The organism is Micromonospora sp. CNZ322 (assembly GCF_007827755.1).
Genome location: NZ_VITD01000005.1, coordinates 396,184 through 441,609, shown reverse-complemented (window position 1 = coordinate 441,609; position 45,426 = coordinate 396,184). Strand labels below are relative to the sequence as shown.

Here is a 45,426-nt window from a genome sequence, read left to right as displayed (position 1 = left end):
ATCCTCAGCACCGCATCAGCATTGGTCACGCCTCATGATCCCTCGATGTGACGTCACCTGACCAGCCGACTCAAGATCGGCAGGACACGCCCTAGCCTTCTCGCAGCCACGGATTCCTTCGACGACGGCCGCGGAAGCCGACCAGACGTCGGCGAGAAAGACACCTTCGTCGTTGGCCCGCCAGGTCCCGCCCAGGGTGCCGCAGCGGCTGCCGACCAGGTGCAGCTCACCGTCTGCGAGGCGCAGTATCGTGCCCGCGCCGGGGTCGGCGACCTCAGCGAGCGTCCAGGAGCCGATCAGCAACTCCGGCGTCAACGGCGGCACAGCACCTGTGGCGCCCGAGATCGGTGGCCTCACGTCCGCGGGACTCTGGGTGGCCCTGCTTCGCGCACCCGCTGAGCAGCACACCCATGACAAGCATCGTCGCGACGCGGCCCCGATGTCCCGTTTGGCCTCTCATTCCCCGCTCTCCCGGCTCCTCTGGACGTCGTCGGGGCCGGAGTTGGCGGCACTCGACGTACATCACCCCACTTCTCCTGTAAACGGCTGGTGGAAGTGTTGGATGCGCCGATAAACAGGCATCACCATCGATGATTCTCTCGGCTAGGCTGCGGCCGTACCGACGAGCGCATCGGAGACACAGCGATGGCCGATCAGCAGACGAGCGCGCCGAGTTCCGAGGGCGGCCGGGCCACTTTCTCCCGCATGTACGACTACCTCCTCCGGAGGAGTGCAGAACGGTGAGGCCGACCGCGAGGCCGCCCGACAGCTCTTGCGGGCTTTCCCCGATCGCGGCGGACATGGCCCGATCGAACCGCCTGTTCCTGGCGCGTGCCGTCCGCACACTGGCCGAGGCCGGCATCCAGCAGTTTCTCGATCTCGGCTCCGGCATTCCCACTCAGGGCAACGTGCACGAGATCGCCCAGGCGATCGATCCGGCGATCCGGGTGCTCTACGTCGACATCGACCCGGTGGCGGTCGTCGCCTCCAACCAGATCCTCACGGGTAACCCCACGTGCCGCGCGATCGAGGCGGACCTCACCCGGCCCGAGGTGATCCTCGACGCGCTCGCCGGCGGGCACCTCGCAGCCGTGATCGACCTGGACCGGCCCACCGCACTGCTGTACTGCTCCGTCCTGCAACTCGTTCCACACGATCAGATCGACGGCGTCGTCGCGCCGATTCGCGACCGTCTCGTGCCCGGTAGCGCCCTGGTCGTCTCCCACCCAGGCACAGCGGTAACCGACGGCTACGACACGTCGAGCGTCTCGACGGTCGCCGAGGTGTACCGCACCAGGGCCGCTGCCGATATCGTCATGCGGTCGGATGCTCAGCTGACCGCGCTCTTCGACGACTTTGTCCTTATCGAGCCCGGGCTCGTGTCACTCCACGACTGGCGACCCGAACTCGGCGAGCCGGACCCGTACGTCGCCAAGTCCGTGCCGTCGCCAATGCGCGGGGCAGTAGCGGTCCGACCGGCTTGATCCGCGCACCACCAACTACCTCGACCAGGTAGCGCCAGCGAGATCCTCGGGTGAGCTACGACGGATGCGGCAGTCGACCACCTTCGGCGTCCAGCGCGATCTGCGCCGGAGGGCCATGCGGCGTGCAGTTTCACCCGGAGGGCACGGCCCGCAACGGCCACGCCCTCCGGGACAACGATTACGGCGTGAGCACGCCGGCGATCAACGCGCGGTGGTCGGAGGCGTCGTTGCACATCGGGAAGAGGTCGAAACTCTTGCGGACGGAGCCCCGGACCATGATGTAGTCGAATTTGATCTTCGGCTCACTGTTGCAGTTCTCTGGGTCGTTGCTGACTGTCAGGTACGAGTTCGGGTGCATGTTGCGGAAGCCGGCCGCCGCGAACTGCGGCATCGGCGTGTCTGTCGGACGTAGGGTGACGTCACCCATCATGATCGAGTTCGGCCACTGGCTGGCCAGCTGGACCAGTACGGGAACCTGGCACCAACGGAGTAGCAGCCGTGGAACTGCCGGACCCCGTGCAGCTTGTGATAGTTCGCGGGCAGCCGGTGGGGATGCCCTGCCGGAGCCCAACCGGCACCGGCCTGCGGCCGGACCACCAGGGGCCCGAATTCGTCGAACGCGAAGACTCGCTGCGGGAAGCGGCTGCTCACGTACTCAATTCGGGCGAGCTTGGCCTCCCGGTCAGGGTCGGTGGACTCCTTCCACGTCTTCGTTCGCTGGAAGGTGATCTTGTGCTGGTGCAGAGCCTCGGCGGCAGGGCCGGGACTTCGTGTCAGGGCTTCTTGCGCCGCTGCCGATGAAGAACCAGGCCGTAGTAGGGCGTGACCAGGCCGTTGATCGCGATCGGCATGGTCGCTCATCGATCGCCAGTCGTCCATATGGTATGTATGCTTGCTGACCGAGACCTGCCCCTCCAACTCATGCCATCCACCCATTCGCCGGGTGACCTGGCCAGATCGGAGTGACATGGGCTGCTCACACGCTCAGGAATGCCCCCTCTTCCCCCTGCTCAACGCAAGCTTGCGCGACTGGCGTAACCACTACTGCGACAGTGAGCAGGGCTGGCCGACATGTGCTCGGTACCAGCTGTACAGGACAGGCCAGCTCGTGCCAATCACGCTCCTGCCGAATGGAGTCGACGCGTTCGGGCCCGCACCTGCGGCAGTACCCAGTTCCAGACAACCGGTGGACGCACGTCGCACGGGGACGTCAGCAACATCGCGAGAGGTATCGGATAGATTATCGGCTGCGGAAAGCGCAGGTGCTGCGGAGCCGACTCCACCGGTAAACCACCCCGATCGCTCAGGCGTGCGGGACAAGGTCAGCGATGCGTGGGTGCTTGCCGTCGCCGATGATGCGAAATGCCGCGGCGGTGAACGGCTGCACGTGTGGGTGACGAGCCAGGAGAAGCCGTGGGCTGCTCCTCTTCCCGTCCCGCAGCCAGGGGAGCCTTGTCACGCCGACGGACCGGTGGTGGTCGCCGTCGCCTGGTTCGAGCCGGCCAGCGCCGCGTGGACGGAGACCCTCACTGGCTCGCGGTGCGAGGCGCAGGTGGAGGCGGCGATCTTGTTTGGCCTGCCGCGCTGGCCATCGGCGACACATCCGGCGAGGGTGACCACCTGGGGTGTGGGCCTGGGCACCACAGGTCTCGCGTTGCATGACCCGACTGGTCATGTTTTCGCCTCCGGCGTGGCCGAGATACCGTCCACTTGGACGACCGCCGCAAGGGCGCTGGGCGCCGTCGCCGTCGTCTACGGAGTTGGTCCCCTGCAGCAGGCAGTGCACCCCGTTCCGCCTCCGGCTCAACGGCTCACCGAGGCGCGACGCGACGGAACCGTCGCCGCCGCATGGGTACCACTGCTCGGGTGACAGGCCGAGGCCGCCCCCTTACCCGGCCAGGCTGCCACATCTCGCGGTCGCCGTCGGCGGTATAGGGGTGCTGAACACGTGTTCTCGTGATGAGGCCCTGTACCGGGCCAAACTCTCTGTGCAGGGTCTGTGAACTCGGGTTTCGTTGATCCGATCATGCCGCCCGCTGGTACTCGTTGATGACGCCGCTGAAGGCCCGGAGGCGTCGTATCGGCGCGTTGCTCGGAAGGACGACGGCCGGGGCGTGGGTTCGGTGGGTGCTGGGCGAGGCTCTGGTGTGGACGATGTGGGCTGAAGCGGACGGCGTATCCGTCGAGCGCGGCGCGGGCGTGACGTTCGTACACCAGGAGTTTGTCGGTGAACCCGTTCGGGACGCTGCGGATGAACCGTTCTGCGTAGCAGTTCGCCCGAGGGGCTCGGGGAGGCATCTTCGCCAGTCAACGTCGTCGGGATTCGCCGGCCGCGCAGCGCGACGGCTCGGCGCGCCGACCGGGGCGCGGGGCTGGCCCTGCTCTAGTCGGACGATCCAGACGGCCGACGCGGACGCGCCATCGGCCACGGGCAACGGCCGTACGACCGCGACCAGGCCGTAGTAGGCGTGACCGGGCCGTCGATCGGAGCCGCGGCCGACATGATCGCTCATCGATCGCCAGTCGTCCATATGGTCTGTATGCTTGCTGACCGAGACCTGCCCCTCCAACTCATGCCATCCACCCATTCGCCGGGTGACCTGGCCAGATCGGAGTGACATGGGCTGCTCACACGCTCAGGAATGCCCCCTCTTCCCCCTGCTCAACGCAAGCTTGCGCGACTGGCGTAACCACTACTGCGACAGTGAGCAGGGCTGGCTGACGTGCGCTCGGTATGAGCTGGCCCGGATGGGCAAGCTCATACCGATCACGCTCCTGCCGAACGGAGCCGACGCGCTATATCTGGGGCGCCTACCCGCCGGCGTGGGGTCAGACACCGCACGCCAGACACCCCCGTCGCGGCTCGCTCGGGGTCGTCCCAGCGGTTTGAGCCGGTGCCGGCCCGGGAGCTCATCCGGGCACCGGCACCCGCTCAAGGCTTCAACGCACGGCCACCCGCACAGGGTCCGCATCCCTCCAGAACCCCATCGACCCCAGCAGGGGCCCGGTGGTGGGCCCGACTCGCAGAGTGGATTGCAGGTACCCCATGACTGAATACTGGCCCTGGTGGGCGGGGGCCGCGGGGCTCGCCCTCACCACCATCAACTACGCCGTCACGACCGATCGATCCTTTGGCGTGTCCGGCGCGTGGGACCGCGTGCTGCACTGGCGCGCCGAACGCCGTGTCGAACGCGTGAACGCCCGGTTCGCTGACGAACGTGTTCTCACCGCGGCTCTCGTCGCAGCTACTGCCGACCATTTCGGAGCCGGTTCGGCCGCGCCTGCTGCGGATCCCACCCCGCACGGCGACGCGCGGGCACCGCGGCAGGACGGGCGATCACCTGCCGCGCCGAGCTTCTCACTGGGGAGCCTGCTCCCGGCACCCTTGGTCAGCCAGGTCGCCCTGCTCCTGTCGATTTTCGTCGGCGGGTGCGTAGCGGCGGTTACCGCCGGCCGATTCCAGCTCCGCCTCGACATGGGCCACGCCTTCGGCCAGATCGTGACCGACAACCCGATCGCAATGGTCGGCGCGCTCTTCATCGGCGGTGTACTCGTCGGCTTCGGCACCCGTCTCGCCGGAGGGTGCAGCAGCGGTCACGGACTCAATGGCTGTGGGCGGCTACAGCCGGTCAGCATCGTCGCGACTGCCATCTTCTTCGGCACCGGCGTCCTCGTGTCGTTCCTGCTGTGGAAGGTGATCTGATGCGTACCCGGGGCGGGATAATCGTCGCTAACGTCATCGCTGGGCTGGCTCTCGGCTACACCGTCTCGAACATCGGGTTCGGTGACTACGCCGAACTGAACCGTATGTTCACCTTCCAGGACCTTCGCATGCTCCTCGCCTTCGCTGGCGCCGTAGCGATCATCGTCGTGGTATTCGCCGCATTGCGCGTCCGCCGCACTCCAGGTCGCATCCACGCCGGCGTAATCCCCGGCGCAATCTTGTTTGGCTCGGGCTGGGCGGTCTCGGGTGGCTGCCCGGCGATCCCCATCGTGCAAGTCGCCAGCGGGTACCTCCCCGCCTTGGTCACGATCGCCGGCATAGTCGTCGGCATCCGGCTCTGCCGCTGGGCCAACACGAGGTACTTCCACCTCGACAGTGGATCCTGCCAGCGGTAGCCGAACGCGAGCGACTCGAGCTTCTCGTGGGTTCGAATCCCCTTGTTCCCCGCAGGCGCCTGGGTCCTGAATTTAGGACGGACTGGTTGTGCGGTTTGCTTACGAGCAATCCTTTGCGCCGACTACGTACCCGCGTAAGGATCAACCTGCGCCAGCAGGTCATCGGAGATCCGAACCCCGACTCCTGGGGCAGGTACTTTCACGGAATCGGGGTGTGAAGCACGAACAGGATTCCGCACAACACTCTGCGGTCGTCGAGGGGTTACGCCCGGGGAACCGGTGCCGGCGTGGTGGTCGGGGTGGCAACGGTGGTTCGATCTCGGCCCAGGGTTCGTCCGAGACGATCCACGGCGGCTGCTCACTCCTCCTCACGTTCAGATAGAACGATCCTCGTGTCCCGAGGACGCACCCAACATCGTTTCGTTAGGGGTTCTTGGTGTTGGTGTCGATGGTGTAAACCACGTCTGGCCCGACGTCATGGCGGGTGATGCCGGGTACGTCGGGAATGTTAAGCAGTGGTTCGTACGGGGTGCCTTGGACCCGGTTGCGCAGCAGGACGACGCTGCGGATGCCGAGCTGGTGCAACCGATCTAAGGCCGGCTCGCTGGGGAAGGTCGCCATAACGTCGCGGATCGCCTGACGGTTGGGTGTGGTGTAGCTGGCCGCACCGTTGACCATGGTGGGAAAACCGTCGGTCGACCAAAGTAGGACGTGGAGGTCGATACCGTCGTTGGACGTTCGGCGCCAGCTACTCGACCGCCTACGAGTTCGACGCCGCGACCGCCACCTGCGACCCGAGCGGGCAGGTGGTGAAGTACTACCGCTCGGCGGTGTACGACGGCGCTGCCGACCCGGCGACGTCGACGTACGGCCGCACCGTTTTCTCGTACCTCAACGGGACCGTCCCCGGGTCGACCGAACTGCTCTTCGACGGGTTGCTCCAGCAGACCGTCGTCCTCGCCGGCGGATACGCCTTCGCCACCGACTTCGATCCGGCCCTCGGGCTCGACCCGGACGCGTCCCCCGGCCCGCCGGCGCCGATCTCGGCGGGGCTGCTCCAGGCGTTCTCAGCCGGCGGAATCACAGTGAGCGACACGGCGGCAGTGCAGTACCTGCAGGTCGACGGCGGGTACCGGTTCTGGTCGGTGAACGACCCGACCCGCGCCGCGATCTACAACATCGACTACACCGGCGCGCCGGATCCGTCGGACGCGGTGCGCGTCTTCACCGGCGCGGCGGTGCAGAGCAGCACCACCGCCTGGACCCTGTTCGACACCCGCAGCTCGTCGCCGGGGCAGGACGCGTCGTGCCTGCCCCTCTACGGCGGCTACGTGCGGCCGGAGACGGTGGTGCAACGGCGCGACGGGGTGCCGATGGCCACCGTCTTCGACTATGTGCCTCCCGGTCTGCCGGCCCCGTTCGCCGGCACCGTGCTGGGGTGCTGCTGGCAGCTCACCTCGGTCGACGGGACCGTCGAGAATCGACTTGAGCAACGCGTGTACGGCCACCAGGTCTATCCGGCGCTGCTCGCGGCGAACCTGCTGAAACCGGTCGTGGCCGCGTGGGAGACGGTCGCCGCGGGCGGGGCCGACCCGGTCACGGCCAGCTCGACGGCGACCATCTGGTCCGCCTGGCCGCAGCCCGGGACCGGAGTCCGACTCCCTGTCGCGGCCCAGCAGTGGGCGTGGACCGGCGACCCGTCCGGCCAGGACATCGGGATCTTCCCGTTCGACGGCACCCCCGATCCGGCGTACTGGCAGAGCACCAGCACCGCGACGGTGGTGAGCGGACGCGGGGTCATTCTGGAGTCGACCGACCCGGCCGGCACCGGCCACGCCACCTTGATGTCGGCAGACAGTGAGGATGGTGGGGTGGGTCGCCGGGTTGGTCTGACTCACCGGCAGACCGACGATTGCTGTCCTCATCCCGATTCGTCGGCTGGCTCGGTGGCCCCGGCAGCTGCATGTCACCGGTCAGGCGTCGTGACCTGATAGGAGCCTGTGCGAGAGGCGCCCACCACTGTGTTGTCCGCATCGCCTGACCGGTGACGTGTCCACGTGTTCTCGACCAGACCGAGAAGGGCGGACCTCACCAGCATGGCAGCCAAGAAGCGATCAGTCGTCGGTGGTGTGGACACCCACCGCGACACGCACCACGCCGCCGTCATCGAAAGCACCGGCGGGCTCCTGGCCGACGCCGAGTTTCCGGCGACCACCGCCGGCTACGCGGATCTGCTGGCCTGGATGCGCTCCTTCGGGCGGGTAACTGCCCTGGGCGTGGAGGGCACCGGCAGCTACGGGGCTGGCCTGGCCCGCCATCTGACCAGCAAGAAGATCGCCGTCGTGGAGGTGGACCGGCCGGACCGCCGCGCTCGCCGCGCACAGGGCAAGTCCGACCCGATCGACGCCATCGCCGCCGCCCGGGCCACCCTAGCCGGCACCGCCATGGGCACCCCGAAAGCCCGCACCGGACCGGTTGAGGCGATCCGCGCCCTGCGGGTCGCCCGCCGAGGAGCAGTCAAGGCCCGCACCGCCGCCTTGAATCAGATGCGCGGCCTGGTCGCCGCCGCCCCCGAACCCCTGCGAGCCCACCTGACCAGGGTCAGCGCTGCCGTGCTGGTCAGCCGGTGCACCGCGCTGACCTACGACCAGGCCAAACTTCATGAGCCGGAACACGCCACCGCCGCAGCCCTGGCCGGACTCGCCCGCCGGGTCACCGCCCTCACCGACGAAATCACCACCCTCGACCGGCAGGTGGCACCCATCGTCCAGAAAGCGGCGCCCCACACCACGGCCTTGTTCGGCGTCGGCCCCGACGTCGCCGCCCAGCTGCTCACCACCGCCGGCGACAACCCCGGCCGGCTGCACTCCGAAGCCGCCCTCGCCCACCTCTGCGGCGCCGCACCCATCCCCGCCAGCTCCGGACGGGTGCGCCGCCACCGCCTCCACCGAGGAGGAGACCGCGGGGCCAACCACGCCCTGCACACCATCGCGCTATGCCGAATGCGCTACGACCAGCGAACACAGGCCTACGTTCACCGGCGCATCACCGAAGGCCTCAGCAAGCAGGAGATCCTGCGCTGCCTCAAGCGCTACATCGTCCGCGACGTCTACACCGCCCTACGCGCCGACTTCACCGCCCTGACCACTTGACCTCATCTAGTTGTTGGGCATGTGATGGCTTGCTGCCTGGCCCTGCACGAAATGACGCTCTGCCTCGTGCCGATCTTGCCCGGCGCCGGCTTGGCGGACCGCAGCAGAATCCTCATCCGAAGAGAGCCGATTCCGGTCTCGCCTGACCACGAAGACAACAACCGCAGCCACCAGCAACAGGAGCACCACGACACTTGCCACCACCGCCGCCATGCCATCGACGGTACGGCATACGCGCCAGCTCCAGCGATTACAGAGAGGTGTGGGGTTGGTGGCCGGCGGGTTTGCGCGACGGCCACGGCCTAACCTCGATGATGCTGCGTGCCCGCGTTCGGTAGAAGGAGGTCAAGCCCCGCTGGCGAGGCAGCGGCCGACGGAGCTTGACGTCCATAGGAGCATCAGTGACAAGAAGCGACCACTGCTTGATCGCATCCGTGCAGCTCAACGCCTGTTCTTGACAATCAATGACAAGCTTGATTTGGTTACGGATGGTAACAAGGGGTCGTCGGTTCGAATCCGGCCGTCCCGACCGATTGACCTGGGGAGATGAAGACCTTCTCCGGTAACGGCGGTAACATCCGGTAACGGATGATCTTTGTTGGCGGTAACGGCGTGGGTGGTTTGCCGTTGACGTGCCTGTTGCAGAACGCTCTGACCTGCCGCTTCGTCTGCGTCCTGGATGGAGCGGCAGTTCTGCTCTTTATTGCACGTCAAGCGCTGCAGATGTTGCCGGCTGTCGCTACGTCGGGCGTCTCGACCTGCCCGGAGGCGAGGCAGGGCCGTCGGCTCCCTAGTCCTGGTCTGCACAAGTCGATCGCGGTAAGTGAAGCAATTTGCCATCGCGTCGGCGGAGAGGTCGACGCCTGGCGGGGCGGGCTCGGGTGACTACCTCCTGAGCAGCTCGATGAGCGCGGTGTCGGCTTGGGTGAGGATCGGCGGTCCGTGCGGCGATGTGGTCAGGACCTGCCGGCAGTGGTTGAGTTCGACGTAGAGCGCGTCGCCGGTGATCGTGGTGTCTTGTTGGACGGCGAACCGTCAGCGTCCGTTCGGCGGCCATACGCCAGTGCTTGTCCCGCAGGATGAGGGCGCCGGTACCGAGCCTGGTCGAACGCGGTCCGCTTCGCGCTGATTGTCCGGTTGAAGGTTGGGGTGACTGGCCGGGGAGTTCGTGGGCGCGGCGGTATTGGTCTCTGCTGGTGTGGAGGGTCACGTCGCAGGCGGCGAGGGCGTCGGCGAAGGCCGGGTACTGGTCGATGCGCAGTATCCACCCGCGGTAGACCGTGGCACCGCCGGCGGGCATGGCCGTGAGTACGCAGTGCGGGTCGCCGCGGATCAGCGCGTCGTGGTCGACCTCCGCGGCGTCGATCCCGGCGGCACGCGCCGCGTCGGCTTCGAGAGCGAAATGGTCATCGGCCGGCGGGGCCGTAGGGGGTTTGCGGGACCAGCAGCGTCATCCCGGCATCGTGCGCGAGTTGCGACCACCGGTCGCCGCTACGGTGGGGATCGCGCTTGGGATCGATGCGTGACGGGCACGGTATGCCGGCGTCGTTGAGGGCGCACGATGCTGGCGAGACTGTGGCCAGCCAGGCGTTGGGCGAAAATCCACCGCACTGGCCCCGGGCGGCCCGGTCGCGTGCCGGCGGCTACGGGCGTTGCCGGGGTCGGCGCGGCGCGTCACGGTGCCGGGTGGGGCGCCGAGGCCGGCGCACGCTTGGCCCGCTGGATCTGCGCGTAGACGTGGGTCCGCAGCTCGGTGAACCGGGGCAGGGCCCGGGTGGTGAGCTGATCGCGTTCCTGCGGGAGGTCGATCACGAGGTCTTCCTGCACCCGGGTCGGCGAGTGGGACAGGACGAGCACGCGCTGCCCCAGATACACGGACTCGTCGATGTCGTGCGTCACGAAGACAGTGGAGATACCGCGGTTCAGGTGCAGGTCGCGTACGAGGTCCTCCAGGTCCGCGCGGGTCTGCGCGTCCACCGCCGCGAACGGCTCATCCATGATCAGCACTTCGGGTCGGTACGCGATGGCGCGCGCGATGGCCACCCGTTGCTGCATCCCGCCGGAGAGCTGCCACGGATGGCTGCGTGCCGACTGCGGCAGTCCGACCGCGTCGAGGGCGTCGGCGACCCTCCGGTCGCGTTCGGCGCGGGAGAGCTTCTTGTGTCGAAGGGGAAGCTCCACATTGCCCCGGACCGTCAGCCAGGGATAGAGGCTGCGGCCGTACTCCTGGAACACCACTGCCATCGCCGGGCTCGGGCCCGTCACCGGAGATCCGTCCATCTTGACGAGGCCGCTGGTGGGCCGGAGCAGTCCGGCGAGGCATTTCAGGAGGGTGGTCTTTCCGCAGCCCGACGGGCCGACGACGCACAGCAGTTCGCCGGGCATCATGGTGAAACTGAGATCCCCGATCGCCTCGACCTCGCCCCGGCCGGAGGCGTAGACCTTCCGAAGGTGCTCGACCCGCAGCAGCGGACTTGCGTCAGGCACGGGTGACCTCCCTCATTCCGTGGTACCAGCGCAGGACGCGGCGTTCGACGACGCCGAAGGCCACGGCGAGGAGGACGCCGATGAGGCCGAGCAGGAGGATGCCGCTCCACATCTCGGCGATGAGGTAGTTCCGCTGAAAGTAGGCGATCCGGTAGCCGAGGCCGGCCGAGGACGCGAACATCTCCGAGATGACCATGAGGATCAGGGCCACCGAGAGTGCCTGCCGTACGCCGGTCATGATGCGCGGACTCGCCGCCGGGAGGATCAGCAGCCACACCCGTTCCCACCGGGAGATCCGGTACGAGTCGGCGGTCTCCAGCATCACGCTGTCGGTCGCCCGGACGCCCTCGATCGTGTTCAGCAGGATCGGCCAGATCGCGCCGGACACGATGACGACGACCTTCATGGTGTCGGTGATGCCGAGCAGTAGCATCGCGACCGGAATCAGCACCGGTGGCGGAATCGCGCGGAAGAACTCCAGCAGCGGTTCGAGGATCTCGCGTAGCGGGCGGAACCGGCCGATGAGGACGCCGGCGGCGACGCCGAGGATGATCGACGCGAACAGGCCGGCCAGCAGCCGGTACAAGCTCGGCAGCACGTCGTCGACGAACGCCGGGCCGATCCAGGTCTGCCGGAACGCGTCGAGGAGCGGGCGGGGGCCGACGAGGAACCGGTTGGCCGACCGGGTGGACCAGACGGCCCAGAGCCCCGTGGCCAGGACGGGAAGCCCGACCGCGTACAGGACGTCCTCGGCGACCCGGACGCCGAGGCCGCGAGGGGCGGTCCTGCCCGCACCGAGGGCGGTCATCGGGTTGCCTCGTCCGCGAGCACCGACTGGTGCCAGGCCAACGAGCGGCGTTCGGCGAAGCGGAACACGACGTTCACCACCACGCCGAGGAGCCCGGTGACCACGACGAGGCCGTACAGGCCGACGGCGTCCCCGGCGGAGCGCGACAGCTCGATCATGCGTCCGAGGCCGGGGTTACCGATCACCATCTCCGCGGTGACGGCCAGGATGAGCGCGACCGCCGCGGCGAGGCGCAGGCCGGTCATCAGGTACGGCAGAGCGGTCGGCAGGACGAGGTACCGCAGACGCTCGGCGCGGGTGAGGCCGAAACTCCGCGCGGTGTCCCGGGCGACGGTGTCGACGTCGGCGACACCGTAGATCACCTGCACGAACACCTGCCAGAACGCCGCGTAGACGATGATGACGAGTGCGGCGCGCATCTGCAGGCCGAACATCAGCACGGCGAGGGGGATCAGCGCGACCGACGGCACCGGCCGCAGGAACTCGACTGTCGTGTGCGTGGCGCGACGCAGGAACGGCACCAACCCGACCACGGTCCCCAGCGCGACCGCCGCGAGCGTCGCCACCGTCAGGCCGATCGCCCACGACGTCATGGTGAGCCGGAGCCGCCGCCAGAACGCCAGGTCGCGGACCTCCTGGAACAGCCGTCCGAACACGTCGGTGGGGTACGGCAGGTAGTCCGGGTCGGCCAGTCCCAGTGCCGGGATCAGTTGCCAGACGACGAGGAACCCCAGCAGGCCCACGGCACCCAGCAGGATCTTGCGCATCGGTCGGCTACTGCTGCTGGACGAGACGGTCGAAGTCGGGCTGCCGGTCGAGTACGCGGTACTTCTGAGCGAGCGTCGCCAGTCGCTTCAGGCCGGCCCGGTCGATTTTCCACCCGAACGCCGGGAGCCGGACGGAGTCCGCTACCGCATCCGGCAATCCGAGGTTGTCCTTGATGGCCTGCCGCAGGCCGGCTTGGTTGGCCGGTTCGTTGGCCCAGGTGAGCGTCTTCTTCATCGCCGACGAGAAGTCCGCCACCAGCGTGGCGTCGGAGTCCTTCAGCTTGCTCGACGTGATCGTGGTCAGGGTGGTGAGTCCGGGAACGGTGGCCTGGTATGGAGCGACCACGAGAACGTCACCGCGTTTGCGCATCTGGGTAATGAACGGCTCGGTCACCCAGGCGGCGTCGATGTTGCCGGCGGCGAGCTGGGCCGGTGCGTCCGGGAAGGCCACCTCGACGAACTTGACCTCGGTGGGATCGCCGCCGTCCTTCTCGACCGATGCCATGATCGTGACATCGCCGGCGGCGCCCAGGCTGTTCACCGACACCTTGCGTCCGGCGAGCTGGGCCGGCCGGGTGATACCGGACTTCGCGGACGCCACCACGGCGTTGATGTCGTCGCCGTCGGCGTAGGACGACGCGTAGTTCCCGATGATCACCACGCCGAGGTTCTGCAGATCGGCGCGGAACGGGCCGAACGGCTGGCCGATGGCGAAGTCGACGTCGCCGTTGATCATGGCCGGGATGGCCTGGGCGCCGCCCTGTGCGGGCACCACCTCCACGTCGAGCCCCTGCTCCCGGAAGATGCCCGCCTTGATGCCGCCCCACAGCGCGGCGGTCTCGCTGATCGGCAGCGCCGCCACGCGGACCTTCCGCAGGTCGCCGCTCGCCCCGGGGGACGGATCGGTGGCATCGGAATCCGTGCAGCCGGTCAGGGCGATCACGACGCCGGCGAGAACAGCGAGGGCAGTGACCTTCTTCATAGACGGGCCCTTCCGTGCGCAGCGCTTGTGCAGCCTGAGGAGTGGGGTCGACGGAGTGCCGAAAGCATCCGACCGCGTCGATCAGCGTCATGCAGAAGCGATTGATTGTCAAGAATTCCCAAAGGGTTAATCGCATAGCGGTGCGAGTGGTCCGATGGCGATGAGAAACGTCTTGACGGCCGACGGTTTTGTGACCAAACTGTGCGGTTGGTGGCGCGGGGCGGAGAGGGCGACGACGTGGCAATCGTGATCGTGGGCGCTGGTATCGGTGGCCTCACCACCGCGCTTAGCCTGCACCGGGCCGGCTTCCGTGAGATCACCGTCTACGAGCGCGCCGCCGCGCTGCGCCCACTCGGCGTCGGAATCAATCTACTCCCGCACGCCGTCCGTGAGCTGACCGAATTGGGTCTTGGGGAACGCATGGAAAGGCTGGGCGCCGCACCCGGCACGCTTGCCTACTGCAACCGTTACGGTCAGCAGATCTGGAGCGAGCCACGCGGACTGGACGCCGGATATCGCTGGCCGCAGCTTTCTGTGCACCGCGGCCGGTTCCAGATGGAACTGCTCGCCGTGGTGCGGGAACGGCTGGGCGCCGACGCGGTGCGCACCGGGCACCGGCTCGTCGGCGTCCGCGACGGCGTCGCGCACTTCGAGACGGCGGCGGGGGAGGTGAGCGTCGCTGGCGACCTGATCGTCGGAGCGGACGGCATCCACTCCGCGCTGCGCCGCCACCATCGGCCCGGCGAGGGGGCGCCACTGTGGAACGGGCTGACACTGTGGCGGGGAACGGCACGGGCACCCGGATTCCTGGACGGGCGAACCATGATCATGGCCGGGGACGCGGAACAGAAGTTCGTGGCGTACCCGATCGGCGCCGGCCTGATCAACGTCGTCGCGGAGCGGCGCGGGCCTGGTTTCGCCGGGCCCAATGCGGACTGGAACCGGACGGTCGATCCCGCGCCGGTCGTCTCGCTCTTCGCGGACTGGCGTTTCGCGTGGCTCAACGTGCCGGAACTGCTGGCCGCCGCCAACGAGATCCTCGAATACCCCATGGTGGACCGCGATCCGATCGACACGTGGACCCACGGCAACACCACGCTGCTCGGCGACGCGGCCCACCCGATGTATCCGAACGGTTCCAACGGGGCGTCGCAGGCGATCCTGGACGCACGTACCCTCGCCTTCCACCTCGCCACCGCGCCGACGGTCCGGGCGGCGCTCGACGCCTACGAGGCGGACCGGCGGCCCGCGACCACCGCGCTCGTGCTGAGCAACCGGCGGCAGGGCCCGGAACAGGTGATGGTGCTCGCCCACGAGCGCGCGCCGGACGGGTTCACGCACATCCACGACGTCATCCCGCCGGAGGAGCTCACCGCTATCGCCACCGGCTACAAGAAGGCGGCCGGTTTCCTACCCGCCGACCTCAACGAACGGGCCTCCCTGACGCCGACGGCCTTCCCGGGCGTCCTGCCGTGACCGGCCCGGAGCCGACCGAACTGGACGCGGCGCGACTGGCGTCGGTGATCTCACCGCTGCGCCGCACGCTGCTCGCCGCAGCCCGGACCGCCGAGCACCTGCCGGAGATCCCGGACGCGCAGATCGAGATCGTGCGGGCCCTGCCCCGGGGCACCGTGGCCGGCCCCGGTGAGCTGGCCGAGCGGCTACGCCTGAGCCGATCCACGGTCAGCAACCTGCTCACCGCGATGGAGGGCAACGGTCTCGTCGAGCGTCGCCCCCGTCCCGGCAACCACCGCCGCGTCGACGTCCTCGCCACAGCGAAGGCCCTCGACCTGTTCGACCGCTTCGACCTCGCGAGCGGAGACCTGGTCGCCCGCGCCGCGGCGACCCTGCCGGCGGCGGACCGCGCGGCCCTCGCCGCCGCGGTGCCCGCGCTGGAACGCCTCCGCGACGCCCTCGCGCACGCCAAGGACACTCCATGAGTACGCGCCGAGCCGCCGGTCAGGACGCCGTGACTGCCCCGCCGGTTCCCGGGCTGGAGGCCGCGTTCGAGGTGGAGGTGCGGCTGGGCGCGCTGGAGGACCACGGGATGACCCGTGCCGGTCACCGTCGCGTGGTACCTGTTGTCGGCGGCCGGGTCACCGGTCTCTTCGAGGCCGACATCTTGCCCGGCGGCGCCGACTGGCAGGTGGTCCGCCCCGACGGCGCGATCGAGATCGACACGCGCTACTCGGCGCGTACCGCCGACGGCGGTCACGTCTACCTGCGTACGTTCGGCGTCCGCAGCGGCCGCGCGGAGGTCCTCGAGGCGTTGCTGCGCGGCGACGCCGTCGACCCGTCCGAGTACTACTTCCGCCTGGGCGTACGACTGGAGACGTCGATGCCCGCGCTGGCCGTCCTGGAGCAGTCCGTCTTCGTGGCGTCGGCGATCCGCGAGGCCGACCGGGTGCGCTACACCGCCTACCGCGTCACGTAGCTGTTCTCGCCCAGGGCTGCGACAGGGCGCGCTTGTCGGGCTTACCGCTGGGAGCCACTGGCACCCGGTCGATCGACTGGATGGTCCGGGGGACCGACGGTTCCCCCAGCGTCTGCGCCACCACCGCACGCAGCCGCTCGGCATCAGGCACGCGACCGGCGGCAGGCACCACGTACGCGTGCACCGCCTCCCCGGTGACGTCGTCCGGACGCGAGCGATTGATGTGCTGCGGGCTCGCGGCGGTGCCTTCGCTGGTCCGGGAGACACCGGACGCCCCAGCACCAGTACGCCGAGGAGGCTGGATACTGGCTGGCCCGGACCGGGCGGTACCGGGAGGCGGTTCTCGCGTTGGAGACCGGGTGGGCCGTCGGCCTGACCGAGGTGATCGGGCGGGACAATGCGGTGGTATTCGATCGGCTGCGTGCTGCCGGTCGGGCGGACCTTGCCGACGAGTACCGACGTGCGATCGAGGATTTCGATGAGCAGGAACGTCACCCATCCGCCGGACTTCGTGGGTCCTGGGCGTACCTCCGTGATGTCGCCCGGCGAATCGCCGCGGTGACCGGCGCGGACCCGTTGGCGATCGCGGTGAACTACGACGACATCATCGCCGCGACCGGCGACGGCGCCCTGGTATACCTCGGTGCGGCAAAGGCGGGTGGGTACGCGCTCGTGGTGGCCGCGCGGCACGATCCGCAGTATGTCGACCTGCCCAAGCTCGATCGGGCGAGTGTCGCCGGACTCGTCGCCAAGGTGCTGCCAGAAACCGAGGCGGCGACCGGCCTCCGTAGCTTTGCGATCGTGAATGGGAAGCCTGCGGGGGCGCGCGACCTTTCAGCGTTCGGGCAGACGACAACCAGTCCGATGACCGAGGCCCTCCATACGTTGTGGAACGACGGTGTCCGCGACGTTGTCCTTCTCAGTGCGCGAGGTCGGATCGTGACACTCGTGCCGGTCGGTCTGCTCAACCTGCTGCCGCTTCACGCCGCCGGTGAGCCGAGCACGCCTAGTGAGGAGCCCGCCGGGCGGCGCCACATCGGACAATTCTCCGCGATTCGGTACGCACCTAACGCTCGCGCCCTCCGGCGCTGCCGGGACACGGCAAAGGAACTCGCCGTACGAAAGCAGAGTCTGCTTGCCATCGATGTGCCGGACGGACACCGGATCGACCCTCGTGGTCACTTGCGGTACGTCGCCCGGGAGACCATCGAGATCGTGCGCCGCTGGACGGGGCAGCCCACGTCGCCGAGCCACGCCTGCACCTGGGAGGAGTTCCGCAGTGCGGCCAACGAGCACACCGTCTGGCACCTCGCTTGCCACGGCTCGGCCGAACCCGGCTCGATCCTCGACAGCCGGCTGTACTTCGCCGACCGTCAGGTCACGCTGGAGGAACTGCGTCGCGCCCTAGCAACGGGCCGACGCCGCCTGGCGGTGCTCTCCGCCTGCCAGACCAATGTCAGCGGTATCGCCTTACCGAACGAGGTGGTCGGGCTGCCGTCGGCCCTGATCCAGCTCGGATTCGCCGGGGTGATCGCGACAGCGTGGGCAGTCGACGATCTGGCCACCACCTATCTCATGACGGCGTTCTATCACCTGTGGTGTCGGGAGGAGAACGAGCCTGCCGTTGCGCTGAATCGCGCCCAACAGTGGCTCCGCACTGCTAACCAGGCCGACTTGACCGCGCTCCTACCCGACATCGAGCCACCAGGTGCACCGGGTGATTGTCCCTACACGGATTCGGAACACTGGGCGGCCTTCGCGTACACCGGTGCCTGACCGAGTTCCCGCCGACCGTGCCTTGCTGCGAACTCTCCCACGAGATCGACGGGCAGGCGGATCGTCAGGAGTCGGTCCGTGCTGTCAGCGCTTGTGCTGATCTTGACGAAGCCCATGTCGGGGGTCGACGAGGTCGTGTTGTCGCTGTATGCCAAGGGTTTGACCACCGGCGAGTTCTCGGCGCAACGTGCCGAGATTTACGGAGGATGCTGGCACAGATCTCTGACCGCAGCCTGACCCCCGCACGGCTCGGCCTGCAAGTCGCATGCCTGGCGCGACGCCTGCACCGGACTGGGAACTACGCCGAAGAAGACCCGCCCTACCGGCCACAGCCCAACGGCAAGGTCGAGCGATTCCACCGCACCTGACCGATGGCTGGGCCATCGCCCCGGCTCGACAGCTGCGAACAAGCCCGCAGGAAGGCCTTGCCGGCTTTCCTGCATCACTACAACCACCACCGACCCCACACCGTCATCAGCGGCCTACCACCCATCACCAGGTTGACCAACCTGCCTGGGCAGCAATCCAGGCTGCTGCCCTTCCGGGCCAGGACCAGGGTCGAGTGAGTCAGGTCAGCACCCGGATCGGGCTGCCGTCGAGAAAGGCGCCGATGTCGTCCACGGCGTCACGGAAGAACGTCGCGTAGTTCAGCTCGCTGACATAGCCGAGGTGCGGCGTGGCCAGCACGTTCGGCAGCGTACGGAACTCATGGCCAGCGGGCAGCGGCTCCTCGTCGAACACGTCCAGCCCGGCTCCCGCGATCCGCCCTTCGCGCAGCGTGGATGCCAGGGCGGACTGGTCGACGATCGCCGCCCGCGAGGTGTTGACCAGGTAGGCGGTGGGCTTCATCAGCGCGAGTTCCCGTGCGCCGACAAGCCCGCGCGTCCGGTCGCCGAGCACGAGGTGAACGGAGACGACGTCGGACCCGGCGAGCAGGGCATCCAGGCCGGGGGCCAGCCGCGCGCCGCCCTCCTCGGCCCGCTGGCGCGTCAGGTTCTGGCTCCAGGCCAGCACGTCCATGCCGAACGCTCGCCCGACCGCCGCCACCTGGGACCCGATCCTGCCCAGGCCGAGCAGCCCGAGTGTGCGTCCGTGCAGGTCGGTGCCGACGGTGTGCTGCCAGGGACCGCCGGCGCGCAGCGCGGTCGCCTCGGGCACCAGGTGGCGGGCCAGGCCGAGGATCAGCGCCCACGTCAGCTCGACCGTCGAGGTCCAGCCGCCGCCGGTGCCGCACACCGTGACGCCGTGCGTCCGCGCCGCCCCCAGGTCGATGGCGGCGTTGGCCATGCCGGTGGTGACGAGCAGCCGCAGGTGGGGCAGCCGGTCGAACAGCTCGGCGGGGAACGGCGTGCGCTCCCTCATGGCGACCACGATGTCGCAGTCGTGGATGGCCGCCACCAGATCGTCGGTGTTCGTGAAGTGCTTCCGGAAGCTGGTGGCCCGGACCCGGGACCAGTCCGCCAGGCCGAGTGCCGCGTCCTGGTAGTCGTCCAGCACGGCGCAGCGAAGATCATTTAACATGACAAATAATCCGCCTTCCATCTGAAGAAGTGCTCAATTGCGGAGCTGCCGAGCGTCGGAGGACGTCCCAACTCATCTTCGGTGCCCTGACCGACGCAAGCCGGCATGCCATGCCTGCGCGGCTGAGCCACGGTCGGCCACTGTCGGAATGCTGGCTCAGCCAGTGGGGTCAGCATGCCAACCGTCTCTCCGCATCTGAAGGTCCCCCGAGGTCGCCGGGCTTGTGGTGCGCAGCGTGCAGGCGCAAGGGCGCATCTGCACGCTGCGCACCGAACCACTCGACGAGGTGTTCGCCGGGCTCGACCCACTAAGAAACGTTCTCGGTCCGATCTCCTGGGGTCGGTGCCGCCCGTGCACAAGCGGCAAGGGCGCTCACAGCCGGGGCTGGGGTCAACGCTCCAACAGGCGCATGGCGGCTTCGTCGTGGGTGTCGCCGACAGCGGGAGGGAGGTTGTCGAGCTTCTCGATCTGTTCGGCGGTCAGTTCCACGGCGTCAGCGGCGGTGTTCTCCTCGACGCGTGCCACGCGCTTGGTGCCGGGGATGGGGGCGATGTCGTCGCCCCGGGTCAGCAACCAGGCCAGTGCGATCTGCGCCGGGGTGGTACCCGCTTCGGCGGCAACGGCTTGGACCTCGTCTGCGAGACGCAGATTGCGCTGGAGGTTCTCGCCGGTGAAGCGCGGGTTGTTCTTACGCAGGTCCGTCTCGTCGAAGCCGCTGGTCGAGCGGATCTGGCCGGTGAGGAATCCGCGTCCCAGGGGCGAGTACGGCACGAAGCCGATGTTCAGCTCGCGCAGCAGGGGCAGCACCTGTGCCTCCGGGTGCCGGGTCCACAGGGAGTATTCCGACTGGACGGCAGCGATGGGATGGACGGCATGGGCGCGGCGGATCGTCTCCGGTCCGGCCTCGGACAGGCCGATGTGGCGGATCTTGCCCTCAGCGATCAGTTCGGCCAGCGCCCCGATGGTGTCCTCGATGGGCGTGGTCGGGTCGACCCGGTGCTGGTAGTACAGGTCGATGTAGTCGGTGCCCAGCCGCTTGAGCGACCCTTCGACGGCGGTGCGGATGTTGGCCGGGCTGCTGTCGAGTTGCCCTGCCCCGCCGCCCGCATGCGAGATCATGCCGAACTTTGTCGCCACTACGGCCTGGTCCCGGCGGCCCTTGAGCGCTTTGCCGAGGAGTTCCTCGTTGATGTACGGGCCGTAGACCTCGGCGGTGTCGAGGAGAGTGACGCCCAGTTCCAGGGCCCGGTGGATGGTGCGTACCGACTCGGCGTCGTCCGTGCCGGCTCCGGTGTAGGCGTAAGACATCGATACCAAGCCCAGACCGATGCGGGAGACGTCCAGGTCCCCCAGCTTGATGTGCTTCATGACAGTTCTCCGTTCCTCTAGCGATTCGTACGACTTGCCGCGCACGGCGATGAGCGGCGGAGCCGCTCATCGCCGGCACTGTTGCCGATCACTCCCGCTGGTCAGGGTGAGCGTGGCGGCGGTGATGGTGGGTTAATGGCGGCCGACGGCGATGGTGGTCGGCGGGACGGTCAGGCGACCGGGACCCAGGTGAACCGGCCGTCGGGGCGACGTTCGGCGCGTCCGAAGACCACGTCGGCGAAGTGGTTGCCGTAGCCGATGGTGTCGGGGCGGCTCAGCTCTTCGACCAGGTGGCGGCGGTGCTCGGCGGCTTCGGCGGGGTCGTGGTCGATCCCGCAGCCCCATTCGGGGTGGGTGACCTGGACCGGCGCATGCATTGCGTCGCCGAACGCGATGAGCCGCCGGTCGCCGCCGGTGATGATGTACGTGACGTGGCCGACGGTGTGTCCGATCGAGAACGAGGCCCGCACGCCGGGGAAGATCTCCTCGCCGTCCTCGACGGTACGAACACGGGGTGCGAAGGCGGCCACACGTTCCTCGGTTGCCCCGCCCTCGGCGGCCAGGTCGCGCCGCTCCCACTCGGGTGCCGCGATGAAGTGGGTGGCGTGTGCGAACGGCGGTGCATCGGTGCCAGGCTCGGCGCTCCAGGCCCAGCCCAGGTGGTCGAGGTGCAGATGGGTGATGGCGACGGCCTCGATCTGGCGCGGCTCGCGGCCCAGCCGCCGCAGGCCGTCCAGCAGCTCACCGCCGTGGATGCTCCCCAGCATCGGGTTGGTCGGGTCGTCGGGGTGGGACTCCGGTCCGAACCCGGTGTCGATGAGCAGCGCCCGGTCACCCCGCTCGACCAGCAGTCCGCCAATGGCTGCGGGCAGGAAGCCGCCGTCGTCGAGATGATCGCGGTTGGCCGTCCAGTCCGCGTCGGTGGCGGCGGGCAGCCAGCCGCGCGGCTTGCACAGGGCCAGCCCGTCCGGAACGTAGGTGATCTTCAGTTCACCCAGGCTGAGCGAACGGACGCGCGGTGCGCTGGTCAGTCGTATGCGGTCGAAATCTGTTGTGGTGCCCATATGGGTCCTACCTCGTGCTCGGAGAGGTGCCACCTGGCAGCGGCACGGGAAACAAGTTACAGCTAGAACTACTTCAGCTGCAACTATGTCAGCTGTAGTAAGCTTGTGACGTGTCCACCGAGCGCGAGTCCCCAGGCCAAAGCGACCGCCAGCTGTGCGGGCTGGTCAAAGACCTGGCCAATCAGATCGAAGCCCACCTTCGGGCCCGGACAGCCGCCCTCGGTCTGACCACCTCACAGGGCAACCTGCTGCGCGAGCTGACCCACCCCCTGACCCTGCGTGAACTCGCCGAACGGATGAGCTGCGAGCCCTCCAACATCACCTTCATCGCCGATCGCCTCGAAGAGCAGGGCTATCTCGAACGCCACCCACACCCCGACGATCGCCGCGCCAAGCAGCTCGTTCTCACCCCCAAGGGCACCGAACTCCGCGAACGCCTCCTCAAGTTGCTCTCCGAAGACAGCCCCCTGGCCCCGCTGGCTCCCGAAGAGCAGGACGCCCTGAAGCATCTCCTCAGCCGCGCCCTCATCCGCTGACCCGCCACCGCGGCGTGCAGAGCCCGCAGACTCGTCGGCACCCCAGCTCGCCGATGAGGCAACGTGCCACCGAAATCCGCCGCACCCGCGCGTCTGGACGTTCGTGCCGCCGGAGCCCTTCTTGGAGATCACAGTCGGGGCCTCGCTCATCGAGCTGCCCCGCCTTTCTTGTGGCGGTGGACACGCCAGCATTCAGCGGCTGACCCTGTCGGCCGGGCGGCTGGCACAGCACTGACCGTCGGAGCGCCGGCCGGGTCAGTGAGAGACCCGGCCGGCCCACGGTGAGCATTCGTGGTCAGAGGGTCTTGACCTGGCCGCCATCGAGGATGAACTCGGCGCCGGTTGTGTTGGAGGAGCGGGCGGAGGCAAGGAACAGCACCAGGTCGGCGACCTCGCGGGCCTCGGTGATCCGGCCGGTGCTGATCGCCATGCTCTGTGGCACGACCTCGTCAAGCGCCTGCTGGGTGCTGACACCCGCGCTGGCGGCGACGGCGTGCGCGAAGCCGTCCGGGCCGGTCCAGAACGGGGTCCGCACCGGGCCGGGCGAGACGGCGTTGACCCGTACGCCACGCGGCGCGAACTCCTCCGACAGGGTCTTGGTCAGGTTGGACATCGCCGCCTTGGCTGCGGAATAGTCGACCACCATCGGGAACGGCAGGCGAGCGTTGATGCTGCTGATGTTGACGACCGCTCCGCCGTTGCCCAGCAGGGCTGGCAGGGCTGCCCTGCTGGTGCGCACGGCGCTGAAGAAGGTCACGTCGAACACTCGCGCCCACTCGGCGTCGTCGACGTCGAGGAATCCTGACCGGGCACTGCCGGCGCCAACGTTGTTGACAAGGACATCCAGACGCCCGTACGCCGACAGTGCGGTGTCGACGAGCCGCTGCGGAGTAGCCGCGTCGGTGATGTCGGCCAGTACCACGGTGGCACCACGCGTGGCCAGGGCGTCGAGCTCTGGCGTACTCGCACGGCTGCTCGCCACCACGTGCGCACCCTCGTCGAGCAACGCCGCCACGGTGGTCAGACCGATGCCCTTGCTCGCGCCGGTGACGATGGCAACCTTGCCCTGCAGTTCGAGATCCACTAACACTCACTCCCACAATTGTTGACTGATCAGTTCCTAATTCGGGCAGCAAAAAGTCAGTCGAGGGCGCCCAGGGCGACCTCCACGGCATTGTTGAGGAACGCCCGATCCGCGCGGGCCTTGCCCATCACCCGCAGGCCCTGCAGAAACGTGGTCAGAAACTGGGCCAACTCCTGCGGTTGCTTGTCCGCCGCAATCTCCCCGCGGACCCGCGCCCGCTCCAACGCCCCGGCCAGGGCCGACTCGACCTGACCCATCGTGCGCGAGACCTGCAGCACCGTGTCCGGATGCGCCGAGCGTTCCGTGGCCGCGTTGACCAGCAGGCAGCCCCGCTCCGGGTCGGCCAGGTCAGCCTCCATCAGTTCCAGGAGCACCGCCCGGATCGCCGGGCGCACCTGCTCCGCCCGGTCCAACACCTCGGTCAGCCCTACCGCATGGCGCTGGCAGTAACGGCGGAGCGCCAGCGCATAGAGCTGCTCCTTGGACCCGAACGCCTTGTACAGACTGCCCCGGGCGATTCCGAGGCTCTCCACGAGATCCTCGGTCGAGGTCGCCTCGAATCCCTGACGCCAGAACAACTCCATCGCGCGGTCCACCGCCGTGTCGATGTCGAACGTCCTTGGCCTGCCCATGCGACAACCTTAGAAGTAGGAGACTGATCAGTCCACAACTGTGGGAGGCGTCATACGGACGGGGTCACCAGCACGCTGGGTTGTCTAGGTCGTAGCGCGCCGGCCCGGACCAGTCGAGTTGGCGATCCAGGCTCACGGCGTGGCGGAAAGCCCCTGTAGGTCGTCAAGCCGGTCGGCGACGACGTAGGGCCGCTGGTCGGCGTGGCGGGACCACGCCGGTGTGGGTGCCACCCCATGATCGACCAGCCTCCTCAGGCTGTTCCTGGGCGACAGCACCGACCCACGGCAGTCGACATCGCGGCAGGGGACGGGGAAACGTCGCTGTGTCGGACCGTCCGGTCTGCGATCGACCGCCGGAGCTGCCAGCGCCTGTCCAGCGGAGGTGCCCGGACGGACAGCCTGGCATGGGAAGTGCTTGACGATCCGCAGTACGAGCCCGCTAACGGAGAAGATCCCAACCTGCGGATGAGGCGGCAGTGCGCGGAATGGCAGGGCGACCGGGTGGGGCCTATTGCTACGAGTGGTGCCGAGGGTTGAGAGGCCCCAGTACTGGACGACGTACCCTCTGCCGCCGTCCGGGCGCTTGGCGTCAGCCACCTCGGTACGTCCGTGGCAAGTGTCAGGTGCGCCCCGGGTCAGCCGACCATTACGGCGAAGACCGACGACACCGGCAGCGGCCCGGCACACCGGGAGTCGTTCGACCGGGCGCGGCTGTCGCCCATCAGGAAGACGGAGTCGGCCGGCACGGTAACCGCGGCGAACCGCCGCGGGCCGCAGAAGCCTGCGTTCGGCGGCTCGTCGAGCGACGCGTCCTCAGCCACATACGGCTCGGCCAGCGGCTTACCGTCGACCGTCACCTTGCCCGCGGTATCGCAGCAGGCGATGGTTTCGCCGCCAACCGCGACGACGCGTTTGAGTAGCGGCACCTTGCGGTCACCCCAGAGGCCGCCGGGGGAACGAATCAGGACGACATCGCCCCGTCGTGCCTCGTACATCCCGGTTACTGTCCGTGCGGTGACGACCTGGCGGGCCTTGACCGTCGGCTCCATACTGACGCCGCCCTGGGTGAACTGTTCGGTGGCTCCCGTCTCGGTCGCATTATCGTCGCCGCAGCCGGCAACAGCCATCAGGAGAACGAGCACTATCAGTCTGCGCATCCGGCGGATCCTGCCAGAAGCGGCGGTGCCGTGCGGTCCGTCGGGCGCGGCGCTACCCAGCACAGCACGGGCGAGGCTCCTGGTCGCGGCGCGAGGTCCCCTGTGAGAGGCCGGGTAGGGGCCCGCGAGTCGCAACCCATCCCGACAGTGCATAGTGTCCTGCGGTGTCATCGGGCGATGTCGCCTGCCCGAGGAGAGGGTGGTAGGAAGTGACGACGCGTTCACCTGCCCGATGGGCCCGGGTCGCCGCATTGATCGCGCTGACCGGGGGGACGCTCGCGGTGTCCGCGACACCCGTGGCGGGCGCCCCGGCACCCATCAGCATCCGGAGCGTGTCAGCGGAGAACGTGAAGCCCGGCGACAAGGTTCGCGTTCAGTTCCGCGTCACGAACAACGGGAGCAGGGCCGAAACGGCCATCGTGGTGGTCAGTGGCGGCCTGCAATGCACCACCGGCTGCCGGGTGGAGCCGAACCTCAAATCCGGCCAGAGCCAGGACTTTCAAGCCACCGTCGTCGCGCCCCAGGTGAACGCGGGCGAGATCTCCGGTCGCAACATCTCGGTCGCCGTACGGCTCGGCGGGCAGAACAGCTTCGACTACAAGATGGTCTACATTTACGGCCCGGGCACATCGCTACCCGGCGCGGGCGCGCCGCAACCCGGCGCGGACAAGCCGTCGTCCGAGGTGGACGGGGTGTCCGGCCAGGTCCGTGACACCAGCGGCAAGGGGATCGGCGGCGTGGCCCTGACCATCCGGGACAGCGCCGGGCACGAATACCGTACGACGAGCGACCAGAGCGGCCGGTTCTCGATCAAGTCGGGTGCCGGTAAGACGATCGCCGAGGGCCGGATCACGATCGTCGCAGCCCTGGACGGCTATCGCACCACCCGCACGACCGTACAGGGCCCCGCCGGTGACATCGCGAGCGTGCGGCTGACCTTGGCCGCCGTGGCCGCGCCCGCCAAGACCCCGCCCTCGCCCACCGCATCGGCAACAGCTGACGGGGCTCCCGAGCCGGAGACCAGCGTAGTCGCGGCGGCACCCCCCGCCCTCGAACCGGTCAGCAACGAGGGCAGCGGTTCCCTGCCGTACATCCTGGGCGGCCTGCTGGTCGCCGCCGGCCTGGGCGCACTGGCCCTGCTGGTGAACCGCCGCCGGAACACGCCGGACAAGCCGGTTCCGCACGTGGCGACTCAGCTGACAGCGCCGGCCGGAGTGGGCATGAGCGACGCACCGACCGCGGTGCTGCACACGACGCCGCCGGCCGACGGGATCCCCGGCCCGTACAGCGGGCCCCCGCAGGGCGGCATCCAGCAGCTCAGCCACGACCCGTACGGCGGACCGGCCCGCTAACTGAGTGGCTACGCCTGTCGGGTCTCAGGACCTGCGTGACCGATCAGTCTCGGGACGTGGGTGACACGTCCGGCTAGACGATCTTGTCTTGAGGGTAGCCAGGTGCATGTCGAGCGGCTAGTTGTTCTGGGGCCGGATTGCCCGACGGCGTCTAATACCAAAAGGCTTTGATCACCGCGTGTCCGGCGTGCGCGGCCCGCGCGTAGAAGGTGCGTAAGTCGTTGTGGTAGCCGAGGAAGATGTTCCTGGCCGCGTTCTCGTCCTCCCAGCCGATGTATGGCTTGGAGAGTTTTGCCCCGGCGATCTGCCAGCGTTCGTGGAAGGAGACGGTGCGGAGGAAATCTGCCGCTTCCCGCGTCGCGGCGGAATCGAGGACGACAAACGGCCGTTCGTCCCTCGCCGGGGTGCGGTAGATCTGGCGGCCGCCGAAGATCGGCAGAGTGCTGGCGGCATTCGTGGCGTCACCCTGGTCCGTGCCCATTGTGTAGAGCTCGTCGACGTGGCCGAAATCCTTCTCGATGGAATCGGCGATGCCAGCCGAGTACTCCTCCGGGTGCGCCTCCCAGGCAGCCCACATGAAGTCCTCCAGCGACGAGAAGTCCTCTGGGATTTCGTTGGAGGCCATGGCCCGCAGGTGCATGTGAAAGCTCACGGGGCTGCTACTCCTTGCGCTGGACGGGCGGGCGGGGCAACTGCTCTGTCCGCTGCTCGTCGTGGGGGCTCTGGTTTACGGGCTTTGAATCTAGCGATGGCCTTGGTGGTGGACTGAGCGACCTCGGTGATCAGCTGATCGGCGTCGTAGACGCAGAAGGTGGTGCCAGCGGCTTCGACGGCGAGGGTTGTTCCGGCGTGGGCGATGCCGACGTGGACGCGTTGACCGGGTGTTGCCGGCCGGCGAGGCCGATCAGGCCGGTGGCGTTGACCAGGCGGTTGACCTCGATCGGGGCGCCGGCCTGGACGGGTCCGGTGGTGATCGGTGGTGGCCCGGCGGGTTGACCGTCGTCGGCGGGGAGCTGTTCCGGCAGCCGGCACCCTGACTAGGAAACGGCGACCTGGGCGCTTGGGCTGGGAGCGCGCCGCACGGCGGCGGAGCCGCTCATGCCAGTGTTGGAGTTGGCGCCAGCACTTGATGACGCAGGTGAGAGTGAGGAAGGCTTCGAGAGCGTCCGCTCGCGGTTCCCGACAGCACACCTTTCGGAGTGGGAGCATCGAACTGAGCCGCTCGCAGGGTGTGTCATGTATTTGCTGCCGACTTGAGCCGACAGAGCACGGCATGATCCGACGAACGATCATCCGGGTCGGGGGAGTGACCCGAGGAGGGCTACGACGTCGGCCGTGATGGCGTAGCCCTCGCATTTCGACACCCACGGTGGGGCAGGGAATTCGTCGTCATGTGAAAGGCCGGTCACTGTCTTTGCTCGGAGTCAGGGCGTGTCGGGTCCGGTCCCCGGCCCAGGCCGCTTCGAGGATCGCGGTCAGGCTGGCGGTGTCGGTCGGGCCTGGATGGTTCTGAATCAGGCGGGTGACCCCACTGGCCATTTCCGCGAAGCGCGGGAGGTCGGCGCGTGCCACGCCGATGTCCGCCAAGGTGCGAGGGATGCCGATGTCGGCGAGGAGCCCGTCGAGCCAGGTGAGGAACGTATCTGCGGCCTCGGCATCGGAGGCGTCGGTCACGTCGAGCCCGCACACCCTGGCGAGGATGGCCAACCGGTCGCCGATGGCATCCTTGGCCGCGTCCAGCGCGTAGGGCAGTAGCAGCCCGACGCCCACGCCGTGCGGCGTGTGCGTGGCTGCGCCGATGGGGTACTGGAGAGCGTGCGGGGCGGCGTTGCCCGCGTGGGAAAAGGCGAGCCCGGCGAGCATGGACCCGTAGGACATGTCCGCGCGCGCGTCCGTGTCGCCTCCGTCAGTGACAGCACGACGCAAGCTACGGGCGATCCGCTCCGCGGCCCGGAGCGCGTAGTGGTCGGTGATCGGGTTGCGGCCGAGGAACACCTGCTCCACCGGGTCGCGCGGTCCGTGGGCCCGGGGTCGCGCGGTGTAGCTCTCCACGGCGTGACAGAACGCGTCGATGCCGGAGTGGGCGGTGACGGTCGCAGGGCAGGTGTAGGTGAGTTCGGGGTCGACGATGGCGAAGTCGGGCACGATGTGGACGCTGGAAACCCCCACCTTCAGTTCGCGGTCCGGGTCGGTCAACACCGAGACGGGTGTGAGCTCGGAGCCGGTGCCTGATGTCGTCGGGACCGCGACGAGAGGAATCGTCGGTCCCGGCACCTTCGACTCGCCGTAGAAGTCGCGCGGCGTCCCACCGTGGCGCCGGATGACGCCGACGATTTTGGCGAGGTCGATCACCGTGCCACCCCCGATGGCGAGGATCACGTCGGCGTCCACCTCGGCGGCGGCCGAGACGGCCAGGTCGACATCGGAGAGTGGCACGTCTGGAGTCGCGTCGGAGAACACTTCGACGACAGTGACCTTCGCCCGCACGGCGGCCACGATCTCGGCTACGCCCGGCTGCCCCAGAAGAACCCGGTCGGTCACGATGAGGACTCGCGAGCCACTCTCGGCCACCACTCGTGGGATGTTCTGCGCGACCCCTTCGCCCACTATCAGCTGGCGTGGTCCGCGGACGGTCTCAAGCATGTCAGTGCCTCTCCGGAACGTCGGCGGCGATGTGCGGGGCGGACGTCCAGGTCACCTGCGAGGCCGGGACGACGTCGGCAAGGTTGGCCGCCCGGGTGGCGCAGGCGCGCGCGCCGGGCGCCCGGAGCAGCGGGCCGGTCATGGTAGGTCGATCGCCACGTAGGTGAGGTCGAGGTACTCGAGGATGCCCTCGTGCGACCCCTCCTTGCCGATCCCGGACTGCTTCACGCCTCCGAACGGAGCTGACGGATCCGATATCAGACCACGGTTGATGCCGAGCATCCCCGTGTCCAGCCCTTCGGTGAACCGGAGCGCCCGCTGGAGGTCGCGGGTGAAGACGTATCCGGCCAGGCCGTGCTCGGTGTCGTTGGCCTTCGCCATCACCTCGTCGTCGGACGTGAACGAGATGATCGGCGCCACCGGGCCGAAGATCTCCGCCTTCAGCATCCGCGCGTCGTCGGGCACGTCGACGAGGACGGTAGGCGGGTAGAAGTGGCCCGGCCCATCCGGACGCTCGCCGCCCACCAAGACTTGGGCGCCGCGATCGATCGCGTCGGCGACGAGCTCGTCGATCTTGGTGACCGAGGCCTCGTCGATCAACGCCCCGACGTTCACGCCGTCGTCGAGACCATGGCCCATCGAAAGCGCGCCCATCCGCTCGGCGAAGCGCGTCGCGAACTCCTCGCGCACCGGCTCCTCGACGTAGATCCGGTTGGCCGCGATGCAGGACTCCCCGATGTTGCGCATCTTGGCCACCATGGCGCCGTCGACTGCGACGTCCAGGTCGGCGTCGGCGCACACGATCAGGGCCGCGTTGCCGCCCAGTTCCATGGAGGTGCGGAGCACGTTGTCCGCGGCCTGTCGTAGCAGTACGCGCCCGACCTCGGTCGACCCGGTGAACGAAAGCTTGCGGGTCCGACTGTCTGCCAGCAGTGCGGAGACCACCTCGCCGGAACGCTTGGTGGTCACCACGTTGACGACGCCCGGGGGAACGCCGACCTCCTCCATGATGCGGGCCAGGAACAGCATGGTGAGTGGCGTCTGGCCTGCTGGCTTGGTGATCGTCGTGCAGCCCGCGGCCAGCGCAGGAGCGATTTTGCGCGCGCCCATGGCCAACGGAAAGTTCCAGGGCGTCACGAAGACGCACGGTCCGACCGGCTTCGGCACGGTGAGGATGCGATATCCACCCGCGGGGGCAATGCTGTAGCGCCCCTCGACGCGCACCGCCTCCTCGGCAAACCAACGGAAGAACTCGGCGCCGTAGGCCACCTCTCCCCGAGCCTCGGCGAGCGGCTTGCCCATCTCGAGCGTGATCAGCCGGGCGACCTCCTCGGATCGTTCGGTCAGTGCCCGGTACGTCGCGGTCAACAACTCTGACCGTTTGCGCGGCGGGGTCGCCGCCCACTCCGCCATTGCCGTGCTCGCCGCGTCCAGAGCGGCGAGCCCGTCGACGACGCCGGCGTCCGCTACCTCGGCGATGGTCTTGCCGGTGGCCGGGTCCTCGACGGCAAAGGTGGCTCCGCTTGCGGCGTCGCGCCAGGCGTCGCCGATCCGCAGCCGCCGATGCTCGGGGGCCAGCACGTTCATCGGGTCACTCATCGCGTTGCCTCCTGTGATCTTCCTGGTGATGTCCGGCGTGCCTCAGCGATCGGGCTGTGCGCGTAGACGGACGGGTCACACGCCCTCGTCGGGGGCGAGGCTGCCGAGCGGGTCGAATGTGGCAGTGGCCCGGTCTGCAGGGCGACGCCAACGATCGCCTTCGCGGGCGCGACGGCCGTCTCAGCGTCGTCAGGCAGTGCGCACCGGTGACGGTTTGCCGAGGCTCGATTGCCAGGTGCGGGCGCATGTTGCCGTCGCCGCCCGGTGCGGTTACCGCCCAGCCTCGGACAGCGACAGCCCGGTGTCCGCATCGAACAGGTGCGCTCGATCCAGGTCGACCGTGACGAGCAGCCGCTCTCCCGGCGTACCGCTGACGGTGGGTCGTGCCTTGACCTTGAGGATCTCCGTCCCCACCCGGACGTCGACCACCGTTCGGTCACCGAGCGGCTCAAGCCCGTAGAGCTCACCCGACAACGACGCGTTCCCGCTCTGCTCGACGGACAGGTCCTCCGCCCGCAGGCCCAGCAGCAGCTCACGACCGTCCTCAGCCGTGGTCCAGCGGGGCCGCGGCAGCGTCCAGCCGTCCGCACCGACCAGACGATCTCCCTCGGCACGGCAGGCGAGCAGGCTGATCGGCGGGCTCCCGACGAATCCTGCGACCCACTGGTTGGCTGGACGCTCGTACACCTCGGTCGGCGTTCCGACCTGTTGCACCTTCCCCTCCTTGAGAACGGCGACCTGGTCGGCCATGGACAGGGCCTCGACCTGGTCGTTTGTCACGTAGACGAAGGTCGCTCCGAGGCTCCGGTGGATGCGGGTGAGCTCGGTGCGCATCTCGACGCGGAGCTTGAGGTCGAGATTCGTCAGCGGCTCGTCCATGAGAAACGCGCGCGGGCGACGGACCAGCGCCCGGGCCAGGGCGACACGCTGCATCTCACCGCCCGACAACTGCGCCGGACGACGCTGCAGCAGACGTTCGATGTGCAGCAGGCTCGACATCTGCTCGACGGCGGCGGCGATCTCACTCGAAGAACAGCGGCGTGCCCGCAGCGGCGAAGCGATGTTCTCGTACACCGTGTGTCGCGGGTAGAGGGCGTAGCTCTGGAAGACCATGGCCAGGTCGCGGGCCGCCGGGGTGTCACCGGTCGCGTCCCTGCCGTCCAGATGCACCGACCCGGCGTCAAGCTTGTCCAGGCCGGCTATCGCTCGCAGGGTCGTCGTCTTGCCTGCCCCGGAGGGCCCGAGTACGACGAAGAACGAGCCGTCCGGCACATCCAGCGTCACCCCGTCCAGGGCCTGGACTTTTCCGAAGGACTTGCGCAGCCCCTGCACTGCCACGGTTCCCATCAGGCCACCAGCTCTTCCGTGCTCACGTCGTAGACCGCCGGGGTCGCGCCGGTGTGCCGCAGACCGACCGGTGCGTCAGCGGCGAAACGGACAGTCGGCGGCATCCGAACCCGTACGTCGCGCTGGCCGCCGTGGTCGACCACGTAGATGATTTCGTCGCCCAGCCACTCCGCCGAGACCACGCGGGCCGGGACCGAACGTTCCGCCCCTGGTTCGGTGACTTCCAGCGCCTCCGGCCGGACGCCTGCGACCAGGCGACGGTCGCGCGGCAGGCCTGGCGGTGGGGTGAGGACCAGTCCGCCCTGACCGCGTAGCTCCCCGTCGACCACCTCCACCTCGATGAGATTCATCGGCGGGGATCCGATGAACGCGGCGCAGAAGAGACTCGCCGGGCGGTCGTAGACCTCCAGCGGCGTGCCGATCTGCTCGACGCGGCCCTTGTTGAGGATGGCGATTCGGTGACCGAGCGACATCGCCTCGACCTGGTCGTGGGTGACGTAGACCATCGTCGCCCCCAGCTCCCCCTGCAGGTGCTTGATCTCGGTGCGCATGTCCGCCCTCAGCTCCGCGTCCAGATTGGTGAGGGGTTCGTCCATGAGGAATGCGCGCGGCCGTCGCACCAGGGCGCGAGCCAGCGCGACACGCTGCTGCTCCCCGCCGGACAGCTGGCGCGGTCGCCGGTCCAGGAGCGGACCAAGCCGCATCAGCCGGGCCGCCTCGTTGACCCGCTCGTGCACCTCCGGCTTGGGCAGTCCCTCGGCCCGCAGCGGGAACGCCAGGTTGTCGCGGGTCTTCAGATGCGGGTAGAGGGCGTAGAACTGGAACACCATGGCGATGTCGCGCTCGGCGGGCGGCAGGTCGTTGACCAGCGCGTCGCCGATGCGGATGTCGCCCGTCGTCTGCCTCTCCAGGCCGGCTATGGCCCGCAGCGTTGTCGTCTTGCCGCAACCCGAGGGGCCGAGCATCACGAACAGCTCTCCGTGGCCGATGGAAAGGTCCACGTGTTCAACTGCGACCGTCCCGTCCGGGTAGCGCTTGTGCAGGGCGGTCACCTCGATGCCCGCCATCAGCGTCGCACCGCCCCGAGCGTCACACCGGCGATGAGGTGCTTGCGCACCAGGTACGCGAAGACGAGCACCGGTAGGGCGAACACCACGGAGGCGGCGGCCACGAGACCCCAGTCCGTAGTGGTGCCGCCGATGAGGCCGGCGATGGCGGGTGGGGCCGTCCGGACGCTGTCGCTGGAGGTGAGGAAGGTGGCGAACACGAACTCGTTCCACGAGAAGATGAGTGCGAAGACCGCCGTCGCGGCGATGCCGGGCACGAGCAGGGGAAGGGTGAATCGCCGGAACGCCTGCAAACGGGTGTAGCCGTCGAGCATGGCGGCATCCTCGTACTCCGCGGGCACCTCGTCGACGAACCCCTTCATCATCCAGATCGTGAACGGGACGTTGAACGCGCTGTAGATGAGGATCAGGCCGAGCTTGTTGTCGATGAGTCCGACCTGGCGGTACATGAGGAAGATCGGGATCACGACCACCACGGGCGGCATGAAGCGCGTGGACAGGATGAAGAACAGTTGGTCCTTCTTTGCCTTAACGGCGAAGCGTGAGTAGGCCCAGGCTGCCGGCACCCCCAGCACGGTGGCCAGCACCGTGGAGGCTCCGGCGACCACGACGGAGTTGAGGAACGAGACCGACAAGGCCGAGCGACCGCCATCGGGGGCGACGAACACGTCCTTGTAATGCTCCAGAGTGACCTTGAAGTCGAAGAGCTTTGCCGGGATGGCGTAGACGTCCCGGTTCTCCTTGATGGACGTCTCGATCATCCACAGCACCGGAAAGAGCATCACGACGGCCAGCACGGTCAGCAGCGCGACCTCCAGCACGGAGCGGCCTCGGCCGCCAAGGCGGCGCGCGGGGGGCGTGTGATCCCGGGCAGGACCTGTGGACACGGCCTCGTCGACGGAGACGGCCATCAGCCCTCCTTGAGCTTGTTCAGGTAGCGCAGGTAGAACTGCGTGAGGACGATGACGACGAGGACCATGAGGATCCCGTACGCCGAAGCGGTTCCGGTGTTGAAGCCCAGGAACGCGACCTTGTAGATGTGGAACGACAACGTCTCGGTGGAGACACCCGGACCTCCGTTGGTGAGGATGTAGACGAGGTCGAACAGCCGGAACGCCTCGATGGCCCTGAACATCACGGCAATGAGGAGCAGTGGCCATACCAGCGGGAGGGTGATGGTGCGGAACCGGAACCACTCGGACGCCCTGTCGATCGAGGCGGCCTCGTAGAGGTACTTGGGAACCGCGGTAAGGCCCGCAAGCGCGATGAGCATGATGAACGGCGTCCATTGCCAGGTGTCGACCACGATCAGGGAGAGCAGTGCCGTTCGCTGCCGGGTGAGCCACTCCACCTGCCCCAGGCCGAGCGAGCCGAGCATGCTGTTGACCACGCCGAACTGCGCGTCGAGCATGAACCGCCAGAACAGCCCGACCACGACCGGCGACAGCATCATCGGAACCAGGAACAGAGTGGTCAGCACTCCTCGCCCATGCGTGCGCCGTGAGATCAGGTAGGCGATGCCGAATCCGAGCACGGTCTGCAGGCCGACCGCGCCGACCACGTAGATCAACGTCGTCAAGGCCCTCGTGTGGACCTGCGCCGACGTCAGGATGGCGGTGTAGTTCCCGAACCCGATGAAATTGGCAGGCCCCCCGCGGGTGGCCGAGTAGTCGGTGAAAGACAGGTACAACGCCCACAGCAACGGGAACACCGACATGGCGAGCAACAGCAGCATCGCGGGGGAGATGAAGGTGACCGCGAGCCAGCGGTCGCTCATCCGGCGGGACCGACCCGGTGCAGGTGGCGTCACAGACGCCACCTGCCCGGGGTGATCGGTCGTCAGAGGGACGGGGTCACTCACAGCCCGCCGCCGCCCTTGCGGCTGCTCGAGTCGAGCACGCTCTGCTGCTCCTTGGCGATGTCGTCGAGCGCATCCTTCGGCTTCTTCGCGCCGTTGAGAGCCGCGTTCACGTTGGTGTTTTCAATGTCGACGAGACGCGCGTACTCGGGCACGTTCCACATGTCCCGCATCCGCGGAACCGAGTCGGTGTACACCTGGTTGAACGGCCCGGCATTGAGGAACTCGGGCGACTCCAGGGCGTCCGTACGCGATGGCACGCCACCGGCCGCGGCCCACTTCTTCTGGATGTCAGCCTGCTCGAACCACTTCATGAAGTTCAGGGCCTCGGTCTGGTTTGCCGTGGCGGAGTAGGCCGACACGTGCATCCCCATACCGCCGAGAGGGACCAGGTTCGTCTTCTGGCTCGGCAGGGTGGCAAACCCCAGCTTGTCGAGAATCTGCTCCCGGCTGGTGCCGAGCGTCGACTGCTTCGGATCGAGCAGGCCGCCGCTCGCGGCGATCCAGTTGAACGCGATGCAGGCCTTGCCCTGGGCGACCGCCGCGTTCACCTCGTCGATGAACCAGTTGCCGGAGCCCTTGGCGGTCAGCGGCTTCATCTTGTTGACCAGGACGTCCATCGCCTCCTGGCCCGCAGCGTCGTTGATGACGCCATCGATCTTGCGTGCCTTGGAATCCCAGAGGTTGCCGCCGTAGACGCCGTTGACCGTGTTGTAGGTGACGGCCGCGGCGTCGGACCCGTTGGCCTGGTGGAAAGCCAGCCCGCTGACGCCAGGGTTGTCCGCCTGGCACTTCTCGGCGGCTGAGATCATCTGGTCCCAGGTCTGCGGCGGCTTGTCGCCGATCAGGTCCTTTCGGTAGATCATCGTCCAGGTGTCGCCGAGCAGCGGCAGGCCGTACAGGCTGGCGTTCTCGTCGCGCTTGCCGGTCTCCGCCTGGGGGAACTGACCGTACGCCGCCAGGAGGTACGGGTTGTAGGCCGCGACGTCGATGTTGTTCTTGACGAAGTCGGTGAGGTCGAGGATGTTGCCGTTCGTCACGGCCTCGCCAATGTGTTGCGAGTCCAGGATCGCGATGTCGAAGTCGGTCTTGCGCGCCGCGAACTGGGTGAACATCGCGTCGTGCCAGTTCGCGTTGGGAACGGTGTTGACCTTGATGGTGGCGTTCGGCCGTTCCTTCTTGTACTCCGCGTTCGCGAAGGCTTCCAGTGCCTTGGCGGGGGGCCAGTCGAACCAGATGAAGCTGAGGGTCAGCGGATCCTTGGTGAGCTCCGGGATGGTCGCCGGCGCCTTGGGGGCGCTCGCCTTCCCGCCGTCGTCCTTGCCATCGCCGCAAGCCGTCACGGTCGTGGCCACCAGCAGCATGGCCGCCGTCGCCAGTCGCACCTTTCGGCCGGGAACGGACATTTTTCCTATTCGCTTCGGACTGCGCATTTTAGGCCTGCTTTCTGGGTGGGGACTTCTAGAACCTCGCTATGTGCTTCGCCGAGCAGTTGCTGGTCGTTCAGGCGTGTTGCCGGGCTGTCGCGGGGGCCGACCCGCGGACCGGCTCGAGCACGCTCCAGGTGATCGAAGTAGAGCGAGGGCGGGCGGCTCCGCGGTGGTGCAGGATGGCGGGCGTCCGCTGCTTTTCCTATACGATCGAGCGGGGGCGTCAGCATGTCGCAGCGTTGTTACTGATGTCAATAGGTTCCCGAAGACGCAAGGAAGGACCTCACGTCACGATGGACGACGAAGCGATGATCGCGCGGGGCCGCAGGGCGGCGACGGGCGGAATGCCGCCGGGAAGATCTGGTGGCCGGCTTGCCGACGAGGTGTACGACACGCTGCTCGGACAGCTGATGTCGCTACGGATCGAGCCTGGCTCCCGCGTCACGATCGACGTCCTGGCGCGGGAGCTGGGGGTCTCTCAGACGCCGATCCGAGACGCTCTGAACCGCATGGAGGCCGAGGGCCTGGTCGTTCGTGTGCCCCATGCCGGCTACCGCATTCCTCCCCAGATCACGCGTCACCGGTTCGAGGACATGCTCGAGGTCCGCCTGCTCCTCGAGCCGGCGGCGGCGCGCAGATCCGCGGAACGCGCGTCCCTGGAGCAGGTGGCCGGTCTGCGACGGATGCTGGAGGAGATGGCAGAGCTGGAGGGGGGCAACGGGCCGATGGCCTATGGCGCCTTCGGACTGCGTGACGCCGCTTTTCACGATCTCGTTGCCCTGAGCGCGGAGAACCAGGTCATCCGTGAAGCGCTCGCTCGCCTGCACAGCCACGTGCACCTCTTCCGGCTTCACCACGACACCCAGGTCACGCACCTGGCCATGGCCGAGCACGAGGACATCGTGGCCGCGATCGCCGCGCGTGACCCCGACGCCGCCGCCTACGCGATGCGTCGACACATCCTGCGGTCCGGCGAGCGTTTCCGACGATTGTTCGACGAGATCGAGGACGCGAACGGAATGGCGGTAGAGGCTTGACGGGCGCGCTGGGCCCAGGAATGCTGACTCAATCCTGATCGGATCGGATTGGATCCACCTCACCCGCCCCCAGATGCGAGGAGAAGCAGGTGCCCAGAGCGCTGCTCCTGACCGGCGACGCCGCCGAGGAGCTCGACACCATGTATCCCTACTACCGTGTGCAGGAGGGCGGCTGGGACGTCGACGTCTCGTCACGGACGATGCGTGACGTGCAACTGGTCATCCACGAGTTCGACCCCAACTCCGACGCCTACGTGGAGAAGAACGGCCGCAAGCTGCCGGTCGACGTGCCCTGGGCCGAGGTCGACGTCGAGCGCTATGACGCCCTCATCATCCCCGGGGGACGTGCCCCCGAGTGGATCCGGGTCGACGCCGACGTCAGGCGCATCACCGAGCACTTCTTCGCGCGCAACCTTCCCATCGCGCTGGTGTGCCACGGCGCGCAGGTACCAGCGGTGTACGGGTTGTTGAAGGGTCGAAAGACGGCCTGCTTCCCCCCGATCACCGGTGACATGGAGAACGCGGGCGCGACGGTCATCGACGCTCCCGACGTCGTGGACGGCAACCTCGTCTCCTGCCGGGGGTGGCCCGATATGCCGCAATTCGGCAGGGCGATGATGGAACTCTTCTCAAAGTCCGTCGACCCCGCATCGGCATGAGCACATCTGGCCTGCCCTGGTGACCGCACTTCGGACCGTCACAGTCGACGGTTCCCCCGTCCACGTCCTGGAGAGCGGCACCGGGCCCGCGGTGCTGATGCTGCACGGCTCCGGACCCGGCACGACCGGGTCCGGCGCCTGGGCAACGACGGCGCAGGCGCTGGGGGCGTCCTGGCACCTGGTGGCTCCTGACCAGGCGGGGTTCGGCCGTACACCTGTCCCGGCGGGCTCCAGCGGTGGGCTCCGACTGTGGACGGAGCAGGCCGCGGGCCTGATGGATGCTCTCGGTGTCGAGCACTACGCCGTGGTGGGTCACTCCATGGGCGGTGCCGTGGCGCTGGCGTTGGCGGCCGCGCGCCCCCAGCAGGTCACCCGTGTCGTAGCGGTCTCGACGATGGGCGCCCCCGGGGCGCCGCTGTCCGCCGACCTCGACGCGGTCTGGGCCGCCCCCGCCGGCCCGATCGGGGCACGGGACATGCTGAGTCGCCTCGTCCTCGACCAAGCGCTCGTGACCGATTCGGCCGTCGAGGCCCGTGCAACTGCGATGCGAGCGGGGGAGGCCGCGTTCGCGTCGTTGTTCCCGCCACCCAGGGCACGATGGGTCGACGAGCTCACCCTCTCGGCGCAAACCCTGGCAGCGGTGCGCGCGCCCGTGCTGCTCGTACACGGCGCCGAGGACCGGGTGACCCCGCTCGAGGCAGCAGCCCAGCCCTTGCTCGAACACCTGGCCGACGTCCGTCTGCACGTGTTCGGCCGATGCGGGCACGTGCCGTCGATCGAGCACCCGCAGGAGTTCAGGCAACTGTTGTCGTGCTTCCTCCGCCCGGACCGAGGTCACTGACTGCTGCGGCAGGCTGCACGACCTCAGGGCCGAGTGCTCTTGAGCGCCAGGACGACGACCGTGCGGAGTCACGGCAGTTCATGAGAGCGAAAGCGTGCCCCGCCGACCTGAGGTCGACGGGGCACGGTTGGTGTAGGGAGTAGATCAGGCGACGAAGCGGGTCTTGCGGCGGCGGGCCACCACGAAGCCCGCAGCGCCGGCGGCGAGCAGTACGCCGCCGATGCCGGCGGTCAGGCCGGCCTTGGCACCGGTGATCGGCAGCGAGCCATCGGTGTCCCCGCCTCCCTGGCCGTCATCCCCACCGGGACTCTCGCTCCCGCCGTCAGCGCTCGCGATGATGGTGATCGTCGCGCTGTCGTTGGCGGGGTTGAGATCCACGCCCGCGTCGAAGGTCAGCCGCACCTGGGCGGCCCGAGTGCCGGCCTCGTCGAGGCGCAGCTCGAACTCGTACTCAATTTTCTCGCCCTGCGCCAGGCGTTTGTTCTCGCCGCAGCGGTACTCCTTGGCGCCGAGCTTTCCAGGCACCCAGTCGCCGTAGCTCGAGCAGGTCATCGGAACGCGTACGGCCGTGACGCCACTCGGCAGCAAGAGTCCGGTACGGGCCCGGAGATCCTTGGCTCCGTCAACGTTGACAGCCGCCGGGCCGTTGTTGACGTAGCCGACCTTCAACGGCACCGTGGCGCCGACCTTGCCGGTCACGGTCGCCGGCGTCCCGAGCGCCGCCACCTCAGCCCCCTGGTCACCGCTGACCTGGAGTCTCATCACCGTAGTGTCGTTCTGGTCGTTGACGTCTGTCTGCCGCGACCTGCTTTGCAGACCAACCGGCTCAAGCCTCAGCTCCCCCTCGGTGCCCTGCTGCCCAAGTCGCGTTGGGTTGAAGGACTGGGACTCCTCCCAGTCTGCCGGCGTGTACCAGTGCGCCACGCCGGTGTGACCGTTCGGGGCCGGGTCGTCGGTCGGCACTGTGAAACCGAAGCTGGAGTCCAGCCGTGCGGCGCCGCCCGGCGCGATGGTGTTGGGGAACCGGCAGGCGAAGGCGTGGCGGAAGGAGTCGGCGGGGCTGTACTCGCAGTTCTTGTACCGCTTCGACGGGCCGAAGCCGTAGCCGCCTTCGAAGAACAGCACCAAGCTGTGGACGGCCTTCTCGCCGCGGTTCGCCACTGTGAGCGGGACGTCGAGCGTGCCGCCGAGGACGCCTGTCAGCTGGAGCCCCTGCTCGATGCCGGCGAGATCCACGCCCTCACCGATGCTGACGCTCGAGTGGTGGGTGGCCGAACCGCCGTCGCCATCGGTGACGGTGAACGTGATTTCGCCCTGCTGGTCGGGCGTGGCGCTCTTCTTCGCCCGCACGACCAGGTTGACCATGGTCATGTACGTGTAGTAGTCGTTCTCCTCTGCCACCACCTTGCAGGTGAGGATCGCACCGGACTCGGTACAGGCGTTACTGTCGTTGCCGTTCTGTACGTCGGCGAAGCCAGCGACCTTGCTCCGGTCCACCTTGACGGTGTATTCGCCCCACTCCATGGTGCTAATGCGGGTGCGGGCAAAGAGGTTCGATCCTTTTGCAGGGCCGCCGGGGGCAACAACCACATCCTTGGCGTAGTAATCGAGGTCGTCGGCGGCAGGGGCGGCGAAGGCGGGGATGGCGGAGGCGGCGATGAGCGCGCCTACGACGCCGAACCCGGCAAGCCAGCGCCGGGCGAGTTGCTTGGGCATTACCGGGTTCCTCCGTGGTATTGATCAGTGGATCCCGTGGAGCTTATGAGGCCGTTAGGGCTGGTGCCGCCCCGCTCGGTGGCCAGCGGCGGATACTGGCCGAACGGAGGGCCAGCAGCGCACCAAGGTCGGGTGCCGCACCAGGGCGATTGTCATCTCTCTGATCCTGCGGGGTCGAGCCCCTAGCATGGCGTCATGACCGTAGATTTGTTCGCGGGCATCCCCGTTCGCGACTACGCCGCCGCGGCGGCCTGGTACGAGCGACTCCTCGGCGCCCCGCCTTCGTTCCTGCCGAACGACACCGAGGCGGTGTGGGAGCTCGCCGACCACCGGTACCTGTTCATCGAGGTGCGGCCCGACCATGCCGGGCACGCCATGCACACCGTCTTCGTCAGCGACTTCGACGCCCGCATCGCCCAGATCGCCGAGCGCGGTCTGGAGCCGGCCGGGCGCGAGACCTACGACAACGGCGTCCGCAAGGCCACGTTCCGCGACCCGGACGGCAACGAGATCGGCTTCGGCGGCGGGCCGGTCTGACGCAGGCCGGCAGCGTCCGCAGACCTCTGTAGGTATACGCGAAACGCCCCCGACCGGAGATCCGGTCGGGGCGTCTCGCCCGCAGGTCCGATCAGGAGTGGGATCCCTTCATGGTGGCTTCCACTGCGGGTTCGCGCGGTTCACCACCCTGACCCGGCCGTGCCGGCGAGCCACCATGACCGTGCGTCGAGTGCTCACTGCCGTGCTGGTCGCTGCCGCGACCGAGCGACCCCAGTTACAGGCGCCATCGCTGCGGGGCACGGTCCGCCACCACGTATCTCGGCCCCGTGAAGGCCCCTGCCAGATGGTTGAAGGGCAATGGCGTTCGTACGATTCCAGTGCCGGGAGGACTTCGATACAGTGCCGGTCATGGTGCGCAATGGCTAGCGTCAGAGGCAGTTTTGAGTATCCCGATGGGCTGATTCCAGGAACGTCCAAAGCGGGTGGACTTCACCAGAATCTGTACAACAGCGCCGGGAAGCTCGTTGACCACGCCACGTTCATCCCGGACGGTGACAGCACGGGGTCGGCAGGGCCGGGGAGAGCGTCCTCGGAGTTCAAGGACCTGGTCAGGACGCTGGCTCTGGAGGCCGCCACGAGGGCTGCCAAGGCGGCCGCGCCGCATGTCGAGAGATGGTTGGTGCAGCAGGCGCTGCCGGCTGCGAAGACCGCGTTGACCCAGCAGGCGGTCCCAGCAGTGAAGTCGACATGGAATAACCAGGCGCTCCCCGCCATGCGGTCGACGTGGAACTTTGTGTCAGGGAAACGATCCTCTCGCGGTGCCATTGCCGCCGAGTCGGCGCCGGACGCGGGTCCGATCCGGGTTACGGCGACTGTGGGCGGGGAACCGTCGCCAGAACTGGTCGCGGCGCTTGAGAGCTTCAGTGCCGGGGCCAGCGAGGTGGAAGCGAGGGAACGCTTTGTCGCGGCGATGATGGCGCAACTGCTCACCGAGGACGGTCGACTGTTCAGCGAGGTACAGGCGAGGGTACTGCTCAACGTCGGGGCCGAGGAGCTGAACATGGAGAGCGCGCTCGGCCCGGAGCAGGTGAGCGAAAGCATCAAACGGATGCTGGAGGAGGATCCGGCATTGATCGATGAGCTGGTACGGGCTCTAGGGCCGCGGCAGATCGAGGGGTGAGCGACGGGCTCCGCTTGGACGATGGCGGTGCAGCCACCTACCGGTGGAAGCGGGCGCTCACGGCTGAGTCCTGCCAGCGGTAGAGGTCGCGCAGCAGGGAAATCTCGGCGCCGTGATGGATCAGCTCCCTGTTGACGTGCAGGACGATGCCCTCCATGGGAAACCGCTCGGGGCCCACGGTGGGCGGATTCTCCAGGTCGGCGTCCGAGAGCTCGCGGACCCCCGCGTTCCATCTCTCATACATCTCATCGAGCTGTTTCAGCGCCTCGTCGGCGGTCCCCGCGTAGGCGAACGTCTGGGAGTCGATGTCCTGGCCGCCGAAGTGCCATCCGACCCGATAGCCCAGGCAGGAGACGATGATGTGCGCCAGCCGCCAGGCAATCGTGGTCACCGGCGCCGGCGCCGGCGCCGCGTCGGGGGACGCGGAGTCCACCGTCCATTTCCCCGAACCCGCCGACATCGGTGCAGCCGACGTGCCACGTGGGCGGATGCTCCAGCAGCCACGCACCGGCTCCCAGAAGTACTCCTCATCAGCGAGACCGTGCAACCGCGGCCGCAGGTTCCTGTGCCAGTGCCGGTCCAGCTGATCCGCGATTCGCTCACTTCTTGTCATTTCCGCACGCTACATACAGCGGAGACCTGGCTGCGACCCCACCGTTGCTCGTATTCGCAGCTGGGGCATGCCGCACGGTACCTCCGGGCACCAAGTCAACCGTTGGACCTGCTTGTTCGTCTGCCCTGTCTGGCGCCGGCCTTCTCGTGCGCTTCGATCAGGCGGTCCGCGCCCGGTGTGGTGAACGGGTCGGCGCCGGCCGCCGAGTCGGCTGACCTGGTGTGGTCGGACGCTGTGGTCGGCAGCGGTGAGGTAGCAGTCGGCGGGAACGGCGTGAGTCGCAGTTCCGCCTGAACGACGATCAGGGGATTCGTGGTCGATGTCGCCCCACCAGCACGAATTCCCGCAGGTTCTACTGCGCCTCGCGGTGTCGGCGGTCTATGGCGTCGGCCAGTGCGCGGAGGCGCCTTGCTCCCGCTACAGCATCGCCGAGAACGTACGTAGCGAACTTCGGGTCGTCGGCCGCGTCGACCAGCTGCAGGGCGCCGGCGTGCAAGCCTGACATGACGTCGACCGCATTGACGATCTCATCGACGCTCGGGCGGAGTTCCGTTCTGCGTCCGTCCCGGGAAATGTCGCGGGCGGAGATCGGCTCGCCCGCGTCGCTCTCCTCCTCGGCGAGCTTGGTGAGCAGGAACGACACAATGTCCAACTCCCGGCGGCGGTCCGCGATCAGGTCGTCGACATCCGAGAGTCCATTCGGAACGAGGAACAGCTGTCCTATCTCGTAAGGCCGGAGCCCCAAGGTGATCGAGGCCTCCGTCAGCGTTCCCAACCGGTCAGCGTCCAGCAGCACCCACTTTTTTTGCGACGCCATGTTCTTTATGGTGTCACCGGTGAAACCCGGTCCGACGATCGCGATGCCGCTGGCATGATGGCGCCCCTTGTGGGTCTCGATCGCCACATCGCTGACGTCGGTGTGGGTGACATGTCCGGACGACCGCGCCTTCGCTTCGATGATCGCTGTCGACCGTGAGCCGTCGGCGTTGCGCCACTGGACAAGGATGTCCGTGTCGCCGGATCCGCCGATCGTCCGGGCCTCGAAGCCCATAGCGAGGAAGGCGTCACAGATGGCCTTCTCGAAAGCCCGGCCGTTACCTTCGCCTCCGGCCAGGGGCTCCCTGGAGAGGTGGACCAGGTTTTGCTTCACCAGAAGGGGCTGGGTCTCTGCCGGTACCAGCCGAGCGTCCTGGGTCTCGGCTGAACGCTCCAGTGGAGCGCTGGGGATGTCGGCCAGAGGCAACTCGGCCGCCAGCGCAGTCCCTCGTGGTGTGGCCCGTAGGCTCCCGTAGCGCGGCTCCTCTATCAGTCCAGTGTTGAGAAGGAAGCTGGCGATCCACCGACACTTGTCGATATTCAAACCGAACTTGGCAGCTTCGGAATACATGTCGTTCCGGGTGACGTCGTTCTCGACCGTGCGGATCATCTCGCCGACGAACCGCATGTTCGCATGCAAGATTCTTACAAAGTTGAGGTCTTCGCCTGACTCGACCCAGGCTCTGGCTGCCGGCGTGGCCTTGAAAACCCCCCGGCCCACCTCGACGAGAAGCCCCGACGCCCGCAGGAACGGCAGCATCGACTCCACGCTGCTGCTCCTCAGGTCGAACGTCTCGCTGATGAACGAGAAGAGCTCTCTTCGCTCGATCCTCACCAGAGCCGCGTTCATGATGGTTCTGAGGTTCTCAACCTTGTTGGGATTCGACGGCGGGCTCGGAACCCAGATGTTGTAGGTGTTTCGCGACTCGTGCGTGCGGGCCGACGTCGAGAACTCCTCCAGAAGACCAGCAATTTCGGCCGGAGCCTCAGGAAGCTCAACTACGCTCACAGGTGCTTCATCGAAAGCGTCCGGCCCCACCAGCACACGATCCGCAAGCAGGGTCCGCCCAGCCTGGGTGATGCCCCACCGCCGGCTGCCAATTGCCTCGATCAGGCCGAGGACCTCCTGCCAGTCCATCCGGATGCGAGTGTTTCCCCTGCTCTTCCAGGACTGCTTGTAACGCGCTCGGATGCGCTCATCGACCTCGTCGATGGTGAGCGGTTCCACGGCGATCAGCGACAGGACCTCCGCGAAGAGCCTGATGCGATCGGCCAGGATCGTGGCCAGACGTGCCGGCGCCGGATCGGACTGGAGCTTCAACCCGGTCGCGGTGAGGCGAAGCTCGTCGGCGGTGTTCTCGACGAGCTGGAGGCCCCGAAGGAAGCCGTAGTAGTCACG

44 protein-coding genes and 2 pseudogenes (1 of these 46 only partly in view) are annotated in these 45,426 nt (G+C 67.9%); 18 read left to right on the top strand and 28 right to left on the bottom strand.

What is annotated here, in order from left to right; all coding sequences use genetic code 11:
- The first annotated feature begins 740 nt into the window (after positions 1 to 740).
- Positions 741 to 1,484 carry an SAM-dependent methyltransferase gene (locus tag FB453_RS15940; RefSeq protein ID WP_186718310.1) on the top strand — a complete coding sequence of 248 codons (744 nt, stop codon included), beginning with the start codon at positions 741 to 743 and terminating at the stop codon, positions 1,482 to 1,484.
- 178 nt (positions 1,485 to 1,662) lie between these two features.
- Here the strand turns inward: FB453_RS15940 and FB453_RS15935 are convergent, their stop codons facing one another.
- Both FB453_RS15935 and FB453_RS34905 read right to left on the bottom strand, forming a co-directional pair.
- Entirely contained in the window at positions 1,663 to 1,875 is a 213-nt protein-coding gene (locus tag FB453_RS15935; RefSeq protein WP_145791029.1) for a hypothetical protein, read from the bottom strand.
- Between the two features lie 89 nt (positions 1,876 to 1,964).
- A pseudogene (locus tag FB453_RS34905) lies at positions 1,965 to 2,207 on the bottom strand (IS630 family transposase); the annotation flags it as partial.
- Between the two features lie 586 nt (positions 2,208 to 2,793).
- On the opposite strand from FB453_RS34905, the gene FB453_RS34235 reads away from it, so the two are divergent.
- Positions 2,794 to 3,354: a hypothetical protein gene (locus tag FB453_RS34235; RefSeq protein WP_186718308.1), complete on the top strand. Its 561-nt coding sequence runs from the start codon at positions 2,794 to 2,796 to the stop codon at positions 3,352 to 3,354.
- Here the strand turns inward: FB453_RS34235 and FB453_RS34600 are convergent.
- Positions 3,288 to 3,782, bottom strand: a complete 495-nt coding sequence (locus FB453_RS34600; protein WP_222431356.1) for an integrase core domain-containing protein — start codon at positions 3,780 to 3,782, stop codon at positions 3,288 to 3,290. The two genes, FB453_RS34235 and FB453_RS34600, sit on opposite strands and share 67 nt — an antisense overlap.
- Positions 3,783 to 4,530: 748 nt before the next feature.
- Between FB453_RS34600 and FB453_RS15915 the strand changes: the two genes are divergently transcribed.
- Both FB453_RS15915 and FB453_RS15910 read left to right on the top strand, forming a co-directional pair.
- Positions 4,531 to 5,187 (top strand): YeeE/YedE thiosulfate transporter family protein, encoded by a 657-nt coding sequence (locus tag FB453_RS15915; RefSeq protein ID WP_145791024.1) that lies wholly within the window; start codon positions 4,531 to 4,533, stop codon positions 5,185 to 5,187.
- Positions 5,187 to 5,603 (top strand): YeeE/YedE thiosulfate transporter family protein, encoded by a 417-nt coding sequence (locus tag FB453_RS15910; protein ID WP_145791021.1) that lies wholly within the window; start codon positions 5,187 to 5,189, stop codon positions 5,601 to 5,603. The genes FB453_RS15915 and FB453_RS15910 overlap by 1 nt, the downstream gene beginning before the upstream one ends.
- Positions 5,604 to 6,026: 423 nt before the next feature.
- Here the strand turns inward: FB453_RS15910 and FB453_RS15900 are convergent, their stop codons facing one another.
- On the bottom strand, positions 6,027 to 6,281 hold the full coding sequence (locus FB453_RS15900) for a hypothetical protein (protein WP_145791019.1): 255 nt from the start codon (positions 6,279 to 6,281) through the stop codon (positions 6,027 to 6,029).
- A gap of 131 nt (positions 6,282 to 6,412) precedes the next feature.
- Here FB453_RS15900 and FB453_RS15895 point away from each other — a divergent pair, with 131 nt between their 5' ends.
- Both FB453_RS15895 and FB453_RS15890 read left to right on the top strand, forming a co-directional pair.
- Positions 6,413 to 7,594, top strand: coding sequence for a hypothetical protein (locus FB453_RS15895; protein ID WP_145791018.1), 1,182 nt, complete (start codon positions 6,413 to 6,415; stop codon positions 7,592 to 7,594).
- A gap of 105 nt (positions 7,595 to 7,699) precedes the next feature.
- Positions 7,700 to 8,755 (top strand): IS110 family RNA-guided transposase, encoded by a 1,056-nt coding sequence (locus FB453_RS15890; RefSeq protein ID WP_145791016.1) that lies wholly within the window; start codon positions 7,700 to 7,702, stop codon positions 8,753 to 8,755.
- 6 nt (positions 8,756 to 8,761) lie between these two features.
- On the opposite strand, the gene FB453_RS15885 is transcribed toward FB453_RS15890, so the two are convergent.
- The 5 genes from FB453_RS15885 to FB453_RS15855 form a co-directional block, all read right to left on the bottom strand.
- Positions 8,762 to 8,968, bottom strand: coding sequence for a hypothetical protein (locus FB453_RS15885; protein WP_145791013.1), 207 nt, complete (start codon positions 8,966 to 8,968; stop codon positions 8,762 to 8,764).
- 1,461 nt (positions 8,969 to 10,429) lie between these two features.
- Positions 10,430 to 11,242 (bottom strand): ABC transporter ATP-binding protein, encoded by an 813-nt coding sequence (locus tag FB453_RS15870; protein WP_145791009.1) that lies wholly within the window; start codon positions 11,240 to 11,242, stop codon positions 10,430 to 10,432.
- Positions 11,235 to 12,050, bottom strand: a complete 816-nt coding sequence (locus FB453_RS15865) for an ABC transporter permease (RefSeq protein WP_145791006.1) — start codon at positions 12,048 to 12,050, stop codon at positions 11,235 to 11,237. Before FB453_RS15865 ends, FB453_RS15870 begins: the two co-directional genes overlap by 8 nt.
- Positions 12,047 to 12,817, bottom strand: a complete 771-nt coding sequence (locus FB453_RS15860) for an ABC transporter permease subunit (RefSeq protein WP_145791004.1) — start codon at positions 12,815 to 12,817, stop codon at positions 12,047 to 12,049. The genes FB453_RS15865 and FB453_RS15860 overlap by 4 nt, the downstream gene beginning before the upstream one ends.
- A 7-nt stretch (positions 12,818 to 12,824) precedes the next feature.
- Positions 12,825 to 13,799 carry an ABC transporter substrate-binding protein gene (locus FB453_RS15855; protein WP_145791002.1) on the bottom strand — a complete coding sequence of 325 codons (975 nt, stop codon included), beginning with the start codon at positions 13,797 to 13,799 and terminating at the stop codon, positions 12,825 to 12,827.
- A gap of 237 nt (positions 13,800 to 14,036) precedes the next feature.
- On the opposite strand from FB453_RS15855, the gene FB453_RS15850 reads away from it, so the two are divergent.
- Genes FB453_RS15850 through FB453_RS15840 form a run of 3 tightly spaced genes read left to right on the top strand, consistent with a single transcriptional unit; the run spans position 14,037 to position 16,233 of the window.
- Entirely contained in the window at positions 14,037 to 15,275 is a 1,239-nt protein-coding gene (locus FB453_RS15850) for a flavin-dependent oxidoreductase (protein ID WP_145790999.1), read from the top strand.
- Positions 15,272 to 15,739, top strand: a complete 468-nt coding sequence (locus FB453_RS15845; protein WP_222431355.1) for a MarR family transcriptional regulator — start codon at positions 15,272 to 15,274, stop codon at positions 15,737 to 15,739. The genes FB453_RS15850 and FB453_RS15845 overlap by 4 nt, the downstream gene beginning before the upstream one ends.
- The gene (locus FB453_RS15840; RefSeq protein WP_145790997.1) at positions 15,736 to 16,233 is read left to right on the top strand and encodes a DUF3237 family protein; all 498 of its coding nucleotides are present in this window, start codon (positions 15,736 to 15,738) and stop codon (positions 16,231 to 16,233) included. Before FB453_RS15845 ends, FB453_RS15840 begins: the two co-directional genes overlap by 4 nt.
- Here FB453_RS15840 and FB453_RS34900 read toward each other — a convergent pair.
- The gene (locus FB453_RS34900; RefSeq protein WP_486480293.1) at positions 16,226 to 16,456 is read right to left on the bottom strand and encodes an AMP-binding enzyme; all 231 of its coding nucleotides are present in this window, start codon (positions 16,454 to 16,456) and stop codon (positions 16,226 to 16,228) included. The genes FB453_RS15840 and FB453_RS34900 overlap by 8 nt on opposite strands.
- A 125-nt stretch (positions 16,457 to 16,581) precedes the next feature.
- On the opposite strand from FB453_RS34900, the gene FB453_RS15830 reads away from it, so the two are divergent.
- Together FB453_RS15830 and FB453_RS34895 are read left to right on the top strand one after the other, a co-directional pair.
- A complete protein-coding gene (locus tag FB453_RS15830; RefSeq protein ID WP_486480286.1) occupies positions 16,582 to 18,009 on the top strand; it encodes a CHAT domain-containing protein in 1,428 nt (475 codons plus the stop codon).
- 243 nt (positions 18,010 to 18,252) lie between these two features.
- Positions 18,253 to 18,575 (top strand): annotated as a pseudogene (locus FB453_RS34895) (integrase core domain-containing protein); the annotation flags it as partial.
- Between the two features lies 1 nt (position 18,576).
- On the opposite strand, the gene FB453_RS15825 reads toward FB453_RS34895, so the two are convergent.
- The 3 genes from FB453_RS15825 to FB453_RS15815 all read right to left on the bottom strand — a co-directional run bounded on the left by FB453_RS15825 (position 18,577) and on the right by FB453_RS15815 (position 21,962).
- The gene (locus tag FB453_RS15825) at positions 18,577 to 19,530 is read right to left on the bottom strand and encodes a D-2-hydroxyacid dehydrogenase family protein (RefSeq protein ID WP_145790989.1); all 954 of its coding nucleotides are present in this window, start codon (positions 19,528 to 19,530) and stop codon (positions 18,577 to 18,579) included.
- A gap of 390 nt (positions 19,531 to 19,920) precedes the next feature.
- Positions 19,921 to 20,898, bottom strand: coding sequence for an aldo/keto reductase (locus FB453_RS15820; protein ID WP_112584366.1), 978 nt, complete (start codon positions 20,896 to 20,898; stop codon positions 19,921 to 19,923).
- Positions 20,899 to 21,068: 170 nt separating this feature from the next.
- The gene (locus tag FB453_RS15815) at positions 21,069 to 21,962 is read right to left on the bottom strand and encodes an MBL fold metallo-hydrolase (RefSeq protein ID WP_145790986.1); all 894 of its coding nucleotides are present in this window, start codon (positions 21,960 to 21,962) and stop codon (positions 21,069 to 21,071) included.
- 110 nt (positions 21,963 to 22,072) lie between these two features.
- Between FB453_RS15815 and FB453_RS15810 the strand changes: the two genes are divergently transcribed.
- Positions 22,073 to 22,498, top strand: coding sequence for a MarR family transcriptional regulator (locus FB453_RS15810; RefSeq protein ID WP_145790984.1), 426 nt, complete (start codon positions 22,073 to 22,075; stop codon positions 22,496 to 22,498).
- Positions 22,499 to 22,793: 295 nt separating this feature from the next.
- Here the strand turns inward: FB453_RS15810 and FB453_RS15805 are convergent, their stop codons facing one another.
- The 3 genes from FB453_RS15805 to lepB all read right to left on the bottom strand — a co-directional run bounded on the left by FB453_RS15805 (position 22,794) and on the right by lepB (position 25,371).
- The gene (locus FB453_RS15805; RefSeq protein WP_145790982.1) at positions 22,794 to 23,582 is read right to left on the bottom strand and encodes an SDR family oxidoreductase; all 789 of its coding nucleotides are present in this window, start codon (positions 23,580 to 23,582) and stop codon (positions 22,794 to 22,796) included.
- Positions 23,583 to 23,638: 56 nt separating this feature from the next.
- Entirely contained in the window at positions 23,639 to 24,214 is a 576-nt protein-coding gene (locus FB453_RS15800; RefSeq protein WP_145790979.1) for a TetR/AcrR family transcriptional regulator, read from the bottom strand.
- A gap of 635 nt (positions 24,215 to 24,849) precedes the next feature.
- Positions 24,850 to 25,371 (bottom strand): signal peptidase I, encoded by a 522-nt coding sequence (gene lepB, locus FB453_RS15795; RefSeq protein ID WP_186718306.1) that lies wholly within the window; start codon positions 25,369 to 25,371, stop codon positions 24,850 to 24,852.
- 332 nt (positions 25,372 to 25,703) lie between these two features.
- On the opposite strand from lepB, the gene FB453_RS15790 reads away from it, so the two are divergent.
- Complete coding sequence (locus FB453_RS15790; RefSeq protein ID WP_486480285.1) at positions 25,704 to 26,723, top strand: carboxypeptidase-like regulatory domain-containing protein; 1,020 nt, start codon at positions 25,704 to 25,706, stop codon at positions 26,721 to 26,723.
- Positions 26,724 to 26,874: 151 nt separating this feature from the next.
- On the opposite strand, the gene FB453_RS15785 is transcribed toward FB453_RS15790, so the two are convergent.
- From FB453_RS15785 to FB453_RS15750, 9 genes are all read right to left on the bottom strand, one after another.
- On the bottom strand, positions 26,875 to 27,375 hold the full coding sequence (locus FB453_RS15785) for a DUF1877 family protein (protein ID WP_145790973.1): 501 nt from the start codon (positions 27,373 to 27,375) through the stop codon (positions 26,875 to 26,877).
- 737 nt (positions 27,376 to 28,112) lie between these two features.
- Entirely contained in the window at positions 28,113 to 29,366 is a 1,254-nt protein-coding gene (locus FB453_RS15780) for an iron-containing alcohol dehydrogenase (RefSeq protein WP_145790970.1), read from the bottom strand.
- Between the two features lies 1 nt (position 29,367).
- Positions 29,368 to 29,508 carry a hypothetical protein gene (locus FB453_RS34230; protein ID WP_186718304.1) on the bottom strand — a complete coding sequence of 47 codons (141 nt, stop codon included), beginning with the start codon at positions 29,506 to 29,508 and terminating at the stop codon, positions 29,368 to 29,370.
- On the bottom strand, positions 29,505 to 30,965 hold the full coding sequence (locus tag FB453_RS15775) for an NAD-dependent succinate-semialdehyde dehydrogenase (RefSeq protein WP_145790968.1): 1,461 nt from the start codon (positions 30,963 to 30,965) through the stop codon (positions 29,505 to 29,507). Before FB453_RS15775 ends, FB453_RS34230 begins: the two co-directional genes overlap by 4 nt.
- Before the next feature lie 270 nt (positions 30,966 to 31,235).
- A complete protein-coding gene (locus tag FB453_RS15770) occupies positions 31,236 to 32,312 on the bottom strand; it encodes an ABC transporter ATP-binding protein (RefSeq protein WP_145790966.1) in 1,077 nt (358 codons plus the stop codon).
- The gene (locus tag FB453_RS15765; protein WP_112726170.1) at positions 32,312 to 33,379 is read right to left on the bottom strand and encodes an ABC transporter ATP-binding protein; all 1,068 of its coding nucleotides are present in this window, start codon (positions 33,377 to 33,379) and stop codon (positions 32,312 to 32,314) included. The genes FB453_RS15770 and FB453_RS15765 overlap by 1 nt, the downstream gene beginning before the upstream one ends.
- Positions 33,379 to 34,290, bottom strand: a complete 912-nt coding sequence (locus FB453_RS15760) for a carbohydrate ABC transporter permease (RefSeq protein ID WP_145790964.1) — start codon at positions 34,288 to 34,290, stop codon at positions 33,379 to 33,381. Before FB453_RS15760 ends, FB453_RS15765 begins: the two co-directional genes overlap by 1 nt.
- A complete protein-coding gene (locus tag FB453_RS15755; protein ID WP_225854939.1) occupies positions 34,290 to 35,156 on the bottom strand; it encodes a carbohydrate ABC transporter permease in 867 nt (288 codons plus the stop codon). The genes FB453_RS15760 and FB453_RS15755 overlap by 1 nt, the downstream gene beginning before the upstream one ends.
- A gap of 80 nt (positions 35,157 to 35,236) precedes the next feature.
- Entirely contained in the window at positions 35,237 to 36,670 is a 1,434-nt protein-coding gene (locus FB453_RS15750) for an extracellular solute-binding protein (RefSeq protein ID WP_145790960.1), read from the bottom strand.
- A gap of 290 nt (positions 36,671 to 36,960) precedes the next feature.
- On the opposite strand from FB453_RS15750, the gene FB453_RS15745 reads away from it, so the two are divergent.
- The 3 genes from FB453_RS15745 (at position 36,961) to FB453_RS15735 (ending at position 39,204) form a co-directional block, all read left to right on the top strand.
- The gene (locus tag FB453_RS15745) at positions 36,961 to 37,704 is read left to right on the top strand and encodes a GntR family transcriptional regulator (protein ID WP_145790958.1); all 744 of its coding nucleotides are present in this window, start codon (positions 36,961 to 36,963) and stop codon (positions 37,702 to 37,704) included.
- 89 nt (positions 37,705 to 37,793) lie between these two features.
- Positions 37,794 to 38,363: a DJ-1/PfpI family protein gene (locus FB453_RS15740; protein ID WP_091407098.1), complete on the top strand. Its 570-nt coding sequence runs from the start codon at positions 37,794 to 37,796 to the stop codon at positions 38,361 to 38,363.
- Between the two features lie 19 nt (positions 38,364 to 38,382).
- Complete coding sequence (locus FB453_RS15735; RefSeq protein WP_145790956.1) at positions 38,383 to 39,204, top strand: alpha/beta fold hydrolase; 822 nt, start codon at positions 38,383 to 38,385, stop codon at positions 39,202 to 39,204.
- Between the two features lie 144 nt (positions 39,205 to 39,348).
- Here FB453_RS15735 and FB453_RS15730 read toward each other — a convergent pair whose 3' ends face one another.
- The gene (locus FB453_RS15730) at positions 39,349 to 40,920 is read right to left on the bottom strand and encodes an LPXTG cell wall anchor domain-containing protein (protein ID WP_145790954.1); all 1,572 of its coding nucleotides are present in this window, start codon (positions 40,918 to 40,920) and stop codon (positions 39,349 to 39,351) included.
- Between the two features lie 195 nt (positions 40,921 to 41,115).
- Here FB453_RS15730 and FB453_RS15725 point away from each other — a divergent pair, with 195 nt between their 5' ends.
- On the top strand, positions 41,116 to 41,457 hold the full coding sequence (locus tag FB453_RS15725) for a VOC family protein (protein WP_112697901.1): 342 nt from the start codon (positions 41,116 to 41,118) through the stop codon (positions 41,455 to 41,457).
- A 379-nt stretch (positions 41,458 to 41,836) separates the two neighbouring features.
- On the top strand, positions 41,837 to 42,598 hold the full coding sequence (locus FB453_RS15720; RefSeq protein ID WP_145790952.1) for a hypothetical protein: 762 nt from the start codon (positions 41,837 to 41,839) through the stop codon (positions 42,596 to 42,598).
- A gap of 37 nt (positions 42,599 to 42,635) precedes the next feature.
- On the opposite strand, the gene FB453_RS15715 is transcribed toward FB453_RS15720, so the two are convergent.
- Positions 42,636 to 43,211 (bottom strand): DinB family protein, encoded by a 576-nt coding sequence (locus FB453_RS15715; RefSeq protein ID WP_145790951.1) that lies wholly within the window; start codon positions 43,209 to 43,211, stop codon positions 42,636 to 42,638.
- A gap of 352 nt (positions 43,212 to 43,563) precedes the next feature.
- Positions 43,564 to 45,426, bottom strand: partial view of a double winged helix-containing putative transcriptional regulator gene (locus FB453_RS15710; protein WP_186718302.1) — the 3' portion only. It continues 255 nt past the right edge of the window; 1,863 of the gene's 2,118 nt are visible here — the last part of the coding sequence; the start codon falls outside the window, past its right edge — the gene reads right to left on this strand; its stop codon occupies positions 43,564 to 43,566.

Bases quoted from the DNA above. Each gene is read 5' to 3' on its own strand.
- FB453_RS15720 (WP_145790952.1), top strand. From the start codon at position 41,837: ATGGCTAGCGTCAGAGGCAGTTTTGAGTATCCCGATGGGCTGATTCCA.
- FB453_RS15865 (WP_145791006.1), bottom strand. From the start codon at position 12,050: ATGACCGCCCTCGGTGCGGGCAGGACCGCCCCTCGCGGCCTCGGCGTC.
- FB453_RS15820 (WP_112584366.1), bottom strand. From the start codon at position 20,898: ATGAAGCACATCAAGCTGGGGGACCTGGACGTCTCCCGCATCGGTCTG.
- FB453_RS15770 (WP_145790966.1), bottom strand. From the start codon at position 32,312: ATGGGAACCGTGGCAGTGCAGGGGCTGCGCAAGTCCTTCGGAAAAGTC.
- FB453_RS15825 (WP_145790989.1), bottom strand. From the start codon at position 19,530: ATGTTAAATGATCTTCGCTGCGCCGTGCTGGACGACTACCAGGACGCG.
- FB453_RS15730 (WP_145790954.1), bottom strand. From the start codon at position 40,920: ATGCCCAAGCAACTCGCCCGGCGCTGGCTTGCCGGGTTCGGCGTCGTA.
- FB453_RS15815 (WP_145790986.1), bottom strand. From the start codon at position 21,962: ATGGGCACCACAACAGATTTCGACCGCATACGACTGACCAGCGCACCG.
- FB453_RS34230 (WP_186718304.1), bottom strand. From the start codon at position 29,508: ATGACCGGCCCGCTGCTCCGGGCGCCCGGCGCGCGCGCCTGCGCCACC.
- FB453_RS15890 (WP_145791016.1), top strand. From the start codon at position 7,700: ATGGCAGCCAAGAAGCGATCAGTCGTCGGTGGTGTGGACACCCACCGC.
- FB453_RS15765 (WP_112726170.1), bottom strand. From the start codon at position 33,379: ATGGCGGGCATCGAGGTGACCGCCCTGCACAAGCGCTACCCGGACGGG.
- FB453_RS15910 (WP_145791021.1), top strand. From the start codon at position 5,187: ATGCGTACCCGGGGCGGGATAATCGTCGCTAACGTCATCGCTGGGCTG.
- FB453_RS15755 (WP_225854939.1), bottom strand. From the start codon at position 35,156: ATGAGCGACCGCTGGCTCGCGGTCACCTTCATCTCCCCCGCGATGCTG.
- FB453_RS15840 (WP_145790997.1), top strand. From the start codon at position 15,736: ATGAGTACGCGCCGAGCCGCCGGTCAGGACGCCGTGACTGCCCCGCCG.
- FB453_RS15915 (WP_145791024.1), top strand. From the start codon at position 4,531: ATGACTGAATACTGGCCCTGGTGGGCGGGGGCCGCGGGGCTCGCCCTC.
- lepB (WP_186718306.1), bottom strand. From the start codon at position 25,371: ATGCGCAGACTGATAGTGCTCGTTCTCCTGATGGCTGTTGCCGGCTGC.
- FB453_RS15745 (WP_145790958.1), top strand. From the start codon at position 36,961: ATGGACGACGAAGCGATGATCGCGCGGGGCCGCAGGGCGGCGACGGGC.
- FB453_RS15780 (WP_145790970.1), bottom strand. From the start codon at position 29,366: ATGCTTGAGACCGTCCGCGGACCACGCCAGCTGATAGTGGGCGAAGGG.
- FB453_RS15715 (WP_145790951.1), bottom strand. From the start codon at position 43,211: ATGACAAGAAGTGAGCGAATCGCGGATCAGCTGGACCGGCACTGGCAC.
- FB453_RS15885 (WP_145791013.1), bottom strand. From the start codon at position 8,968: ATGGCGGCGGTGGTGGCAAGTGTCGTGGTGCTCCTGTTGCTGGTGGCT.
- FB453_RS15855 (WP_145791002.1), bottom strand. From the start codon at position 13,799: ATGAAGAAGGTCACTGCCCTCGCTGTTCTCGCCGGCGTCGTGATCGCC.
- FB453_RS15935 (WP_145791029.1), bottom strand. From the start codon at position 1,875: ATGCCGCAGTTCGCGGCGGCCGGCTTCCGCAACATGCACCCGAACTCG.
- FB453_RS15775 (WP_145790968.1), bottom strand. From the start codon at position 30,965: ATGAGTGACCCGATGAACGTGCTGGCCCCCGAGCATCGGCGGCTGCGG.
- FB453_RS15800 (WP_145790979.1), bottom strand. From the start codon at position 24,214: ATGGGCAGGCCAAGGACGTTCGACATCGACACGGCGGTGGACCGCGCG.
- FB453_RS15725 (WP_112697901.1), top strand. From the start codon at position 41,116: ATGACCGTAGATTTGTTCGCGGGCATCCCCGTTCGCGACTACGCCGCC.
- FB453_RS15860 (WP_145791004.1), bottom strand. From the start codon at position 12,817: ATGCGCAAGATCCTGCTGGGTGCCGTGGGCCTGCTGGGGTTCCTCGTC.
- FB453_RS15750 (WP_145790960.1), bottom strand. From the start codon at position 36,670: ATGCGCAGTCCGAAGCGAATAGGAAAAATGTCCGTTCCCGGCCGAAAG.
- FB453_RS34600 (WP_222431356.1), bottom strand. From the start codon at position 3,782: ATGCCTCCCCGAGCCCCTCGGGCGAACTGCTACGCAGAACGGTTCATC.
- FB453_RS15760 (WP_145790964.1), bottom strand. From the start codon at position 34,290: ATGGCCGTCTCCGTCGACGAGGCCGTGTCCACAGGTCCTGCCCGGGAT.
- FB453_RS15900 (WP_145791019.1), bottom strand. From the start codon at position 6,281: ATGGTCAACGGTGCGGCCAGCTACACCACACCCAACCGTCAGGCGATC.